The sequence below is a fragment of the Pedobacter psychrodurus genome (genome assembly GCF_004331735.1).
Classification (GTDB): Bacteria; Bacteroidota; Bacteroidia; order Sphingobacteriales; family Sphingobacteriaceae; genus Pedobacter; species Pedobacter psychrodurus.
In genome coordinates this window covers 1-57,671 of the sequence record NZ_SJSO01000020.1, presented here as the reverse complement: position 1 = coordinate 57,671, position 57,671 = coordinate 1, and the positions used below count along the sequence as shown (strand labels likewise).

The window sequence follows — 57,671 nt, the reverse complement described above, 5'->3', positions numbered from 1 at the left end:
TCTTGCATTTTTAGTGGTAATGTATATAGCTCCATTTGCTGCATTTGGTCCTAGTTTAGCCAATTCAAACGGATCTTTAATTACCGAAATAGACTGTATATTATCTATACTGATCTGAGAAAGTAAATTGGTAGCAGGTCCAATCCTGTTAAAATCGTATTTCTGTACGTCGAAAGCAAAAGGATTATCTTGAACCAGCGGAACGCCGTTTAAGTATACTGCCGGCTGTAATGCATAAATATCCTTTTTAGTAAACAATACCCCTGATGCACCTTGCACAATAATACTTTGCTCAGTCCCAGGCTCGCCATTTGGTTCTTGTACGTAAACTCCAGCCAAATTACCTTTAATAATTTGCTGTAACGATAAATTCGGAACAGGTGTTGAGGAACGGATGTTAATCGTATCGCGTACCGTTTTAAATTTCTGTAATGCTCTAACCATTTGGCCAATTGTATCGGTCTTAATGGAATAATCGGACGAATCTTTTTTAGCTTTAGTGGTATCCTGCTGAAAAACAAAATAACCGCCATTAGCCGTTTTAAGCCATGCCTCGTGGGCATATAAAGATTGTGATCCAAAAACAGATAAAAACAAGGCAATACAAACGCTTGTATAAATTTTAACCATTTTATTAGTTTAATTAAAAGTTTAAGTGTTTAAAGAAGAAACTCGATTGTTAAAATGTAATTAAGAAATTATCTCTATTCGAGATTTTGGGCAAAGCGATGCCTGAAGACAAAAAGTAAAATTTTTGATCATGGAATATGGTTTAGGGTTGATTAATATTAATTCTCAGTGCAAATTAGACCGCCCTAAGAATGATTAGTTTTTGTTTGCTTGTTTGTTTTTCCTTGGTTAGAGGTTATTTTGTTATTTTATTTATTATTTATTTCTTGCTAGTTGACAAGATTCTTTTTGCTCGTAATACTAAAATAAAATATCGGCTCGTTATGATTTGGTAATGCAAGTTATATATTAAGAATACTTGATTTTTATTTTTCTTAACGCAAACGTTTGCTTAAAAAATGCGTAATACGCAAAGCTACAAAAGGCTATAGCGCTTGAACAGCGGTATTAATCGACTAATTTCTATAATTTTTCTAAACGATATTCTAATAACGAATAAGGAGTAAGAAGAATACTGAGGATGATAGTTTGATTCATCACAAAATTAAACCACTACAGTTATTTTTATGCTCACTTATACTTTGGAATGCTTTACCATTCTTAGCAAATTTGTAATCGAAAAAAGACATATCGAAAATTAAGCGCAAACGTTTGTTTTTTCTAAAAAACATCATTTATTGCATCTAAAAGCATTTTTATGCTATATTTTTTTTAAATCTAATGTACTATTTCTAAGTAATTCCAATATAAGTCAATTGAAAAAATTAACACTAACTTAATAAATTAGTTTTCAAAAAAACAACTGTTAATAATCCAGAAAAACAAGTAAAGCGTAAACCGTTTTTCTAACTGTATTTTTTGTAGAAAAAACGCTATTCACGTCATAAATCAGGCATATTCGTTAGTCGGGATTACAAATCTGCAGAACAAAGGTCAAGATCGCAGATCCTGACCAACTAACGTAAAGGGAAAACTGTAGCAACTCCACACATCAACCTTAGTATATGCATACCTTAAGTATAGTTAAAGTATAAATAGCGTATTGTTACTGTATAAAACACTGCAAACTCTGGCCATACAAATTATTAGATACTTAACTTAAAATACTTTTTAAAACAGCCTCTGATGCGGCTTCGCAGAAATCGATTCCAGAATAATCGGGGTTATAGCCCCCAATGTATGGAACAGCCATGATATAGATTCTATTATTCGCCTGTCCCACTTCATCAACCACTTGAAAATGATCATTGATGGTGATACCAGGTACAGTTAAAAAGTAGGTATTGCCTTTCCTTGTCACTAAATCGCTATGTTTCATTTCTTCCTGTCCATGCTCAGCAGATTGGAATTTTAGCCTTGCCGGACTAACCGTTCTATTTGTAATTAAGCTTTTAAAAGGAAAATCATCGAAAGAAAGATGCGGCTGACCAACACAATCGATAAAGGTAGCGAAGTGAACAGTTATCTCTTGATCATCCACCTTATAATGATAATCTGCCCCACCTGTTTTTAATGGTTCTATCTTTGCATCATCTCCAACGGCAATAATGCTTAGCACACCAGCCTCGTGCAGTGCCAATAATTCTCTGCATGAGCTTTGGGGTACAAATGCAATTACGATAGAAATTAAGGGCATCAATACTTTTTGGAGCCTTTCCATATCTTCGGCAGAAAGGTATTTTGCTGGATAGTTCATTGCAAAACTTAAAACGGCCAATGCTTCTTTCCAATAAATAGATTTTCGCTTTTCTATAGACTTTTCTGCCTCTTCATATTCTTGCTTAAAAAGATCGAAAGGTTCCATTTTTTCCCTGAAATTCATCATGACCTCAACAAATTCTTCCAGGTTCATTGCTTTAATCTGCTCATAAAAAGCTGGATCTTTTTCAATAAACATTTCTTTGAAATTCTTTTCAAATACGAAGTCCAATGGCAAAAAGCCTCCGTTTTCAGCTATACTTTCATGAATTTCTGCCTTACTCAACGTTTCTTCCTTCCCAAGATGAGAATCTTCTAAATGAAACCTAATGGCAGGCAATAAGCCACTACGCGAGTGCATTACAATTTTAAAGCCTTCGCTTGTTAACTGATAGCTATAACTCCCATCTTCATTGTCTTCAAACTTACCATTTTGTCTGGCCAGTGTTCTTAGCGCATCAATGGCAGTTAACGACGAGCCCATAATACCAACGGCATGATTGAGTTTTAGCGATACCTTCTTTGGTGGATATGGAGAATCGAAATAGTTAGGGATACGACCTTCGTATTTCTTTGGCCAATTATGACCGATACAAATAATAACCTGGTCGAAATAGGCATTATCATGCCCTTTAATGCTTACCGCTACCTGATTATCTCCAGGAGAGTCGATAATATCTTCTACCACACAATTTAAATGTACATTGGTTTCTATGCCTTTTTTGGCCGCAGCATCTTTCAGTAGATTAAACTGAGCTGATAAGTATTCGCCAAAAAACAGCCTGGGCAATACCTTGTATTCATTAAATTTCTCTTCGTTGATGTTAAACTTTTTTAAAACTGCTTTAGGTGCTATTTTTACCCAATCTTCTATAGAATTAAAAATGATCGGAATTTCATTATCTGATACATTGGTTATATGTTCTACATTAGCTCCTTCGGCACTATAAGGCATACCCGCCCCCAAATAATCTTTTCGCTCGAAAATGTCTACCTCAAAATCAAGCACTTTTGATTCTGTTAATCTTTTATACATGAAAAGACCACTCGGCCCACCCCCTATAATGGCAATTCTTTTTTTTGTAGTAGCTGTATTCATTTATCGTATTTTATTTGATTAGTGAAATGGCACATCATAACCTATCAGCTGATATAATCATAAAAAAGCGAAATTGTTTTATTTTTTTGCCACAGAAACACGGAATAATTGCCCTAATTGTCATCCTGAGAGATAATTTATTTTATAAGGATCAATATAAATGATGTTTGTAATGCTTTTAGGTTTTGGAAATGAATGTCAGTATTCCATGGGCTGTGGTAGTCCCGCTATTCGTTCCAACCGATGCTAATTCAGTGCCGATTTTTCGGTAAAGAATCGGCATCCACTGCTATCGGGTTTATAATGAAAGGTTTGTGCTGCATGATCACCAGCTTTGTGTTCTCTGTGGTTAAAAGAAGATGTAAAATCACAAACCAATTCTGATTAGCGCTGTTAAAAGAAAAGGCAATCAATTAAATATGGACGAACAGCACCCAAAACTATATATGCTTTTATTAGGATCGAAAGCACCGAAAAGAAATGTAGAACAGCACGATTATTTCTTCGGCATTGCCCATTCGCTTAAAGCGCTTGTTCCCGAAATTAAAGCATTTTGGCCCGAAGCAGGAGCCAGTATTCATATAGATGGCTGGCGGGAAGTAAATAAGGTTGACGATTATGAAATCAACATTAAATTAAGAGATAGCCACACAATACTTTCTACTGATAAACTATTTTTTATTAACCTTGGTGGCTACCAATCGAACAAACTATACGAACAACATTATATTGTTTTATCTGTTCATGATGAAAGGGCGAAGGCTATACAAGAAGCAAAGAAAACAGTATTCTTTAAAACAAATTCGCTAAAAGGCGCCAATGCCCACATCGATGAAAAGTATGGGATTGATGTAGATGATATTTATAAAATTGAAGATATTTTAAATGAAGAATCGAAACAAAAATACCATATCGAAATAAAACCATCTTCAGGTGCTTTACCTGAAGATGAAATTCATTTGGGTTATTTTAAACTAGATAAACTCTAATTGTATTAAACTGGGTTATTTTTTCGATAGCTTTTTTAGCCATGCCACTACATCAGCAGCTGCTTTATCATTTTCGAAACCCATTTCTTTTGGTAAACGTCCGTTAACATATTCGTCATACAACCATGGATCGGCAATGGCAATTACTGTTCCTTTACCATATTTAGCCGAAGCAATAACGGTTGCGTTAGCCGCATTTTTCAAAACTGGTTTTGCACCAGCTTTTGTTTCAATGGAACAAACATCTTTCATAAATATTTTCTGCGCTGTTTTAAATACAGGATTGTTTTTGGTTGAAATAGCACCGTCATCAAAATGTTTGTCATCAATAACGTGATTTTGCATCTCATTCTTAAAGTGCATACCAAATATATTGGCTAGTTTATTAAAATGCGGTAATTCTACATTGGCACTATCGTTGGCAAACATCACCAATACCCCACCCTGCTTTACCCATGCAGAAATTGCAGCAATATGGTCAGCCTTGATATAATTAGGTTTAGGATTTTCTTTCGGACGATCGGGATCTACAATTAAATAAACATCAGTTCCTTTTAGCTTGGCCGTAGTAGGTGCCGTTTCTAAAGAGTCTAACTTAAAACCTTGTTTCTTAAAGATGTTTCCTAAGATAAAGAAATTCCCATAATCGCTTTTGCCCCATAAATAGTGAAAACGCTCTACTTCTCCCGCTTTGTTTTTTCGGGTTTCGCGATTAAAAAAATAATCTAGGGTAACGGTTTGCGCACTCGCCAGAATAGATGAACAGATTAAAACAGAAAGTATGCAAACTCTAAAAAGCATTTTCATAAAACATATCGGGTTAAATTGTAACTTACTAATAACCCAAAAGTATAAAATTTAACTAAAATCAAATTGCTATAATCAACCTACCAAGGCATAGCTACCTATGAAACTTAATCAATATCAAACTAAATTGATTTACCACAACAAAAAAAATACGCAGACACTACTAAAATCAATTTAACTGGTTTAGAGCCAGTGCAGGTAATCGTGCTCTCCATCATTTTTTTTCTTGTTTCCTTTAAGTCGCTTTTTGTATAAAGCCACTAGAAAGAAAGCTATTATCAGAAAGGTAGCTCCTATCTGGGCTATACTTTCTAAATCGAGACCGAACATATCGTTTGTTTTATAGGTTTAACTATTAATTTACCCGTAACTGCTCACCTTTTGCCGTTATAGCCACCAGGCTACTTGCCATAAATCCCTGAGGGATCTTGGGCGCTATCCAAGTAGATTTGGGTGGCAAAAACTCACCCTTTTCTGCAGTGGTAATAAATGCATCTGCTGTCATCGGAAAAAGAGAAAAACCAATTGACGTTTCATCGTGATTCAATGCTGTAAGAAATTGAGACCAGTTGCAATCCGGAAAGCAGACTAGTCTTTCGTCTTCCTTTGGTTTATTAATACCCAGCACGGCTGACAGGATTTTATCTTGTAAAATCACCGTATCTGGCACCGCTGACAATGCAATAGAAGCTTTATTTAAATCCAGTTGATACCATTCGCCTTTAAAACAAAGACCTAACCTATTTTTATGATCAGGTTTATAAGCTTTGTTATTGGGGATTTTTGAGATATAATAATACTGTTCCAGTTTTTCCATCAACAGTGAATAAGAAATATCTACACCCGAAACCACTCTATGAAAGGCATCTATCGAAATTACATCTTCAGAAACAAACAGTGAACTGATCTGCTGAGGGGTGTTTTTCTGCAGCGAACAGGCTGCTTCCAGGCGATGATGACCATCGGCAAGGTAAACCGCATCAAGTTTCATAAATTCGTCAACAAATTTTTCAATCACATCTTTTTCCAGTACCTGATAAAGAAAATGTTCCATCTGCGACCATTCGCTTGCCAAAGGTTTACGCGTACGCACTACAAAATCAATAAGGGCATCTAAGGTTTGGTCTTTTTTATGGACCAATAAGATTGGTGATTTTTGCACTGCCTTATTTCTCCGATCTATTTTAAGCGATTCTACTTTCGACGATACCGTTTCTTCATGCCTTTTAATTGCATTTACCGGTGTTTGAGAGAGATCGGTAGCTGCCCAAATTCCCCTCATTACGCCAAACTCGCTGCGAAACTCGTAAACATAAATAGCAGGCCGATCATCCAAAGCACATCCAAATAAATTGAGCAGGTCTTCAAAAGAAAGCTGCTCATTCTTGCGCACCTTACCGTTTACCTGATCAGAAATCATCAGATCAAAGATGTCTTTTCCTGGCTGTAATGCCTTTAATGGAGAGATTTTTATCATCGCTTAACGGATTATTCGAGTTCAAGAACTGTTTTCTCGCTGTATATTTTTTCAAAACTGGCCATGGCATTTACCAATACTTCAACACTCGATAATGGGAGCGCGTTGTAAAGTGAAGCTCTAAATCCGCCAACAGTTCTATAGCCTTTTATGCCTACAATTCCCTCATCTGCTGCAAATTTTAAGAACTCAGCTTCTACATCTTTATTAACGGCTAAAAAAGTTACGTTCATTCGAGAGCGGTGTGCAACATCTGCCGTACCGTAAAAGAGTGGATTTCGGTCTATCTCGGCATATAATAATCTTGCTTTCTCTATATTTCTTTCCTCTATCCCGCTTACGCCACCTTGATCTTTTAACCACAATAAATTGAGCATGGCTACATATATAGAAAAAACCGGTGGTGTATTGTACATACTCATATTATCGCGGAATACCCTATAGTCCAACATTGATGGGATTTCTTTTTTTGCCTGATTAAGAAATTCATTTTTAGCAATAACGAGTGTCATCCCAGCAGGCCCCATATTCTTTTGGGCACCTGCATAAATAAGATCAAAATCATTAACATTAATCTTTCTGGAAAAAATATCTGATGACATATCGCATATCAACGGAACACCTGTAGCAGAAAAATCAAATATTTCTGTTCCCTCAATTGTGTTGTTTGAAGTATAATGTATATAAACCGATTCGTTATCAATATTAAACAGATCGGGGATATAAGCATAATCTTTATCTTTAGAAGAAGCTACAATCTCTACTTCACCAAATAACCTGGCTTCTTTAATGGCTTTCTGTGCAAAATATCCAGTATCAAGGTAAGCGGCTTTTTCTCCTGCCCTCAAAAAATTCATTGGAACCATAGCAAATTGTGTACTGGCCCCACCCTGTAAAAAAAGCACAGAATAATGATCAGGAACTGACAATAACTCACGAACCAAAAGCTGGGTTTTAAGTACCACATCTTCAAATTCTGGCGATCGATGAGAGACTTCTAAAATAGATAAACCCATCCCGCCCCAATTGATTACGGCCTGAGCAGCTTGTTCCATTACAGATGACGGCAATATGCATGGGCCGGCACCGAAGTTGTGTTTTTTATGCATGAGAAAAATAATATTCGGTTAAATTAATTATAGCGTAAAGATCAGTAGTTAAGCAAATTATACCGCAACAACTTATTTTTTTGTTAAAAATTATTTTTTATCAAACCCTAAACATCCTAAAAATTTGGTTTAGCAGCTAATGAAAATAAGATGACAGAATATAATTTTTATTTGCACTCCATAATTATCACTATTATTGTAATATATACACTAAGTACGTTTTTAAGTAACGACAATAAATTAAATAAATATACCTTATTTTAACTATTTTTAGCCTTTACAAAAGTGAACAAAACAGAAACAATTATACACTAAGTATTTACATGCAACCTCAAAAAGTTGATCAGACAGATATCGAAATCCTAAATCTTTTACAACGTGACGGACTACTAACCTATAAGGAAGTTTCGGGAAAGCTTAGAAAAAGCATGACCCATATTGTAGACCGCATTAAAAAACTGCGGACAAATGGCTACATCAAATCAACAGTTGCCATTGTAGACATTGATAAATTGAGGTCGCATTTTATAGCCTTTCCACACATTCAACTTACCATGCATTCAGAAGATATTGTAAGGGCTTTTAAGGCAGAAATGGACAAATACCCAGAAGTAATGGAATGTTACCACCTTACCGGCCATTTTGATTTTATGCTCAAAGTGGCCATGCCCGATATGGTTTCTTATAACAATTTTCTTAGAGACAATATAGGTGCATTGGCTTATGTAGGAAATATCCAGAGCTTTTTGGTACTGAATCAATCAAAGGCCGAAACGGCTTACGCATTGTAGCGTGGTTAATTAGCAATTTAATTAATTGCGCATTCTTTTAAAGAAATTACTAATCGCTAACTGTTTATCCCCATGGCATACAGGATAATATTTATCCCGAATTTGGTATTGTCTTCAGCTAAAAAACGTTTGTTCCTGAAATCGTAATCCCACTCGCAGCCATAATCTTTGTTGCTGTACAACACTCCTATCCTATTGTTAATGGTAATCGCTTTCAGATAATCGTGCACCAGATCGTCGCCCCAGCCGTTTAATTCGAACGAAGTTGTAGGCGGTCCTTTCTCGAACTTAAAAAAAGAGCTATAAATACCATGGTTGTTAGGAATTTTCTTTAAAGCTTGGGGGCCAAACAGGTTGCTCATCTGTGTTTCGAACGAACGGGCGAATAAACCATCAATATCATGGTTGCAATCATCTACAAAAACGAAGCCTCCATTATGCACATAGGTTTTAAAATTTACAGCTTCCTGTTGACTAAACTGCACCAGTTTATGCCCGCTTAAGTAACAGAAAGGGTATTTAAATAAATCGCGACTACCCAGTTCTACAATCTTCTCCTCTTCATCTAAAGGAATGGTGGTATACTCTAAAAGAGAATTTAACAAATTAGAAGGCATACGCTGATCGGTATCCCAATCGCCTGAAATATATTTTAACCTCGCAAATGTAAATTTAGCTCTTTGCACAGCCTAAAATTACCTTCATTTTTCATTAATTGAGTTTTTTATCCAAATTATCTTGTAAATTTTTTGATATTCTTTCCATTAGGCTAAAAACTATCTATCAATATGCCCTATATTGAAGCACAATATCGTTATACTAAAAAACCAACCGTTTTGGAGCGTTCAGAAAGCAACCTAAAAATATTGATCGATAAGATCTCCCTGTTAAAAAGAGAAATACAAAAAGTAATTGTGGGCCAGGATGTGATCATTGAAGAAATGCTGATTGCATTAATGGCCGGCGGACATTGTTTACTGGAAGGCGTACCAGGCCTGGCGAAGACTTTAATGGTAAGAACCATGTCGCAGGCTTTAGATCTTTCTTTTAGAAGAATCCAGTTTACGCCCGATTTAATGCCTACTGATATTGTGGGAACTGAAATACTGGAAGAAGACCATGTAACAGGCAAACGTTTCTTTAAATTTAATAAAGGCCCCTTGTTTGCCAACATTATCCTGGCCGATGAGGTGAATAGAACACCGCCAAAAACACAATCGGCACTATTAGAAGCCATGCAGGAATTTGAAGTAACCTACGGTGGACAAACCTATCCTTTAGATCGGCCGTTTTTTATTCTGGCTACACAAAACCCAATTGAACAGGCCGGAACCTATCCCCTGCCCGAAGCACAATTAGACCGTTTTCTGTTATACATCAAAATCGGTTACCCTACCGCAGCCGAAGAAACCCAGATATTAAGCAGCACAACTGGAAGCAAAAAAGCAGTTATTAGCCCGATTATTGGTGCTGAAGAAATCAAAGAACTACAGGCCATTACCCGCGAAGTAAGCATCAGCGATGATTTAATTACCTATGTAAGTGAAATGATCCGTGCTACACGCCCTGATACCACTACTGTAAATTTCGTAAAAGAATGGGTGCGCTGGGGGGCAGGTCCAAGGGCCGGGCAAGCCTTAATATTAACAGCAAAAGCAAGAGCCTTATTTAAAGGCAGGTATGCTGTAATTATGGAAGATTTACAGGCCATGGCCTATCCGGTACTTCGCCACCGGGTATTGATGAATTTTAAGGCAGAAGCCGAGAATGTTTCGTCAGATAAAGTTACCGACGAACTGATCAAAGCCATTTCGAAACCAAAAGCCAATATTTAATGAGTAAACTGCTCGATCCAAAAGTATTGATGGCCATTAAAGACCTTTCATTATCGGCTAAAATGACGATTGATGGTTTTATGAACGGCATTAATAAAAGTACTGTAAAGGGACCGGGATTGGAGTTTAGTCAATACAGAAGTTATCAACCTGGAGATGATTTACGGTCCCTCGACTGGAAAATGTTTGCCCGCTCCGACCGTTATTATATCCGCGAATCGGAGGTGGAAACGAATATTGCTGTGCGCATATTAATAGATTCCAGTGCTTCGATGAACCATAGTGATGGCGATTTTACCAAAATAGATTATGCACGTTATCTCGGCGCCTCATTAGCCTATCTTGCAAATTTACAGGGCGATGCCATTGGCTTATATGTACTGAAAAATTCAGGCATATTTTCTATGGTGGCCAAGCAGGATTATCAGCATTTGGCCAGGTTATTTTATCAATTAGAGCAGATTAATCCTGAAGGAAAGTTCACCAAACCCATTCACTACAAAGAGTTATTTACAGGTACTCAAAAACGTGAACTACTCATTTTTGTTACCGATCTTTATCAAAGCGATGATGATATTATTAATTTGCTAGATACTTTAAACACCCTTCGACACGAAATTGTAGTTTTTCACGTGCTATCAAGAAATGAAATCGATTTGGATTTTAAAGGTTACAGCACTTTCGAAGATCTGGAAACAGGAGAAACCATTCAGATCGATCAGGAAAAAGCACGAGTGAATTATAAGACCAAACTGGCAGTTTATTTAGAGGAAACAAGAGTTAAAATGCTCGACAGAAGAATTTTCTACCGAACCATTTGTACCGATGAGCCTTTAGATCAGGCTTTAAGAGATTTTTTAAAACAAAGAAGTAAACTTAGAATTTAAGCCGTGCATTTTTTATACTCCATAGGTCTACTGGCGCTGGCAGGATTAATCGTTCCGCTCATTATCCACTTGTGGAATGTTAAACAGGGCAAAATGGTTAAGATTGGCAGCATTGCATTGCTAGGCGAAAGTTCGAGAGCTAGTTCCAAAAGCTTTAAAATTAACGATTGGTTTTTGTTATTGCTACGCTGTTTACTTTTGGCGCTACTGGCATTTCTTCTGGCTCAACCTTACCTAAAAAAAATTGTTTCGGGCAATAGTAAAAATGGATGGATTTTGGCAGACAAAGCCACTATTCAACAGGTTTTCGAAACACATAAAAAAACGATCGATTCGTTACTAAAAAAGGGTTATAAAATACACGATTTTAATGTGGGTTTTACGCCTTTAACCTTAAAAGATACTGCTGGTAATCAAGCAAAACAGACTAATAGCCTAAGTTATACGGCCTTACTTAACGCTGCCAATCATTTTGTTCCGGCAAGTGCAACCGTTTATCTTTTTGCCGATCGGCCCTTAAGCCGTTTTGGCAACGAATTGCCAACTGTTAACTACAAGTTGAATTGGATAGCATTAAACCAAACTGATACCCTTAGCAGTTGGATAACCGGATATTCAGGAAAGAAATATGAAGCAAAATCGAATCCATCCAATACCACTTACGAAGCTTTAAACTCAGCAGATGAAGCACCGATAAACATCGCCATACATGAAGCACCTGGAATTGCAGATGGCAAATACCTCATTGCTGCTTTAAAGGCCATTAGCAGTTTTACGAAGCAGAAAATTGTCATTAACCCTAATCTTGAAAAAATAGATATTGGTTTCTGGTTATCGGATGATCCTGTTACTCCAGTTTTTAAATCTTCAATCGCACGCAATGGAAGCTTGTTTAAATATGAAAAAGGGAAATTAATTACCACACCATCTACCATTAACATCTATGGCCGTCACATTAAACTGAATAAAAGGATTGTTTCGAATAATCAATCGGAAAAAATATGGACTGACGCCTTTGGAAATGCAATCCTGACCAATGAAAAGGTAAATAATCTAAATACATATCATTTTTATAGTCGGTTTAACCCACAATGGAATGAATTGGTTTGGGACGGTGTATTTGTGAAAGCATTAATGCCTATGGTGATACAAGATAAAACCGCAAAAGATTTTGGCTTCGAAAACCATCCTGATGATCAGCGACGTTTATCAGCCAAGCAAAACATCCCTTATCAGTCAAGCAAAGCCGAATCGACTCCAAAAACCAATCAAAATGAATCGCTTGCAACTTTATTTTGGATAGCTGCTTTATTGATTTTTGTTACCGAACGTATTTTATCATTCAGAAAAAAACCGAATTATGTTAAAAGCTGAAGGACAAAATTGGATCCGTAACTTAAGAATAAAGTGGGTCAGCTTTTATCTGATCAGCACCGTTGCCATCGCTTTGGCCATCGCTTTGGTGTTATCGGCTATTGGCGTTTACCTACTGCATTTTTCTCCGTGGCTTTTTGTGCTAGCTTTCCTTGTCATCCTGGCTATTCTTTTATTCAGTAAACCCATTTGGAAGACCACCGAACATGATGTTTCGAGATTTGTAAATGATCAATATCCTGAACTGGAAGAAAGTGCCGATCTGCTGCTTCAGAACGAGACTGAATTATCTATTTTACAACGATTGCAAAGAAATAAGATTGAGCATATCCTCCCAAGCCTACCACAGCCTAAAGAACCTGCAAGGAAATTATATTTGGGCCTGGTTATGTTGCTTGCAGCTTTATTGATCAGTTTTGGAATAACCAAAATCCCTCAGGCCAAAAAAGACAGTCTATCTACTCAGGAGAGCAAAACATCTGCTCCTAAGATTAAAGAAAATATTCCGACAGAAATTTCCAATTTCAGCGCTACCATTATTCCGCCTGCCTACACTAAAAAAGCCGAGCGTAAACAAAAACAGTTTACCATTGTTGCAGAAACAGGTGCTCAGATAAACTGGAAAATCGAAACGAATATTGGCATCAAAAAACTAAAAATAATCTTCAACGACAGCGAAATTGTTCCGCTAAAAGCCTTAAATGCATCACATACACTTTGGAACTATAGCAAAATTGTCAATAAACCAGGTTTTTATCAATTAGACCTCGACGGGGAAAAATCAGATCTCTACCAGATCGAGATCATTCCCGATTTACCCGTTACGATTAAAATTACACAACCCAAACAGCATACAACAATTGATATCGGCCAGCCACAAAAGATTAACCTTAAGACATCACTTACAGATGATTACGGAATAAACGATGCCTTTATATCGGCAACCATGGCTAGCGGAAAAGGAGAAGGCGTGAGCTTTACCGAGAAAAAATTATCCTTCAATACCAGTTTTGGTAATAGGAAGAATGTTTCATTAGGTAAATTGATTGACTTAAAAAGCCTTGGTATGAAACCCGGTGATGAGCTTTACTTTTTCATCAAGGCGATGGATAACCATGGCCAATCAAGCCGTTCGGATGTTTATTTCGTTTCAATTGTAGATACTGCCGAATTAATGAGTTTAGCAGGAATGACCAATGGCGTTAACCTGGTTCCAGAATATTTCAGGAGCGAAAGGCAGATCATTATCGATACCGAAAAACTGTTGAAAGAACAATCGACATTGCCTCCTGCAACTTTTAAAACCAGAAGCAACGATCTGGGTATCGATCAAAAGCTGTTACGATTGCGGTATGGACAGTTTTTAGGTGAAGAAAACGAAACTGAAATCGGTGGTGATCATGATGACCACGATGAACATGCCGAACATAAAGGTGAGGGCGAGAAGTTTGGTGATGTGACCACTATCATGGATAAATACGCACATAAGCATGATATTGCCGAAGATGCCACCTTTTTCGAGCCCGAAATGAAGGCACAGCTAAAGGCTGTTTTAACTGAAATGTGGAATGCTGAACTTCGCTTAAGAACCTACAAACCTCAGGAAGCATTACCTTACGAATATAAAGCGCTGAGGTTGCTCAAAGACCTGCAGCAAAAGTCGCGGGCTTATGTGGCTAAAACTACCGTAAAAACAGCAGCATTAAAGCCCGAGAAACGTTTAAGTGGAGAGCTGGATAAGATTACACAGCCCGTACAGAAAATGTCATTTGAGCAAAAAGAAAAAAGGACAACTTCTTTAAAAACAAGCCTTGCCTTGCTAGAAAGCAGAAAAACAGGTAAAAAATTTAACGAACAAGATCAATTTTTACTCAGTGAAACAGAAAAATACATGATTGGTGCCGCAGCTGACAATCCTTCTACCTATTTAACCGCCCTAAGCAGTTTAAGAAAATTAAGCACAGGCAATAAACTGATGGTTAAAGACATTGATCTGGTTCAACAAGCCATACAAAAAATGATCAATACCGAACCGGCCAAACCACAAACACAAAGTGCTAACCCAGCTTCGGCATTGTACCAAAACTATTTTAATAACCTCAAGAAAACCGGCAGATAGATATGGAATTTAAATACATCGCTATTCTGGCTGGGTTAGTTTTATTAGTCTTCTTGTTCTATAAGGAAGTCCGCAGGGTAAATAAAGCAAGGCTAATTTGGCTTATTTTTGCCAATATCATTGCCTTAAGTTGCTTTGTACTTTTAATTGTACCGATTAAATATGAAACACATGTGCCACAAAAAACGGATGAAGCAATTTTAATCACCGAAGGCACTAAGCTTGATTCGATTGCCAGTCTAAAGGGAAAGAAATATGCACTTTCTTCAGCAGATTTAAAAAACACCAAGGCTATAAATATTCCTGATCTTTCTTATTTCTTAAAATCGAATCCCAATATCCGAAAGCTGAATATTTATGGCTACGGTTTAAATGCAGCCGAGTTGGAGCAGCTCAAAGGTTACCAGATCACTTTCCACCCATCTGCAAATCCCAGGGGTATAATCGCTGTTAATTGGCCAGCAAAATTAAAAACTACCGAATTATTGCAAGTTCAGGGTACTTATCAAAATTCAGGCGATGAAACAGTTAAGCTTTTACTCAAAGGTTTAGGTAAAACAGTAGATTCTATCGCTATTGAAGCAAAATCGAATAAATCCTTTTCATTCAAAACCAACCCAAAACAAACAGGAAAGGCTATTTACGAATTAGTTGCACTACAGAAGAATGATACCTTGGCTAAAGAACCGGTTCCTGTGCAAGTTGGTGACCAAGCGCCGATGAAAGTTTTAATGCTGGCTTCTTTTCCCGATTTCGAATATAAATTTTTAAAAAACTGGTTGTATGAAAATCAATATCCATTAGCCTTCAGAAGTCAGATCAGTAAAAATAAATTTGCTTTCAATTTCCTAAACATAGATAGCATAAACCTTAATCAGATCAATACATCATCCTTAAAAAAATTCGACATCCTCATCATTGATGAAGAAGAATTAGCGGCCATCAGCCCCAACGAAAGGTCATCAATAGATCTTGCAGTTAATAACGGAATGGGCTTGCTGATCAGAATTGAGAATACAAAGGCCTTAACCACTATCAGTGGTAAATTTGGGCGTTTTGAATCTCCTGCTTTAAAAGGCAAGCCATTAAATTTAATACTGACAGAAGATCATCACAAATTTAGTCCGTTACCGCTTGAACAAGCTGTATTTTTAAAGGCTAGCCAAACTGATCAACCCATTATTTCCGATGCAAGTGGTAAAACAGTGGTAAATAACAGCATCAGCGGTTATGGCAAAGTATTAGTCTCTACACTTTCTTCCACATACAATTGGCTACTTTCGGGGCAAAAGATTGATTATACAACCTATTGGTCTAAACTTTTGGCTAATGCAGCAAGAAAAAGAAACGATATTCAGTCTGTAAACATCATTCCTCAATTCCCCGTTATTCACCAAAAAATGAGGATTATTGCAGATCTGATAGCATCAGACAGGGTCCCACAATTAAAAATCGATAGTATTTTACTCAGTCCGCGGCAAAACATGGAGCTTCCTTTCCAATGGGATGCTTTCTACTGGCCTCAAAATTTAGGCTGGACTAACCTAGAGGTGAATCAAACTATCGAGCCAGTATATATTTATAAAAAAGCCGATTGGGAAGCACTTAAAAACCAGCAAAAACTAGACGGAACTCGTCAATATATTAAAAACCTGAATACTCCTGAAGCCAAAAACAAATTAACAGATACCATTCTCGAGGAAGAAGTATCACTGTGGTGGTTCTTTGCAGGCTTTCTGCTTGCTACTGCCTTTTTATGGTATGAAGCGCGGATTTTGGCAGTTAAATAACTCGCATATATTGTCATTCTGAACGCAGTGAAGACCTGCGAAGCAAGCATGAATACCATAAAATCAACATAGTAAATGAATAATCCCCCTCCATGAAACACAGGCTATATAAAGATTCTTCACTGCGTTCAGAATGACAAATCCTATTAATTGCTAACGCTCGTTTTTAACGATGAAATCGTATAATTATTTCTGCACTCGTTTGGAAACGAGCGCACAAAAAAAGTCGTCATTGCGAGGCAAGAAGCAATCCTAAAGCGCACGCTAGTAGCGATCGTTGGAAGATTGCTTCGTGCCTCGCAATGACGATACCTAGAGGAGATTTATTCTCCTGTCATTGATTTTTATACAATAAGTTGTCTCTCAGTATAACAAACCGCAGAAACACTAAACTCTTTAACTCCGTGTCTTTCAGCGTTTCCGTGGCAAAACCTCCTACTATATTTAATAACCTTTCTAAACCTCTAAAATCTGTGGTTATCTGTGCGCATCTGTGGTTAATATCACCTAATAAAACCATTTATATCTAAATATCGACCTATTTCAGCCTTTGAAACTAAAATGTTATAATCAATTTCCAGTTTTAACCTCATAATTGGCTATATTGAAATCGTAAACTAACTAAATTCAACCAATTGAAAAGAAAAGACTTCCTCTACTTATCCGGAATGGGTATGGGTGCCCTACTCCTGCCCGACCTTTCTGCATTCGGAACTCCCATAGACCCTTTACAGGCTTTAGATGGAGTAGATGTAAAAATTAAAAAGGAACTGGCTGATGTTGCGCTAAATGCAGCAAAATCGAAAGGTGCAACTTATGCCGATATCCGCATAGGCCGTTATTTAAACCAGTTTGTAGCCACCCGCGAAAAACGTGTTCAAGGTGTAGCCAATACCGAATCGTATGGCGTGGGCATCCGCGTTTTAGCTAATGGCTGTTGGGGCTTTGCCGCTACAAACAATGTCACTAAAGATGCCATCGCCAAAGCCGCAGAACAAGCGGTTGCCGTTGCAAAAGCCAATGCCAAAATACAAGGTGAGCCCGTTCAACTGGCACCTCAAAAAGGTTATGGCGAGGTAAGCTGGAAAACGCCGATCGAAATTAATGCATTCGAAGTTCCCGTAAAAGAGAAAGTAGACCTACTTCTGAATGTGAACGATGTAGCCATGCAGAACGGAGCCAATTTTGTAAACTCTGTTATTTTCGCGGTTAATGAGCAAAAATACTTCGCATCTACTGATGGTTCTTACATCGATCAGGATGTTCACCGCATTTATCCAACTTTTAATGTAACCAGAATCGACCGTGAATCTGGCAAATTTAAAACGCGAAACGCATTGAGTGCTCCTTCAGGCAAAGGTTATGAATATATGCATGCCCGCCCTGAGGATAAGGTTACTGGTATTGTAACGCGTTACAAAGGCCGTTACGATATGCTGGAAGATGTAAAAGAGGCAGCCCGTGTAGCAACCGAAAAAGTAAAGGCAAAATCGGTTGAGCCAGGTAAATATGATCTGGTTTTAGATCCTTCTCACCTTTGGTTAACCATCCACGAATCTGTTGGTCACCCGACAGAATTAGACCGTGTATTAGGCTACGAAGCCAATTACGCTGGTACCAGTTTCCTAACTTTAGATAAATGGGAATCGAAAAATTTTAAGTTTGGCAGCGATAAAGTAAATATTGTGGCCGATAAAACCCAGATAGGATCGTTAGGAGCTGTTGGCTACGATGATGAAGGTGTTAAATGCAAAAAATGGGATTTGATCAAAAATGGGGTACTCACAAGCTATCAGGCCATCCGCGATCAGGCACATATTATTGGTTTAACGGAGTCTAATGGCTGCTGTTATTCGCAAGGTTGGGATGATGTTCAGTTTCAGCGCATGCCAAATGTTTCTTTACAGCCCGGCAAAGAAAAACTAAGTGTTGATGATATGATCAAAAACGTTGAAAAAGGCATTTACATCATCGGCGATGGAAGTTTTTCTATCGATCAGCAACGTTACAATTTCCAGTTCGGTGGACAGATTTTTTATGAAATCAAAGAAGGTAAAATTGTAGGCATGCTTAACGATGTGGCCTACCAGGCCAATACGCAAGAGTTCTGGAATTCGTGCAATGCCATTTGCGATGAAAGTGATTACCGTTTAGGCGGTTCATTTAATGATGGAAAAGGGCAGCCTTCTCAAAGCAGTGCCGTTTCGCATGGTAGTGCTACTACCCGATTTAATGGAGTTAATGTTATCAATACAGCAAGAAAAATATAATTATGGCCATATTAAGTAAAGAAGAAGCCCAGGCGATATTAAAAAAAGTAATCGGTTATTCGAAAGCCGATTTCTGTGAAGTAGGTTTAAACGGTTCTGACGGCGGGAATATCCGTTATGCCCGTAATGCGGTTTCTACCGCAGGGCAGATCAGCACCATGAGTTTAGGAGTAAGTTCCACTTTTGGTAAAAAAACTGGTTCGGCAACGATAAATGAATTTGACGATGCTTCCTTACAAAAGGTGGTAAAAAGAGCAGAAGAGCTGGCCATGTTAGCGCCAGAAAACCCTGAATTTATGCCCCTTTTAGGTCCGCAGACTTTTGCAGAGTCAAATACCTTTAATGCTAAAACTGCTGCCATGACACCCGATACCAGGGCCGAAATGGTGGGTAAAAGTTTAAGTGTATCAAAGGCCGCTGGTTTAGATGCCGCAGGTTTTTTAGAAAATGCGACCAGTTTTAACGCAATCATGAACTCCAAAGGTTTGTTCGCTTACAACAAGGGTACAAATGTTTCTTTCTCGGTAACGGTTAGAAATAAGCAAGGTACTGGCTCGGGTTATGTTGAGCAAGATTTTAACGATCTTGACAAGATGGATACACTTGCCCTAAGTAAAATTGCTGCAAGTAAAGCCAATGGCTCTGCAGGGGCAAAAGCTATTGAGCCAGGCAAGTATACTGTTATCTTAGAGCCTCTTGCAGCCAGCGATATCTTAAGCAACATGTTTAGAGGTTTCGATGCCAGAAGTGCAGATGAAGGCAGAAGTTTTATGAGCAAAAAGGGCGGTGGTACGCGTTTAGGTGAGCAGTTATTTTCTGAGAATGTAAACATTTATTCAGATCCCATGAATACCGAAATCCCATCAGCAACATGGAATGGAGATGGTTTACCTGTGAAAAGAACACAATGGGTGGAGAAAGGTGTAGTAAAAAACCTGTCTTACTCACGATACTGGGCGGCACAAAAAAATGTTGAACCCATTCCATTTAGCCGCAGCGTCATTGTCGAAGGTGGAACACAATCATTGGAAGATTTAATCAAAAGTACCGAAAAAGGAATATTGGTAACCCGTTTCTGGTACATCCGCTCAGTAGATCCGCAAACGCTATTGCTTACCGGATTAACCCGTGATGGCACTTTTTACATTGAAAATGGTGAGATTAAATTCCCGATTAAAAATTTCAGGTTCAATGAAAGTCCAGTAATTATGCTGAACAATGTTGAAGCTTTAGGTAAACCAGTAAGAACAGGAAATGGATTAATTCCCCCAATGAAAATCCGCGATTTTACGTTTACCTCTTTATCGGATGCGATTTAAGGAAATAACTCCATAAAAATTCCGTCATTGCGAGGCACGAAGCAATCTTAATGCGCACGCTGGTAGCGATCGTTGTAAGATTGCTTCGTCGTACCTCCTCGCAATGACGACTGTAGTACGATAACGACCTTTTTATTAATAAAAATCAAAAAATTTGAGAAGAAGAGATTTCCTATACATGACAGGTGTTAGCCTCGGTGCCAGCATGATGCCCAATATACCTGCCTTTGGCAAAATTATTTCTGTTGAAGAATCTTTAACGCCTGTTGATGTTGCCCTAAAGAAAAAAATGGCAGATATTGCGCTCAACGCTGCAAAAAGCAAAGGTGCAACTTATGCCGATGTACGTATAGGCCGGTATTTAAATCAGGTAGTGGCTACCAGAGAAACCAGGGTAGAAAACATCGCTAATTCCGAATCATATGGTTTAGGTGTTCGTGTTATCGCCAATGGAAGCTGGGGCTTTGCAGCAACCAATAACCTCGATAATGCCAGTATCGCCAAAGCCGCTGAGGCTGCCGTAGCCATTGCAAAAGGAAATTCAAAACTGATGGAAGAACCTGTTCAACTGGCAGCACAAAAGGGATATGGCGAAGTAAGCTGGAAAACACCAGTTGAAATTAATGCATTTGAAGTGCCTATTGCCGATAAAGTTGACCTTCTTTTAAAGGTGAACAGCGAGGCCATGAAAGGAGGAGCAAAGTACATTAGCTCCAATCTCTTTATGATCAATGAACAGAAATATTTTGCTTCAACCGATGGCTCCTATATCGATCAGGATATCCACAGGATATGGCCAACCTTTACCTTAACTAAAACAGATGCAGCAAGCGGCAAGTTCGAAACCAGAAATGCCTTAAGTGCCCCAATGGGTATGGGTTTTGAATACCTGAAACCAAAAGACGATGAAAAAATTAAAGGTGGCCCGGTTACGCTATACAAAAAACGTTATGATATTTTGGAAGATGTACGTGAAGCCGCAGTACATGTTGACGAGAAACTGAAAGCCAAGCCTATTGCCCCAGGTAAATACGACCTGATTTTAGATCCTTCTCATCTATTCTTAACCATCCACGAGTCTGTTGGACACCCAACTGAGTTAGACCGCGTTTTAGGTTATGAGGCGAATTATGCAGGAACCAGTTTTTTAACATTGGATAAATGGGAAAGCAAAAAATTCAACTTCGGAAGCAAAGAAGTAAACATCATTGCCGATAAACTGGAAGTGGGTTCGCTAGGAGCCGTGGGTTATGATGACGAAGGTGTAAAATGTGGCAAATGGGATATCATTAAAGATGGAATTTTGGTGAATTACCAGACCATCCGCGACCAGGCACATATTTTAGGATTAAAAGAATCACAAGGCTGTTGTTATGCCGATAGTTGGGAAAGTATCCAATTTCAAAGGATGCCTAATGTTTCATTAGCACCTGGAAATACAGCCTTAAGTGCCGCTGATATGGTTAAAAATGTAGAAAAAGGAATTTATATGTTCGGGCGGAATTCCTATTCCATCGATCAACAACGTTATAATTTCCAGTTCAGCGCACAGCTGGCTTACGAAATTAAAGAAGGTAAAATTGTTGGTATGCTTAAAGATGCGGCCTACCAAGCCAATACCCAAGAATTTTGGAACTCTTGCGTGCAACGCTGTGATAAAAACGATTACAGGCTAGGCGGTACATTTTCAGATGGAAAGGGCCAACCCGGACAAGTAAGTGCTGTTTCGCACGGTAGTGCGACCACGCGTTTTAATGGGGTTAACGTAATTAATACCGGAAGAAAGTTAGGATAATATCATTCTTCTCACTTCTTTAACAGCAAGGACAACTCTTAATGGATTTGTCCTTTGCTGTTTCTATTACAGAACCCTTTGCTCCCTCCATGACATTAATTGGTATACATATTTTCAGTTTCAAAACCAGCTTAAATAAAACTACTATTTCTATAGATTTTATAGTAATTATTTATACCTTTGTTTTATCAATTTCAAAAACCTGCTTGTAAGGTATACTGAAGAGATTATAGTCATGTGGCCGAGTGGTTAGGTAAAGGTCTGCAAAACCTGGTACGGCGGTTCGATTCCGTCCATGACGTCTAAACATTTAAATTGTTTAATACATACTTATCAAGAAAGACGGAGGGAATGGCCCTTTGATGTCTTAGCAACCTGTTGCATAACAAGGTGCTAATTCCTTCTGCAATAGCAGAAAAGATGAGTTTGAAAGCAGATTCTTACTGTTTTCGACGGACTATCGACGGCTATTCTTTCTGAAACTGGTAACCTAAATTTTAAGATATGTCGGTTTATTTTGATTATCCATCCATCAGGGATTTTTTCGAGATCCATGGAAACACTTCGGGAGAAAAATTAGATGATTATGAAAATTGTAAAACGGAGTCTGATCGGCTTTATAACGAACAGCTCAATCTAGAAATCTCGATAAGCGATCAACGAATAACAAACAATAATATAAAACAATAACATCTCAATAACAAAGCTTAAAATGCAGCGAACACCTCCTAATCTATCTAAAAATCTATTTATCGCCATTTTTATCTTTCTTTTTAGTTCAGGCCAAATGTGGGCACAATCGAAAGACCCATCCCCCATCAATTTCCCTACGCCTAAAAATGTAGATCATATGTTGTTTTATCTCCAGCGCGATCCGAATACAAATACCTTAATTTATGCGCTAAACCTAAAAGAAAACGGGAGTATTAATACTGATGCCCCTATCCAGGTTTATTGGATCCGTTACGGCGAAAAAGGACAGAAAAAAGATCTGGGCTATATCCAACGGAAGTTTGCCTACGGTATCGATACAAAGGCCCTGGGAGCCGATAAATATGAATTTAGGTTTGTATCGCATAAAAAACTACCTTTTTACCTGCAAAGGTATAGCGATAAAAGCTACCATGTTTCGGTAACGATAAACAACCGGATAATCAGAGTTACCCGATTGTTTATCAGAATTCAAGGCGGCAGCTTCTGGCTTCCAAATGTAAAATATGGAGAAATTGAAGGCATTGAAGAATCAACGGGGAAAGCTATTGTTGAGCGGATAAGCGTAAAATAATCGAAAAATTATCCTAAAAACGACAACAACTTACGCTTTCCGCTATCTTTTATTATCAATGGCGGCAATGAATGTTTTATCAAACTCACCTTTAAACCATGTTGCTTTTCCGCCCTCTTGCAAAGCTGGCGCAATAATATAATCTCCGCTTTCAGTATCAAGAATAACAACCATATTATTCGCATTTACTTCTGTACGGTACCTTCCGATAAGTGGTCCGCGTTCGTTTTTAAAACTGATGGCCGTAAACATTAAGCCTGCGCCTAGGAATCCCAACAAAAGGGATTTTGTGTCTAATGTAATTTTCATATCCTTAAGATTTATTTATGTGTTAAATCAAGATAAGATTTTTCTAACAAAGACACCTGTTATAAACCCATTCTATCAGAAATATTCCAATTCATTTTAGCTTCAGAAAACCAGGTTCCCATCATGAATCAATGACTTAACAGGAGATACCCGCGATACAGCCTCTGCAGAGCAACTAGCATCAACCAGTACCACATTAGCTTTATCCCCTACTTTTGGCCATTGCCTATTTCCTTTGTCATCTAAAGGAAGAATATTACCAGTAGCCAGTTTCAGTATCCTCGACAGTTCAAATTCTGTACGATAGCCATAAATCTGAGCAGCTATATTAGCCTTTTGCAAAATACTTCCTGTACCAAAAGTATTCCAATGATCAACAATACAATCATTACCCGCTAACACTTCTACACCATGTTTGTACAGTGCGGGGATGGGCATCGGGTTACCAGAAAGTGGAATGGTAGAAGCTATTCCCATTTTTGCCGCACCAAGCTTTTCGGCTATTTCTTCCGTTTTAGTTTTATCGAGATACCTCAGTGCAAAAGCATGACTCACGTAGGTTTTTCCTTTCAATGCCGGGTTTTCCATCACTTTATCAATCAGGTATTCGATTGTTTTTACACCCGATTCGCCCGACTCGTGAAGATGGATATCGATCCCTTTTCCATTGTCTAATGCCAGCTGAACCACAAAATCCATGTGTTTTTCGATGCCACCATCTATTGAAGTAGGGTCTAAACCTCCGATAAAGTCTATATCCATTTTAGCAGCTTCTTTCAACAAATCTGCCGATTTGGTATAATAAATCCCATGTTGAGGAAAAGCTACAAGCTCTGCCTGAAATGATTTCTTTTTATGCAATAATGCGGTTTCTAAATGCTTCAGGGAATCTAATCCCGAGGTAGGATCGATATTTACGTGCGAACGGGCGTAACTGGTTCCGTATGACTGGAGCAATTCGATCAATTTTTCGGAGCGTAGTATAGAGGTTTTTAACAGCTCAGGTATTATCTGTTGCTCAAAAGCGATCATATCTTTTACAGATCTGTTCTTTTTCAAATGCGCCTGCCACGGCAATCCATAATAGGTTTTATCCAGATGGATGTGCATGTCCCTGAAAGCAGGGAGCAGTAACAACCCCTTTGCATCAATGGCTTTTGCCTGAGCATTATTGGGAAGAACATTCTTCACCTTACCATCTTCAATCTCAAGAATAAAAAGATCGGTTTTTGTTTTGATTACTTCATCCTCGTCGTAATCAAATCCAGTTTCAAGCCTTACGTTTTTTAGGATCAAGGTTTTTCCAGAAAAATTACTTGCTACATTTTCTTCGGCAATTGCCTGTTCTGTTGATAGTAAACAGCTGCTTGCAAGCAAAATAGATGAGCTTCTAATAAAATCTTTTCTCGAGATCGAATTTGGGTTTATCATACCAGGATTTCTTTCCCACAAAAATAGCGTTCTCTTATGTTTATGAATGGTAGGATTTATACTAAAAATTGTATCATTTATAACTACCCATATTTATTTATCTATTTCGCAAGCTATATTTTGCGCAATTCATAACTGCTCACGAAATGCACGTGGTGTGATACGGGTTTGATTTTTAAAGAATTTAGAAAAATAAGCCACATCATAAAAACCGAGATCGAAAGCAATTGCCTTAATGGGCCTTTCGGTAGTTAATAAAATTCGCTTTGCTTCGAGGATTAAACGTTCGTGAATGAGTGCGGTGGCTGATACATGAAAATGCTTTTTGCAGAGCATGTTCAGATAATTTGCCGAAATATTCAATTGACTGGCATAAAATGTGACAAGTTTTTCCTTCTTATAATGCATATCAATCAGCGAGCGGTATTTAAATAACACAGGCTTGCTTTGGTAAACCGTTTGGTTATTGAACAATGTTTCTGCTTCCTGACTAAGCATCAGGGCAATAAGTCTGATTCTGGTGTTGATAATTTCCCAAAGTATCGCAGGCTTTGTGAGCTCGGATTGGATGCTCCGAAATTCGTACAGGATTTTTCTGTAAGCTTCGGCACTTAAATTGATAACCGGATAATTTTGATATAAGATCAATGAAAAACGTAAGGAATTGGCCAGCGTTTCATATATGCTTCTACTAATCATAAGTTGATGCGCATGGGTTTTTTCGTCGAGTTCCCATTTATGGATCTGTTCAGGAAACAATAAGTGCAACTGACCTCCAGCAACCTGATGATCTAAAAAATCGATGGTATGGAGGCCACTACCCTGCTCAAAAAGCATAAAAAGAAAAAAATCATGCTTGTGTGGTTTTTCGATATGTCTTTTCCCAATTATTTCATGATAGAGCAAATTATTTCCAGAATCTTGCTCCGGCCAAAATTCACTGATATCGAGCGTAGGAAAATTTGTAATCACATCCATCGGCGAAAAATAACATTTTTGTATAGAAGTTACGAAAAAAGAAGATGTAAAATAAATCGATGAAGTTATTCAGCAGGTTGCCAGCGGTAAAATTAAAAAGAGGCCGTATCATAAGGAGTGAATTCAAACTGGTCCTTCGACAAGCTACCACTTATAGCTATCGGATGACAGATTACAATAAAAAGGATTGTCGTTGTGAGGCATGAAGCAATCTTAATGCGTTTGCTCAGCTTTCAATATATGTGGGACCATAAAATATAGTTAACTGTTAATAAGCTACTTTGAAATCTTTATCACACTGTAAAAAAGACAAATTGTCCGACAACTCTTGAGGATGTTATTATAGATTTAATATTGATATGGCATAGTTTTAGTGTATCTTTAAAAGATTCTTTATAATTTTAATGAAATTATAAACGCTCTTGGACGAATTTAAAGAACTTACAATAGAACAATTAAGGGATTTCCTAAACAATAACGAACATAAATACCAAACCGCGCAACGACGACTGTGTTTTGCGATAATAAAGCGTATGTACAGGCGTGTATGTCAAGGATATAGATTTGGTCATATTCGAATTTGTAGATATAAAAATATGGTGGTGGATGGAAATCATACATTTATTTCTTATTCCCTAGCTGGTGTTTTGAATGATGAATGTGATTATACAAGTTCTCATTGCGATCTTAACAGACATTATGGTACTGTTGATATAGATGAAATACACGACTGGGATGATTTTACCGAACGTGGCAGGGAATGTAAAAGTGATGAGCACTTAAATGAATTAACTAGAATTATTAAAGTCATATGAAATTTTTCTTAGATATTGATGGTGTAATGGTTCACGCTAATCCACATCGTCCTGTAGAATTAGAGGATGATGGATTTTATAAATTCAATGCACTCGCAGTAACCATTTTAAAATGTGTTCTTTATAAGACAAAAGATGAAGTAATTCTGTCAACATCACACAGGTTTAAATTTTCGACCTTAAGGTGGAAAGAGATATTTGAATCAAGGGGTATAGAGATGAACCATATATCCATTATCCAGACCAGTTATTCTAATTCTCCGAGAATCAACCGTAAAATGGAAATTGAACAATGGATTGTAAAAAATAAGATAAGGTATCAAGATTTGGTTATTATAGATGATGACAAATCACTGAATGACCTACCCAAGTCACTTAAAGACAGACTTGTACTAACTAATCCATATACCGGCCTTAGTGACATTAATGATTTAACGTCTATCCTGAAACGCAGGTTAAAGCAGCGCTTTGAAACACTAGAAAAAGCCAAGTAATCACTTGGCTTTTTTTCATTTAAACAAATTAGTAATAAAATCTTATTTTATGGAGTAAATACCCTCCAATGTTAATTTGAGTTATTTATATAATGTTTTTTGAGATTTAATAGCTCACTATGTAATTTGGTACCGGTAACACTCTATTTTTAAGTGTTGCTTTTTTTCCGAAATACCCACTCTTGTACAGGAACGTAATAACGTGATCTGATTTAATTAAAGCCTTTTATCGATTAAGTAATTTATTTTTTACTACGATTGTCCCCCACAGGAAAGTGTTAAAACAAGCATCAACAACAAAGTATATAAATGTATGTATTTCATAATTTATTTACTCAGCAACCACCTTTTCGGGGAACACGTTTAAAAATCACTTTACTATCACGCTCTACATATTCGCACGATACTATTGGATATGAATACTTAGGCGCGTGCGATACGGTGTGGCTTCTTATAATTATTTTGTCGTTAACTTTCAGGCTATGCAATTGCTCAAGTTGAGACTTTTCCGGCTCAAATATGACAATATAATCGTCACCATTAATCCTGGCCATAACACCGAAACCTAATCTTGATCCTGGCGGAAGAGAAAGAGAGGTTACAACAGCCTCCATATTGGTAAAAGCAGTTATATGCTTCCTTATTTTAGCAGAACCGATAAGCACTTTTTTACCTTCTGGAGAAGCCTCCCATTTTTTGTACTTTATACCGTCGGGTGTAGCCTCCCATTTTTTCCTTTCGGCTTTCCTTTCAGCAACAGAAAGCGGCTTTGGGGACGGCTTTTTAGTATTTTCATTCTTGATTTCACGATTAGCAAATACTATTCCGCTCACCACAACCAGTGGTAACATCAGCGCATAAATTACTTTTTTCATAATTTTTGTGGTTTATTAAATAACATATAGATTCTCTTGATAAGTCAAATCGGATAAGACATAATTTATTTTTTCATATGCGATCAAAGTTGATGCAACAAAACTACTTTGATATTTTTCGACATGGAGCGCTTGGATTGTAAATAAAAATGTAAACTTTGTAAATAAAACATTGACACTATGGGTCTTAGTCAAAATCTCCTCTCCGGGAAACATAAATACCTGTTCGGATTGATATTACTCTCGTTTATCTCTGTAATCTGTGCGGCTTTCAGTTTGAACGGCAGTGACGACTTTGATATTGCCAGAAGGGAAGTTTTGCTCCGCCGGATCGGACATGAAGTACTCCTACAGTCGGGCGACAGCATATCGAGGGTTCTTCCCATAAAAAAGATTGCTGAAAATGAATACCAGATCAGGTTTGAGCATGAGCTTACTTTTCGACCAGACTCCCTGGTGAATACTACTCAGCGTTTGTTGGCCAAAGACCCACTCGCAAGTGATTATGTTGTTAACGTACTAAACTGTGGTAATGCCAGTGTAGCTTATGGATATGCTATATCCAAAAACAAAAAAGATGATATTGTAACATGCAGAGGGAGAAAGCAGCCCAAGGCATGTTATATGATCAACATTAAATTTAAACCGACGGGCATAAATACCGCAAAGAATGGATATCTTCTGGGCAGCCTGCCATTTTTAGCATTTGTTGGTTTTATTTTTTTGAGATCCGTTAAGCCGCGGAAAGCCTTGTCTAAAGATCAGCATACGAATACGTTCAACCTGGGCTCAGTGTTGTTCGATGCGAAAAATCGGAAGCTCATCATAAATGAAAAGACAATAGACCTGACCGGAACCGAAACGCGTGTATTGCTCATTTTCGCGTTGTCTCCCAACGAGACTATAGCGCGAAGCAGATTGCAAAAAGAGATATGGGAAGATGAAGGTATTATTGTAGGGCGTAGTTTAGATATGTTTATATCAAAACTTAGAAAAAAGCTGGAAGTTGATCCGAATATCAACATCGTTGTTATACGCAGCAAAGGATATAAACTTGAAATTGGCGTTTAAGAAAACCCTTAAACTGATAATTAGCATTCAATTTGGCATTTGTAAAGCTGTATCATGAACTGCTAATACATATCATTAATAAAATTAACCTTATCTGTGATCTAACCAAAAATCCATTAATACAAAGATTTTAAGGCATATGGTACAAAAAAAGCCTTAGATTTCTCTAAGGCTTTAATCAGTACCCGGAGCCGGAGTCGAACCGGCACGGTTTCCCACAGGTGTTTGAGACCAGCGCGTCTACCAATTCCGCCATCCGGGCATTCTTGTTGGACGGGGTTGCAAATGTAGATAACGAAACCCTAAATCACAAAATTATTTTCAATTAATTTTAACTTACTGAAGCACAACTATCTTGGCCTTTCGTCTTTTAATCTTCGATCGACTACAAAGGGCATAAATGGCAAAAGTGATGCTAAAAAGATCAGAACGGCTTTACCAAACTTCCATTTTTGCTCTTGCCAGGCCAAAATTAATGTAGCGGCATATAACACAAATAACAAACCGTGGGCCCATCCAGTATACTTTACGTACAAAGGAAGATCTGCGAAGTATTTTAAAGGCATGGCTACAAATAATAAAAGCAAATAGGATATTCCTTCTGCTACGGCTACTTTACGAAAAATAGAAAGGGAGCTATTCATTGATCTGATTGTTTGTTCCGAAAGTATAACAAAGCTTTTGCCTATCAAAAACTAAAAAATGATTTTACAATTAGGTGTTTTAAAAAGGTTGAAGGCGAAAGGTTTAAGGCTTCCCATCTTTTAACCGCAGAGGGCACAAAGAAAAGGCACAAAGAGCACAGAGTTGGGCGCCTATTTATTTTACGCTATTATCTTCTGACTTCTTCCATCTACTTTACCAAACGCTCCCTAATCCTATCAATGTATTTCTGGCGGTAAAAATTATCCTTAATCGAAGGCAATAGTGCATCAGATGCTGTTGGATTGCTGTCGAACTGGCTCATGAGATGATGTAATTCATCAGCTAAGTTCTTTTCCATCACTTCAACATCCAGTTTTACTTGTGCAATTTTTTCCGCATCTGGTTCAAACTCTAAATCCATTAAGGCTTCATTAATATCCATCATTTCCATTAGAAAAGATTGTGGCAGTTGATAAGCTTCATCTGTTTCTACAATCCCTTTTAATTCCAACACATATTTTAAGCGTTTTTTAGCGTTACTAAGTGTCTGATAAGCCTTGTTATTCAAAGTTGACAGATCGAGCACCTCTTGCTGCTTCTCTTCGCTTTCATTAGCATAAAAATCGGGGTGAAACTGTTTGCTTAAAGCATAAAACTTTGCTTTTACCACATTTTGATCTGGATTAAACTGAATCGGTAACTCGTAAAAATCGAAATAATTAGTACCTGATGCTGCTACGCTCATGATGTATATTAAATTAAAAAGCCGCAGATGTACAGATCGACTGGTCAAATCTGCGCATCTGCGGCAATGATATAAATTTGGTTTTACTTACCGAAGGATTTTAGAATATCATTACCAAAAGCAAACACCATTAAACAGATCAAGATTACAAAGCCCACAATTTGCGCCTTCTCCAGCACTTTTTCGCTTACGGGCTTACGTTGCACCATTTCGATCAAAAGAAACACCACATGACCTCCATCTAAGCCCGGAATAGGCAATAAATTCATAAATGCCAATGCCATTGAAATTAATCCTGTTAAAGTCCAGAATTTAACCCAATCGAAAGTACTTCCATAAACCTTAGCAATTCCAATCGGACTGCTAATGTTACGTGCACTTAACTTTCCGGTAATCATTTTCCCAATACCTTTTGCATTATCAACAAAAGTGCTCCATGCCATGCTGGCTCCAACCGGTAACGACTCTATAAAGCCAAAATCTACATGTGCAGTTTCAGGCATTTTTAAATTGGGGCCAATGCCGATCGTTCCGTCTTTGCTTACTTTAAGATCGAAAGTTATTTCTTTTCCTTTACGCAATGCCTTAATGGTAATGGGTTTTAATTTATTTGTCGAAACCTCTTCCTTAAACTGATCGAAGAAAGTAATCTGTTTTCCATTAACCGATAAAATACTATCACCTGGCTTAATACCTGCTGCATAAGCTGGATAAACTGGTTGCTCGAATTTTCTGCCAAACAGCTTATCAAAAAATGATTGCTTATCTGCTTTTTCATCAGGCGCACTTACCTTATCAACACGCTCCATTATATATCGGGGAGAGATAAAATTCTCTTTATCGTTTTTCGATATTTTGTTTAGAATGGTATCTGGAACAGAGATATAAAGGGTTTTATTATCTCTTAAGATGGTTAATTGTGCACCATCAAACAATACTTTGCTCGATATAGCATCTTCAAAACGGATTAATTTACTGCCATTGATAGCCAAAATCTTATCTCCATTTTTTAAACCGATTTCTTTACCAATTGCACCTACAGAAATACCATCGTTTAGTTTACTGTTAACGGTATAATTTTGCCCGATGTTGAAGGTTAACATCCAGAAGATAAAAATACCTACAATTACGTTTACGATAATCCCCCCAAGCATCACGATTAAACGTTGCCAAGCTGGTTTAGAACGGAATTCCCAAGGTTGAGCAGGTTGAGCCATTTGCTCAGTATCCATACTCTCATCAATCATTCCGGCAATTTTCACATAACCGCCAAGTGGCAACCATCCCACTCCATATTCAACATCGCCTCTTTTGAAACTAAAAAGCTTGAAACCCCAAGCATCAAAAAATAAATAAAACTTTTCTACTTTAATACCAAATGCCCTGGCTGCCAAGAAATGCCCTAATTCGTGTAATATTACCAATAAAGACAATCCGAGCAGCAGCTGCCCCGCCATAATCAATCCATTCATATTCTCTTATAAAATTTTTATGTTAGATGTTAAACTATACTTTTTGTTACTAATTCGCCGGCTAAGATACGGCTATGTTTGTCAGTTTCTAAATAATCACTCAATTGTGGATTTTCAACAAAACTGATTTCTTCCATACACTGTTCAATAACATCGCTCATTTGCAGGAAACCAATTTTATCTTTCAAAAATGCCTCAACAACAATTTCATTTGCAGCATTTAAAATACAAGGCATATTCCCTCCTTTTCTTAAAGAAGTAAAGGCCAGATTTAAATTCCGAAATGTTTCCATGTCTGCTGTTTGAAAGCTAAAGTTTGGATAATCTAAGAAGTTAAAACGCTTAAAATCGTTTTTTAGCCTATCAGGATAATTTAAAGCGTACTGAATAGGGAGTTTCATATCCGGAACACCCATTTGTGCCTTCATAGATCCATCGGTAAACTGAACGATTGAATGAATTATAGACTGAGGATGAACAATTACCTCAATCTGATCTACATCCAGATTAAATAACCATTTTGCCTCAATTACCTCCAAACCTTTATTCATCAAGGATGCAGAATCGATAGTGATTTTTGCCCCCATCACCCAGTTGGGGTGTTTTAAAGCCTGCTCTTTTTTTACAGTCGATAAGAAATCTTTTGTTTTTCCTAAGAATGGCCCACCGGAAGCTGTTAAATAAATTTTCTCAATTTCATTCTGCTCCTCGCCTACTAAACATTGAAATATGGCAGAATGCTCCGAATCGACTGGTAAAATTTTAACCTGATGTTCAGCCGCCAGTTCCGTGATCAGTTCGCCAGCAACCACCAAGGTTTCTTTATTAGCTAAAGCAATATTCTTGCCTGCTTTTATGGCAGCAATGGTAGGCTTTAATCCCACCGACCCCATTAATGCAGTCAGTACCAAATCGCTATCACCATAAGCGGCAACTTCTGATAAAGCAGCTTCGCCCGCTAAAACTTTAATATTTAGTGTAGACAAAGCATTTTTAACTTCGCTGTACTTGCTTTCATCACAGATTACAACAATAGCTGGCTTAAATTCCTTTGCTTGTTGAATAAGTAATGCTGAATTCTTTAAGGCAGATAATACAACAACTTTAAATGTTGTAGGATGATCCCTTACCACTTCTAGTGCTTGCGTACCTATACTTCCTGTAGAACCTAATATGGTTATTCTTTTCAAATCGTTCTAATATCGTGATGCTCAAAATTTAATTAAGCATTTTATTATTTGTTTACTCTAATTATAGCTCCGTCATTGCGAAGCTGAGCTTGAGCGAGCTGAAGCAATCTGGCTTGCTTAATAAGATTGCTTCGTCGTTCCTCCTCGCAATGACAAATTTGGCTATTAAACAATATATTTCTCTAACCCATCAGCCAGTTTCCTGTCATTGCTCAAACGCGGTACTTTATTCTGTCCACCTAATTTCCCTTCACTTTTCATGTAGTTTACAAAAGCCTCTTTTTGTAAAGTACGTATAATCAACGGCTGGAGGATGTTTCCTTCAATCAGGTCAAAGTAATAAATATTTTTCTTTTGCAAAGCTTCATCAACCTTTTTGCTAAAAGCAGCCATATCTTTTGGAGCAGCTGAAAACTCTACAAACCATTCGTGATAAGGCAACTGGCCAGCTTCTGGATTAACTTGAGGCGCAACTGTAAATTCTGTAATTTCTACTTGTTCTTCATTGGCCACACTTAAAATTGCCTGTTCTACCTCTTCTCCTATTACATGTTCGCCGAAAGCAGAAATAAAGTGTTTAATCCTTCCGGTTACAACGATTTTATAGGGATTTTTCGAAACAAACTTAATGGTATCGCCAATGCTATAGCCCCACAAACCTGCATTGGTACTTAAAATCAGTGCATAATTGGTATCTAGCTTAACATCCCCAAGCGATAACCGTGTTGGCTCATCATTGTAATATTCATCAGCAGGAACAAATTCGTAAAAAATTCCCGCATCGGCTAATAACAATAAGCCTTTATCTTTCTGCGAATCCTGATAAGCGATAAACCCCTCTGAAGCCGGGTAGGTTTCGATGGCGTCAATCTTTTTGCCGATACTTTGTTCAATTTTTGCACGATAAGGCTCGAAATTTACTCCACCATATATAAACAAATTAAAATTCCTGAATATTTCTGAAATTTTCTTACCTCCAGATTTCTCAGAAAGTTTATCGAAATACATCTGTACCCAAGGTGGAATACCCGAAATTAAGGTCATGTTTTCATTGATGGTTTCATCAACTATGGCGTCAACTTTTTGTTCCCAATCTTCAATAATATTGGTTTCGTACGAAGGTAGACGGTTCTTTTGCAGATAGGCTGGCACATGGTGGGCCACAATGCCTGATAAACGCCCAACATTAATTCCATGTTTCACACTTAAAACCGGACTCCCTTGCAGAAAGATCATTTTACCGTTTACAAAATCGGCCTTGCCCGTTTCGTTAATATAAGTTAAAATGGCATTACGGGCAGCTTTTATGTGCTCGGGCATCGATTCTTTAGAAAGTGGAATATATTTTACGCCCGAAGTGGTGCCTGATGTTTTTGCAAAATAAAGTGGTTTACCTTTCCAAAGTACATCGGCTTCACCTGCTACCACACGATCTACGTAAGGCTTTAATCCTTCATAATCCTGAACCCGAACCTGTTTTTTAAAATCAGCGTAGGTTTTGATGGCTGCAAAATGATGGTCTTTCCCAAACGCGGTATGTTTGGCTTCATTGATAAGCTTTTTCAGTATGTTATTTTGAGCATTTACGGCATTATTTTTCCATTTGTTAATCTGCCAAACTGCAAACGCGGCAAAGGGTTTACTTAATGCTGCTTTAAGGCCCCACCCCCTTGAAGGGGACTTTTCCTTTCTACCGCTCTGTTCTTTTTGCATAAATTTTAAATCTGATTTTTAACTCCCCTTCAGGGGCTGGGGGTTAAACGATATTATGTAAAATATCCGGATGCTCATCGCCTTTATATTCGCTCGAAATTTTACGGTAGGCCACCGTCAAAGCTACACTCGACAAAGGAACGATGATAAATGAGCTTAAAATATTTACAATGAAAGCGATTAATGGCCATTGCAGGTAGTTTAGCAACAAATAGATTAAGTATCCACCACCTAAAATTACCAATAGCAATAAAATCTTCGTGAAATTCCCTTTGGTTGTGGCCAAGCTCAATTTAATAGAATCGAAAGGCGTTGCCCCTTTATCGATGATAAAAAACGGGAAGAATGAAATTCTTAACCAAGTGATAAAAATGGCAATAATACCTACTGAAATGGCCACATTTTTAACAATTGCCACATTAATGCCAGTATAAATAAACGGAAAGGCAACAAGAATTACCACCAGATAAACGCCAAGGATACAGCCTACAAAATAAAGGGTAGCGACCAAGAACCTAATAATCTGTTGCCTGGTTGGAAGCGTATCAACAATTTTCACATCATTTTCTTCATCATCCATTAAATGGAAAATGTATTTAAAGAGCGAAAGATTGATCGTAAAATAAAGCAGAACAAAAATAATCACCATGATTACACTCAATGCCTTGCTTACATCTTTAATAAAAAAGGCCATTAAGCTCGATGCACTTGCAGTGATAAACATCAAAAAACATAGCGTAGCAATCGAGAAATAGTGTTTCTTGGTAATGCTCCATGCCTTTTGGATTACATCATTAACGGCGAACGTACTTTCTTTTAGATAATTTATCATTGTTGTTTGAATACCACACGTTTAAATAAATCCTGTATAAATCCTAAACCATAAGCGGTTAATTGGATAAATGAAGATATAATGCTCAAAAATGCAACTTTTAACGATTTATTTACAGACCATGAATGAAAAAATATCAACATAAAGTAAATCAATAAGAAGAAGTTACAAACATATGCCAATGGAGGATATGTAAAGTTACATAAAATAGTGAACCCAAAACCTAAAGTGAACAAAGCTGGAAAAAAGTGTACAAGTTTTAATTCTTTTGGGAAATGTTTGTAAATATTGATTCTTGCCCTCCCGAAAAAATGTAACTGTTTGTAAAACTGGCTAAAGCTTGTCCGGCGTTTATGGTAAACTTTTGCATCTGGAATCAATCCGATTTTGAAGCCATTTTCATGGATTCGGATGCTATATTCGATATCCTCACCCAATCTGGTTAAGATAAAACCACCTACCTTCTCCCAGGCCTGACGTGAAACACCCATGTTAAAACTGCGTGGATGAAACTGCCCTACATGCTGTTTGTTTCCGCGAATACCTCCTGTTGTAAAAGGCGATGTCATGGCATAACTAATTGCTTTTTGCACAGGTGTAAAACTATCATGCGCCACATCAGGACCACCATAAGCATCTAAATGATGTTCGTACAAATAGTTTTTAACTGTTTCGAGGTAATTTGCTGGGATTAAACAATCCGAATCGAAAATAACAAAGTAATCACCTGTAGCCCTTTCGAAACCAAAATTACGGGCGAAACCCTGTCCGGCATTTTCCTTGAAGTAATATTTGATATCTAGTTTATCTGCATAAGAAGCTACAATTGCCTTTGCATCGTTTTTCGAACCATCTTCAATAACCAAAACCTCAAACTGTAAATAGGTTTGTTTGGTTAAGGTGTTTAATAGCTCGTCAATTTCTTGAGGACGATTATAAAGTGGAATGATGATGGAGAAAAACATGTCTTGAAGCTGAAAGCTAAAAGACTAAAGACCAAAGCACTTTATGCTTTAAGCTTTAGTCTTTCGGCTTATTTAAGTTCTTTTTCTATTAAGTATTGGTTTCTTTCTGGTGCATTACGCGATAATAGTTCGGCAATAAAACCTGCCAGGAACATCTGGGAACCAACAACAATGGCAACCAGTGATAAATAAAATAAAGGTTGATCGGTTACATCGCGATAAGCTAAGCCCTGCCATATCAAATATTTCTTTTCGAACAAAATATACAGCGCCATAATGATACCGATAAAGAAACTTAAAACACCTAATGAACCAAAAAAGTGCATCGGGCGCTTGCCGAATTTCCCCACAAAGAAAATAGAGAGTAAATCTAAAAAGCCGTTTATAAACCTGCTGAAACCAAATTTAGTTGTGCCATATTTACGGGCACGGTGTTCTACCACCTGCTCAGCTATTTTACTAAATCCAGCCCATTTGGCAATTACAGGGATATAGCGGTGCATTTCGCCATAAACTTCGATGGTTTTGATTACATCGCTACGGTAAGCTTTTAATCCACAGTTAAAATCGTTCAGTTCTATACCGCTCATTTTACGGGTAGCGGCGTTGAATAATTTGGTTGGGATAGTTTTTGTGATCGGATCGAAACGTTTCTTTTTCCAACCTGAAATGATATCAAGCTTTTCTTCCTTTATGCGGCGGTATAATTCAGGAATTTCATCCGGACTATCCTGCAGATCGGCATCCATGGTAATGACCACATCGCCCTGAGTAGCTTCGAAACCAACATTTAAGGCTGCAGATTTACCGTAATTTCTTCTGAACTTGATGCCTTTTATAGCAAGGTTTTGAAGTCTTAATGCTTCAATCACCTCCCAGGATCTATCGGTACTACCATCATCAACTAAAATAATTTCATAACTGAAATTATTGTCAATCATCACTTTATCAATCCATGCCGTTAATTCTGGCAAAGATTCATCTTCATTAAATAAGGGTACTACAACTGATATATCCATTTAGTGATTTGAGATTTGAGATCTGAGATTTGAGATTTTCCCAACCAAATCCAGTTCAAAATTAAAACGTGCAAATTTCATCAAATTAAATGACAAAACCTGCACGTTCAAAATTTTATAAAAGAATTAAGATTCTTTTGGGAACGAGTCTAATACAATGGGTTGTTTTTTCTTTAAAATAGCTGAAAGAATTAAAGAAAGAACCCCATACAATGCAAGTGAAACCCCAAAGCTTGTAAAGATATTTTTAAAATTAGGTTCAAGTTTCTCTTGCATATTGCCAGCTTTAGCCATTGCCTCATCAATTTGCTCACTAGCCATTCCGAATTTTTCCATCATAGCTCTCTGTGCATCCTCGATAGCAGCAGCAGCTCTTTGTGGAAGATCTGGATCAATAAATTTCATCAGTACCACATTGTAAAGTGTTGCGGTTAAGGCCAGAATAAGAGAGATGATTAAAAAAGCTTTAAAGGCCTCTCCAAACGTCCAAAACCCACCTATTTCTTTACGGATGTTTATTCCCACCACTACTAATAGTGCGATGAATAAAATAAATATACCTATCTGAGCCACAAAACTTGTGTAAATCAACACTGGGTCTATAAAATGCAGGGTTAACGATACAATTATCGAAACCGCCGCGAGCATTAATCCATTTTTAATAGCTAATTTGGAAATAAGAGCACTTTTGTCCATAATTTTAAATTTTAGTTTAATTATTAATTGTTGTAATTAATATATAAGTAGCAGAATCGAACGATTTGTTACTACTATACTGAATTATTTCTTTAGTTGTTTCAGCACTCCCCTCTACATCAAGGAAAAAAGCCATAAAAGGTACAAATAATTCTTGCATTTCTTCGCTGATATTTAAAGTCGCAGCTGTTTTGCAAATCTCTTCTACACTACTTTCTGCCAACTGCTGGTTGCTGATGAGTTCTTCGTAAATCTCAAATTCATCTTGAAACTCATCGTCTTCTACCAATAAAAATTCTTTTAGGAAATCGCCCAACTCAGGATCTAAATCTTCATCCTTACACTCTTTAATGTAAAGCAAAAGATTTAAGAGTTCTGTTCCTCTATCAATGGTTTCTTCTTCGATATTCGCCCACTCATCACTTTCTAAGTAATCGTCTTCCAGTTTCTGCACATCACTGCTAAAGAAATTCACCATCAATAAATCGAAAAATACTTCGCGTAATTCTTCAAATTTCGGGTGAGAATCGAAAACGGCGTCAAAAGCGGTAGCTTTATCTAAGAAGTTAACATCCAGCTCAAAAGCAGCTAATAATTCGGTTTCAAAACCCTCTACATTGGTAGCCGAAACCTCAGCATACTTGTTAATGGCTGCACTTAGTGCTTTTTTTACTCTATTATCCATAGGATTAAGATTTTTAAGATTTAAGGATTATTAGATCATGATTATCTTGATCTTTCAGCTTTAGTCTTTAGACTTTTAGCTAATTTGAAACTGATTATTATTATAAACCAAAGTTACTTTTCCGGTAAGCTCGGTACCCAATAATGGACTGTTTGCCGATTTTGAATGATTGCTTGCGGCATTATACAACCACTTTTCTGTCGTGTTGAAAACAGTAAAATTGGCTTCAGCCCCTTCTTCGATTACTGGAACAGCTAAATTTAATAATTTACGTGGATTAATAGCCAATTTTTCAGCAATTAAAGCAATATCCAAACCAGCCTTTAATAACAATGGCAGCACAGTTTGAAGGGCAATTATACCGTAGTGTGCAATTTCGAACTCTACATTTTTAAATTCGATTTCCTCTGGGCGGTGCTGCGAAGTAATGGCATCGATTGTTCCATCTTTTAAACCAGCAATTAAAGCCTTAACATCGGCTTTGCCACGTAAAGGTGGCTTAACCTTGTAGTTGCTATCAAAATCACTTAAAAGTTCTTCTGTAAATACCAGGTGATGTGCAGTTACATCACATGAAACCTGAACCCCATCTTTTTTTGCCTTACGGATTAGCGCCACTGCCCCTGCAGTTGAAATATTGCTGATGTGGATTTTGGTTTCATTATACGAAGCCAAGAAAATATCGCGGGCAATGTGCATCTCTTCTGCCAATGCAGGCAAACCTTTCATGCCCAAAAGCACACTATTTTTGCTCTCATTAATCTGCGATTTACCTGCAATCGATTTATTTTCGGGATAAACCATCAAAAGCGCATCGAAACCTTTGGCATATTGTAAGGCACGGCTCATGAACCCATCATCCTGCAAAGCTCTATCTCCATCTGAGAAAGCTACCGCACCAGCCTGTTGCATATCGAACAGTTCGGCAAGCTCTTTTGCTTCACGGTTTTGGCTTATGGCACCAACAGGTAAAACATCAACCAAGTTGTTTTTGGCCCTATTGATAATGTATTCTACCTGAGATTTTGACTGTACAACCGGGCTTGCTTGCGGCAATAAAGCCAACCCAGTAAATCCACCTGCTTTTGCGGTTGCAGTAAGCGTTTGAATATCTTCCTTAGTTTCGAATCCCGGATCGCCTGCTACACAGTTTAAATCGAAAAAACCTGGCGTTAAAAAAGCGCCCTGAGCATCAAAAACGGTTTCATTTTTATCGGCAATTAATTTACCTATGTTTTTAATTTTACCATTAGCTACCCGAACATCGCATTGTTGGTTATTAAATTTACTTTGCGGATCGGCAATGGTTACATTTTTAACTAGGAGATTCATATTTTTTTTTTGTGTTGTTAAAAAATCGGATGAGCAAAATTTCTGCTGCAATAAAAATCAGCGACAAAATTAGACAAAGTTTCCATAAAGTTTGTTCGATTTTATTGGTGCCGGCAATTAATTTAACGGCATCTTTATCCGTATCGAATATTTTCAGATTGCTTTTGTCGGCCAATTGATCGAGTTCTGTTATGCTTAAATAGTGCATATCAGATTCTGTTCTGCCATTGTTGAAACTGTAAACAGCAAGCAGCGAATCTGCAAGTTTTAGGTTGTAAAAACCTGCATTTTTTACCTGGTCGGCAATGTAAATCAATGTTTTTCCATCTGCCTGACGGATTTCTGGAATGGCCTCAAAGCCATTGGCTGTAATTTTCAAACTTTGGTTTTTACCCAAAGTAATCTTTTTACCGGCCAATGCATTATCATTTCCAAGATTGTAATATAGTGGGGTTTCATTTCCTCCGCTCAAAGCCAAACGATAAATCAGTGGCACAAAAACGGGATGACGGGCTAAATTTCCATCATTTGTGTTCAATCCAGAAGCAGATAAATACACCTTTCCATTACCCACACCATATTTAGAGAAAAATGATTTTCTGCCTGGCAATAACATGATATCTTCTTTGTTTGAGCTATTTTTCTCTACAAAAGAATAATAACGGGAAACAGTTGGTAAATCCAGATTTTTAGGAATTTCCTCAAAAACAGTTTTGAAAATCGGATTTTGCAGATCGATCTGGTCAACCTTAGTTACTGTGGTATTTAATGTTTGGATCGCAGGAAGCGACAATCCGCTTAAAAATGAGTTGTAGGTTTTAACATCAGCATCTAAATCGGGAAAAAGTACCACTCTACCGCCAGCATTCAGATAGGTTTTAAGCTGTTGTGCCAAACCCGTTGACGGATTTTTTAAGTCATTGATTACAATTAAGCCGTAGTTGGCAAAATTGCTATAATTTACATTGCTTTCTGTATTTTCGGTAAGTTTATAATAACGGTCGGCGGCAAAAAGAGCTTTAATATAATTACCTGCATTAATGCCATTAATACTTAAAACCGGGAAGCTTTCCTCTACTTTAAAACTGAAAGCAAGTGTATCATCAAAGGTTACCGGAAAATCTTTAATACTGATTATACCTTTTTGCCACCCGGCGCTCAGTCCAGAAAAATTCAAGGTATCCTTAACTGTTTTACCTGCCGGAATCGTTACTGCCCCTAATCCCTTTTGTTGATTATTGATACTAAGCTTTAAAAGAATATTCTTTGCTTCTTCTTCTGAGTAATTTTTTAATTGCACTACCAGTCGCTCATTTGCCCCAGGCTGATGATTTGGGGAAAGTGCCCAAACGCTATCTACCGCCACATTGGGTAAGGTATTGGCATTCAGTTTCAAAAATGAATATTGAATATCGGCTTTTGTTTCGAGTTTATTGGTGGTTGAGATATTCTTTTGAAAATCGGATATCAAAAAGCTATACTTATTCGCAGAACCCGTTAAAACATTCCCCTGTCGGTTTAGTATCTGTTGGAGATTGCGATTCGTTGCAGAGATTTTAACATCATCAAGTGCTTTTAAAAACTCTTCCTCATTTAACAAGCGTTGGTGCTTTCCCTCAAAATTATTGGTTAAGAGCTGAAAACGATCGTTCATACCAAAACCTTTAACCAGTTCTTGTGCCCTACGTTTGGCTTCATCTAGCAGACTGCCATCTTTATTAATGGCTTCCATGCTATAAGAGTTATCGATATAAATGCTCACTACATTGTTTAAAGCAGTTGTTTTTTGATTGTGCACTGGAATATAAGGCTGGGCAAATGCCAGCACCAAAAAGATGATTGCTAAAATCCGCGACAACAGTATAAGCAAGTTTTTAAGCTTTTCTTTTGAAGAATTTTGCTGTTCCACTTCTTTTAAAAGCTGAACATTGGAGAAATAAACCTTTTTAAACTTCCTGAAATTGAATAAATGAATGATGACCGGGATGGCAACCGATATTAGTGCGAAAAGAAAGCCCGGATAAAGGAAATTCATTAAAAACCAAAGATAGAAAAATTATGGAAAGCGGCGAATTACTATTGTAATAAAGTCGTTTTAATAGCTAAACCCCGGAAATTCGATATTTACAATTTTCCAACTACCATTGTACAGCGCAAAATAAAGTTTAAAGGGTCCGCTTACAATTTTTGATTGTTTTTGAATAACATCTCTGTAACCAGCAACGCCTTCCACAAAACCCATTCCTTTACCATCGTTTAGCAGTTCAAAATTAACATCAATAATATCGTACCTGCCACCAACATATTCATCAGATTTACCGAAAATACCTTTCAACCTCCCTATAATTACATCTTTACCGATAATTTTATTACCTGGAAGAATAAAAAAATCATTCAGTTCACTGGTAATAGTCTTAGATTGCTTAAACCATGAGTTTATAAACCTAATAGCACTATTTACGATATCAGCCTGATGGTTAAATGTGGAGTTGCTCTGCATTGTGTCTTTTCATTAAATGAGGTGTATCATAAATAAATATAAATCTGTCACGTTGAGCCTGTCGAAACGCTTTATTACGCTCCTTCGACAGGTTCAGGATGACATTCTATATTAATGATACCGCCCTAAAAACTTGGCGAAGTTAACTATTCTTTAGCCTTTCTCTAATTTCAAAGAGAGAATAATCGATCAATAACTTTCCATCTCTGAAAACTTCTTTCAATTCGCCCTGAGCTTCTTCTTCCCAGCTGCATTGATCTTTCAATTCATATTCGCCATCTGAATTTTTAAAAATCTGCAACAAACCTTTCGCCGATTTCTTGGTTCCGTCATCGGTAATCGGGTCTTTAAATATTTCACGTCCAACACCATCTAATTCGCTTTAGGTTGCTTATTTCTTCCTTTTTCATTTGGATAAAGGCTTTGCAGAGTATCGCTTTGCCAAAATTCTTTGGTTTCGATATCCAAACAGGACAATCTCCCTGAAAATGCTGCACCAGTATCGATATTCCAAACATTACAACCTTGCATGGGTACATCAACATTGTAGTAAAGCGTTGGCGTATGGCCAATATAAATTTCATTGTATAGCAATAACCTCTTCGGATAAATTGCCGAATCTTTTTTAATTCTGTTATCCATAGTCAAGGCCATTTCCCAAAGGGTCCGGTCCCACGAATAATTTGAAGAATAACGTTCTTTTTCAGGTCCGTGCATGGAAGAAAATCCAGCATGGATAAAGAGATTATTATGCTGATCTACGTAATAATCTTTCATCCTGTCAAAGAAATTTAAGTGTTTTTGTTTGACTGAATGAGATATGCCTTTATAACTCTCCATGTTTAATTTACCGCCATGGATAAACCAAACCTCATCAACAATCCCTTTTGCCAACCAATCAATACACCATGCATCGTGATTTCCTTTGATAAAAATGCACTGCTGCCGCTCTTCCAATTGTATCAGATAATTGATTACCTGCGCCGATTCGCTCCAACCATCTACATAATCGCCCAGAAAAATTAGTTTATCATTTGCAGATATTCTTGCCCGTTCGAACAATTGAGTTAAACCTCTTAATCCGCCATGAATATCTCCTATAACTAATGTTCTGCTCATCTCTAAAATTCTATAAACTGAACAGGCACAACATCTGTAAGCCATACGTTATTGTCTGATAGATAAAATTTATGGCCTGCCCTGTGCATCTCTCCACTGTTAATGGTGAGGATAACCGGTTTTCCCCTCCTCCCGCCTACTTTATTGGCCGTTTCTCTATCAGCGCTCAAATGCACATGCTGTCTGCCCATTTTTTGCAAACCCTGCGTTTTAATACCTGATAAGAATTTTTCAACTGTACCATGATACAGGTATGCTAATGGCTCAGCTTCATTCAAGTTTAATTCAACAGCAATAGAGTGCCCTTGGTTTGCTCTTATTTTGCTTTTATCTTCATTAAAGGCAAATCTCTTTTTATCGTTATTTTCAACAATATACTGAAGCAGATCAAAATCTATCCGTTTATCATAAAGGTCAAATTTGGCAATCAGTTCATTCACATTTGCCCAGCCATTTTCATCAAGATTTAGATTTATGGTTTCTGGCGAATGCCTCAAAATATAGCTTAGCAACTTACTTATGCCTTTGGTTATTTTATTGTCCATGATGATTATAATATTACCTCATCAATATTGAGGAAAGCTATAAGCTTAAGATTGTTTTCAACTAGGGCTAAAATGCTGATTAAATTCTACCTAAACTTCTTCATCGCAACCCAAAGTTTTTCATCCATGCCATAAACATCAGGTCTGTATTCTATCCTGTCATTTTGAGACCAGGCAGTAATATAGGTAATGATTAATGGAACATTTTTCTTTGGGGCAAACCAAGCTGGTTTTAATTGAAAAGCCTTAAGTGTATCGGCTTTTTGTGCCATACGTTTTTTATACCACTTTACATGTGTACTGTCTATCGGCGGCAAATCTACTTCAGCCCTAAGCTTATCATAAGTGTAAGAATCTTTCACCAAAAGTTCGGCAAATTCTAAAGGTTTTTCGATGCGCACACAACCATGACTAATTGCCCGGTTAGTCAGGTTAAATCCGTTCTTATTATTGGTATCGTGAAGATAAATACTAGAGCTGTTATCGAAAATAAATTTGAACTTCCCTAAAGCATTTCCACCACCAGAACCTTGTTTAAATTTGAATGGTAATTTATCACGTGAATATCTGTTCCAATTGATGGTATCTGGCTCACCAATTAGCTTATCTTTGTAGTACACTTTAATGTTGCTATTTGATAAATAATAGGGATCTTTTCGAGCCATCCAGTAAATCTCACTTTGTGCAATACTTACCGGAATATTCCAGATCGGATTGGCCTGAATAGAATTGATTTTACTGAACAATAAAGGCGTCTCATGGTTCTTCGGTTTATCGTCCAAATTTCCTGATTTCGCAAAGGCTTTCAGCTTCTCTTCGTAACCGTTTTCACGCTTCCCACCAACACATACTTTCATCGTAATTACAGTATCTGTTTTATCGAGCCAGGTCAATCTAAAATCAGGAATATTTACCTGCACATAATTGCCTCCTGTTTCTGGCATTTTCCAACGGAAACGTTCCATGTTCAATAATAAAATCCGCTTCTCATTTTCAGCATCCGTATTTAAATAAGCAGCCTGCAAAGCTTTATACTGCATCGATTTTGGCTGAACAGCCCTTAGCGTATCCAACAGGCTTTTGCTGTTTAAAAGATTTGTCATCCCTAAGCTATCCGGACGCTTAACTCTGATGTAATAACGCGAAAAAATACTGCGAGGATTTACCACCCCATATTTAAGGTAATTGTTGTAGTTTAAATAAGCATTGGCAGCTAACAGCTCTAATTTTGCAATTACAGGGTAACTTTCATCAACCTTTTTAAATTTATTGGCCGTTAACGCTGCTAATAAGCTTTTAATCTCATCTGCTTTAAAAATCTTTGGGTTGAAGCCATGCACCTCACTCTGATCTAAATAGCTCACTAAGTAATCCAATTCACCATTAATATAAAATTGCGTAACCAACTTAGGTTCAGCATAACTATTGGCATAAAAAGCTTTAATTGTTTTAGGATTTATAAACTTGCCCGAAAGACTGTCCATTGTTTTCACAAAAATGCTATCATAAGCTACAGTGTCGAAATCTTTATAGATTTTGTTCTTAAAATGTTCAGACAGCACTTTCCCGATCTCGGGTGGGCTTTTAAACCATCCACAGGCAGAAATAAATAAAATAATGGGCAGAATTAGAAAGCGAAACTTTTTCAAAAACGTAAAATTTTAATACAAAATAAGGTTATTGGTAATAAAAACAGCATAATGACAAATTAAGTGCCATTATTTTTTGTTTTCCCATTTCAAACACTATATTTGCCAGCGCTTATCAGCTAAAGCATTGATACTGGCAGAAATAATTTATGAATTTAACTTTGAACCATCACTTACATTTACACCATCGCCGATAGGCGATATGATATGTTTGTTTTGTACTTCAAAACTTTTTTTCCGTAAAATAATTTCTTGTTCACTCTATATTCAATACTTTGAAAACACTTAAAATCGCTATCCAGAAGTCGGGTAGGTTAAACGAAAAATCTGTAGAAATACTTAAAAACTGTGGTTTATCTTTCGAAAACTACAAAAGCTCCTTAATATCAACTGTTACTAATTTCCCTTTAGAAATTCTTTTCCTTCGCGATGATGATATTCCAGAATATGTACAGGATGGCATTGCCGATTTGGGTATAGTTGGGGAAAATGTAATTGTAGAAACCAAGGCTGAGGTAGATTATCTTCAAAAATTAGGCTTCGGAAAATGCACCTTAAAAATCGCTGTTCAGGCCACCAGTAATATCCAAAAACTGGAAGAGTTAAATGGTAAAGCAATTGCCACTTCCTACCCAGTAATCCTCGAAAAATTCTTACAGGAAAAAGGTATAAAATCTGATATCAGAACCATTTCCGGATCGGTAGAAATTGGTCCGGGTTTGGGCTTAAGTGATGCCATTTTTGATATCGTATCAACGGGTGGAACATTAAAGAGCAATGGACTAAAACCTTTCGCTGATGTAATGCAATCTGAAGCCGTTTTAATCGGAAACAAATCAATAGCAGAAAATCCTGAAGTTGCAGAATTGCTTCAACGCATCCGCTCTGTACTTAGCGCAAAATCTAACAAATACGTGGTGCTAAATGTATCAAAAGATAACCTTCAAAAAGTAGTCGATTTACTACCAGGTGTAAAAAGCCCAACAGTAGTTCCACTCTTCGAGCCTAACTGGGTAGCCGTTCATTCTGTAATTGCCGAGGAAGATTTCTGGGATAAAATAAACAGTTTAAAAGCTGCAGGTGCTGAAGGTATTTTAGTAATGCCTATCGAGAAAATAATCACGTAAAATCGTTTAAATTCATATTAACTATTAGTTAATTTAAAATTATAAAACATTGAAAATCTACAATTATACAGATTTATCTAAATCAAAAATTGAAGAACTTTGTTCGAGGCAGATTGAAGACGATAAACTGGTTGAAGAACGGGTAACCGACATCATCAGCACGGTAAAAAAAGATGGCGACAAGGCACTTTTCAACTTCGCAAAAGCGTTTGACAAAGTTGATTTGGAGAAACTGTTTTTGAATGCAGAAGAATTAAAAGCGATTGCATCTACCATTCCGGCTGAAGCAAAAAAAGCGATTGATACGGCTTACCAAAACATCAAAACTTTTCACCAGTCACAGTTAAAAACTGAAGATAAAATCGAAACGATGTCAGGCGTTGTGTGCTGGCGTGAATCGAGGGCAATTGAAAAAGTGGGACTTTATATCCCCGGCGGAACAGCCGTTTTACCGAGCACTTTTTTAATGCTTGCCACACCTGCAATCATCGCAGGTTGTAAAGAAATTGTAGTATGCTCTCCTCCACAAAGTGATTGCAAAACCAATTGTTACCTTGCTTATTGCGCAGTGCTTTTGGGCATTGAAAAAGTATTCCTGATTGGCGGTGCACAAGCCGTTGCTGCAATGGCCTTCGGCACGGAAACAGTACCGCAGGTATATAAGATTTTTGGTCCTGGTAACCGTTATGTAACTACCGCAAAAACGATGGTTCAAAATAAAGTGGCTATCGATATGCCTGCAGGACCATCAGAGGTATTGGTCATCGCTGATGAAACTGCCAATCCGTCATTCGTTGCTGCTGATCTACTTGCTCAGGCAGAACATGGAACTGATAGCCAGGCTATTTTAGTATCTACTTCTAATCAAATCATCGCTGATACCTTAAAAGAAATTGAAAATCAGCTTGCTATCCTTCCACGAAAGGAAATAGCGGTCAAGGCAATAGCCAATTCATATGCTGTTTTAACTAAAGACCTGGATCAGGCGATGCAATTTTCAAATGAGTATGCACCAGAGCACTTAATACTAGCGACTGAGCATTTTCAAAGCCTTATTCCATTGATTATCAACGCTGGATCAGTCTTTTTAGGCAATTTTACGCCAGAAAGTGTTGGCGATTATGCCTCTGGAACTAACCATACTTTACCAACCAGTGGTTTCGCAAAGGCTTATTCTGGAGTATCTACTGATGCTTTTCTGAAAAAGATCACCTTTCAGCATCTTTCTGCAGCGGGGTTGAACAACATAGGTAATACAGTTGAAATACTTGCAGAAGCAGAAGGCCTCGAAGCGCACAAAAATGCAGTGAGTATTAGATTAAGTTTTGAGTCCGGAGTCGGAAGTCAGAAGCCTGAAGATAAACAGGCATAGAAGAAAGCATAAAAGAATCGGTGTAATCAAACCGAAGGAAACTAACAACCATTGAAATGGACATTAACGATTTAGTAAGAGAAAATATAAAGAACCTTCGCCCCTACTCTACCGCCAGGGACGAATTTAAAGGTCAGGCATCTGTATTTTTAGATGCAAACGAGAACAGTTATGGTTCGCCATTACCAGCAAATTACAACCGTTATCCTGATCCATTGCAACTTGATTTAAAAGATGCAATCAGTAAAATAAAAGGTGTGCCGATCGAGAATACTTTTTTAGGAAACGGTAGCGATGAAGCGATCGATTTATTATTTCGCGCATTCTGTAATCCTGGAAAAGACAACGTAATTGTGCTACCTCCAACCTATGGCATGTACGAAGTTTCGGCCAATATAAACGATGTAGAAATACGCAAAGTAAGCCTGCTTCCGAACTTCCAATTGGATATGGAAAAAATCGCAGAAACGATTGATAAAAACACCAAATTAATCTTCATTTGTTCGCCAAATAATCCGACTGGAAATTCAATAAACCGCGAAGATATTGAAACCATTTTAGCCAACTTTAATGGCATCGTTGTAGTGGATGAAGCGTACATTAATTACGCCCGACAGAAGACCTTTATTCAGGAGTTAACCGAGTATGGAAACCTGGTGATTTTGCAAACTTTTTCGAAGGCCTGGGGGCTTGCCGCTTTGCGTTTAGGCATGGCATTTTCTTCCACAAAAGTGATCGATGTTTTGAACAAAATTAAGCCACCTTACAACATCAATCAAGCTACTCAGGATTTAGCTTTTGAAGCGCTGAAAAACATCGCTCAGGTTAACGATTGGATTAAAGAATCTGTTGCAGAAAGAGACCGTTTAAGTAAGGCCTTAACTGCACTAAATATTGTTAAAAAAGTATATCCTTCTGATGCTAATTTTATCCTGACAGAAGTTACCGATGCGTTAACAATTTATGATACTTTGGTTGACCAGGGCATCATTGTCCGCGACCGTTCTAAAGTAACTTTATGCGAAGGATGTTTAAGGATTACTGTGGGTACAAAAGAAGAAAACGACAAACTATTAACTGTTCTAGAAAATTTTTAAGATGAAAAAAGTATTATTTATAGACCGCGATGGAACGTTAAATATTGAGCCTGATGATGAGCAGGTAGATAATTTTGCAAAGCTTAAATTTTATCCACGTTCATTATATTATTTATCGAAAATTGCAGCCGAACTGGATTACGAACTGGTAATGGTGACGAACCAAGATGGATTAGGAACACTTTCAAATCCTGAGGAAAATTTCTGGCCGATCCACAATTTCATGCTCGATACTTTTGAAGGCGAAGGTGTTCATTTTAGTGAGATTGTAATTGATAGAACTTTTGCAAAAGACAATGCGCCTACCCGTAAACCTGGTACTGCTTTATTAACTAAATATTTCAGCGAAGATTACGATCTGAAAAATTCTTTCGTAATTGGCGATCGTTTAAACGATGTGGTTTTGGCTAAAAATTTAGGTGCCAAAGCAATTTTTCTTCGTCAGAATGATGCACTGGGTTCTACAGAAGCTTTGGATAAACATGAAACACTCTTGGACATCATCATTTTAGAAACCAAGAAATGGGAAGATATCTACAACTTGCTTAAAGCAGGGAGCAGAAAAATTCACCATGAACGCAAAACCAACGAAACCGATATCATCATTAACCTCGATCTGGATGGAACAGGAAAAGCCAAAATTGAAACCGGTTTAAACTTTTTCGATCATATGCTTGATCAGATTGCCAGACATGGAAGTGTAGATTTAGAGGTAATTGCAAAAGGCGATTTACACATCGACGAACACCACACGATCGAAGATACTGGTATTGCCTTAGGCGAAGCTTTTGCCAAAGGTTTAGGCAACAAATTAGGTATCGAAAGGTATGGTTTTTGCTTACCAATGGACGATTGCCTGGCACAGGTAGCTATTGATTTTGGAGGAAGAAACTGGATTGTTTGGGATGCTGAATTTAAACGCGAAAAAGTTGGCGATATGCCTACAGAAATGTTTTATCACTTCTTTAAATCGTTTAGCGATGCCGCAAAATGTAATTTAAACGTAAAAGCAGAAGGCGATAACGAGCATCATAAAATTGAAGCTATTTTTAAAGCATTTGCCAAAGCAATTAAAATGGCAATTAAACGCGATGCCGAGAAAATGGTTTTACCGAGCACGAAAGGGCTATTGTAAGAATGTAAGAGGGAAAATGGATGATGGAATGGGTTTTAAACAGGAATGTTGTTAAATAAACCCGATAGCAGTGGAAAGCTCCCGATTCTTCATCGGGACTTGCAACGAATAGCGGGACCACAGCACCCATGAAAAACTGACATTCATTTTCAAAACAAAAACAAAAATATAATGCAAATTGTATGGAGGATAAAAATTCAAAGTCTCCTTTAGGGGATTTAGGGGTTGGAATAATAAATTACGGAGCAGGCAACATCTTCTCCCTTACCGCAGCCTTAGATCGCTTAAATGTAACCTACGGTATGGTAAATACAGAAAGTGACCTCGAAAAATATAGCCACATCATCATTCCTGGTGTTGGCCATGCGGGTGCCGCTATGGAAAAATTAAAGGGAACAGGCTTGGTTGAGGCGATTAAAAAACTAACTAAACCAGTTCTTGGCATCTGTGTAGGCATGCAACTCATTACCGAACACTCAGAAGAGGGTGATGCTGCACTTTTAAATATCGTTCCGGTTAAAACCAAAAAATTCGATAAGTCATTGAATATCAAAATACCACATATGGGTTGGAATGCGGTGAGCCCAAAAAACAATTCACTATTTGAAGGTGTTGAAGATAATACACAATTTTACTTTGTGCATTCGTACTTTATTGAATATAACCCTACTTTTGACATCGCATCTGCTGATTATGGTTTAAAGTTTTCGGCAGCGGTACAAAAAGATAATTTTTACGGCGTTCAATTTCATCCTGAAAAATCGGGAAAAGCCGGCGAACTAGTATTAAAAAATTTTTCAAACTTAAGCTTATAAAATGTACATAATACCTGCTATTGATATTTTGGATGGAAAAGTTGTCCGTCTTCGTGAAGGCGATTACAACCAAAAAACGGAATACGACGTTTCTATCCCCGAAATGATAGAAAAATACCGTTCAAATGGCACCGATTTCATTCACATTATTGATTTAAACGGAGCTAAAGGTGATTTTAGTAATCAAAAAACACTTTTCGAGATTATTAAAAAAACTGAAATGAAAGTGCAGTACGGTGGAGGTATTAGAACCATTGAGCAGGTTACCAATTTGCTTGATGCCGGAATACACCGCGTAATTGTAGGTACACAAGCCATTACCAATCCTGATTTCTTACCTCAATTGAGTGAGGCTTTTGCTAAAAAAGACGATTATGCAAACCGTATTGTAATTGCAATCGATGTTTTGGATGAAGTTATTAAATACTCTGGCTGGATGGAAAGCTCGCCGATCAAACTGATGGATTACGTTGACAAATGTCTTTCGTTAGGGTTTTTCCGTTTCTTATGCACCGATATCAGCAAAGATGGAAAACTAGGTGGCGCCGCAATCGATCTATACGAAAAACTGCTTGAACATTCGCCTATGATTAAACTCATTGCTTCAGGTGGTGTAAGTTCGATGCAGGATATTTACGATCTGGCCAAATACCCAATTAGAAGTGTAGTGGTTGGAAAAGCGATTTACGAAGACCGCATTACCATCGAAGAAATTAAAGAGTGGAATTTGAAGGCCTTGAGTTCGATTTAAAGAAGAATTATAATATAATATTTGGCTCATTGCAAATAGGCGATCGTCATGCTGAATTTATTTCAGCATCTTTCATGCAATAAAGACCCTGAAATAAATTCAGGGTGACGAATCGCTCAAAGTGAAAACATTAAGATTGCTTCATGCCTCGCAATGACGAAAACCCAAACAAATGCTTAGTAAAAGAATAATCCCTTGTTTAGACGTTAAAGACGGTCGCACGGTAAAAGGTGTAAACTTTGTTGATTTACGCGATGCTGGCGATCCTGTTGAACTAGCTGCCCAATATGCACAACAAGGAGCCGATGAATTGGTTTTCCTGGATATTACGGCCACTCACGAGCGTCGTAAAACAATGATCGAAATGGTTAAATCAGTTGCAAGGCAATTAAATATTCCCTTTACCATTGGTGGTGGAATAACCGAAATTGCCGATGCGGAAGCGTTGTTAAATGCAGGAGCAGATAAAATCAGTATCAATTCGGCCGCGGTTCGAAATCCAAAACTGATAGAAGACCTGGCTAAAACTTTTGGGGTACAATTTGTGGTTTTAGCTGTCGACACCAAATATGTAAACGGTAAAAATATGGTCCACCTAAATGGAGGAAGACTAATTACCGAGTTGGAAACCGAAAACTGGATTAAACAGGCAGAAGATTTGGGCGCCGGAGAAATCTTGTTAACTTCGATGGACCACGATGGTACCAAAGCTGGTTTTGATTGTGGATTGCTCAGTAAAGTAAACAAAATGATCAATATCCCGATTATTGCATCAGGTGGAGCAGGTAGTATGGATCATTTTACCGAGGTTTTCCAAAAAGCCAATGTTGATGCAGCACTTGCAGCTTCGGTATTTCATTATGGCGAAATCCTAATTCCAGATTTAAAACAAGAATTGAAAAGGAATAACATTCCGGTAAGAATATAAATAAGTCTGGAGTCGGCAGTCCCTAGTCATGAGTCTGCTTTTCAGAAATAATAAAATTAAAATGAATATCGATACATCATCTCTTGATTGGGATAAAACAGCTGGCTTACTCCCGGTAATTATACAAGATTATAAAACTTTAGAGGTTTTAATGCTTGGTTATATGAATGCTGAGGCACTGGAGAAAACACAGACCGAAGGCAAAGTAACTTTCTTTTCACGCGCTAAAAACCGCCTTTGGACGAAAGGTGAAACCAGCAACAACTTTTTGTTTGTTAAAGAACTTTTTGTAGACTGTGATAACGATACGATCCTAATTAAAGCTGATGCTGTTGGTCCAACTTGCCATACTGGTAGCCGCAGTTGTTTTAAAACAGATTTTAATCAGAACTTTATTTTCGAGCTCGAAAACATCATTACCGATCGATATGAGAATCCGGTTGAAGGATCTTATATCAACAAAATGCGCAGTAAGGGATTAAACAAAATTGCCCAAAAAGTTGGGGAAGAAGGCGTAGAAACTGTAATCGCTGCACTTGCTGAATCGGAAGAAGAACTCATTGGAGAAGCATCTGATCTTGTTTTCCACCTTTTATTTTTATTGAAAGAGAAAGGGTTATCTATTCAAGATATAGCAAAGAATTTAGAGAAAAGACACAAATAAGGTTTGAGGTAAAAGGCGTAAGGTGCTAGATGCCTAACCTTATACCCTAAAACCCTAAACCCTAAACCTCAATAAATGCTCAAACACCTACAAACCCTACCTGGACACCAAAATCCTGTTTACGCGCTTGCCAACTCAGATGAGGATGGTATATTTTTTAGCGCAGGGAACGATAAGGGAGTTGTAGAGTGGTCATTACATACAATGGCTTTTGTTCGAGTTAAAATGCCGGTACAGAGCTCGGTTTATTGTCTGCATTATTACAATAATCAATTATTTATAGGAGAGCGCAGCGGTGCTTTTAGCGTTTATGATTTTAGTGAACAAAAAGTAATTGCAAGGATTACTGCCCATACCAAACCAATTTTCAACATACAAACCGTAAAAGGCAAAAATGAGCTTTTAACCACTGGCGAAGATGGAACAGTGGCGGTTTGGTCGCTAGTAGACTTTACAGAGATTTACCGCTTCCAAGTGGCTTATGATACCGTTAGAGCCATTGCTATTGCCCCCAACGAAAGCGAAGTGGCTTTTGGCTGTAAAGATCATTTGATCAGGATTTATAACCTAGCTGATTATAGTTTAAAACAATCTTTAGAAGGACATTCACTACCTGTAACCTCACTGGCTTATCACCCTACAGGCAAATACCTGATTTCGGGAAGCAGGGATGCCCAATTAAAAATATGGGATCTACCGAATTATGAACTGAGGGAAACTGTTCCGGCACATATGTTTACCATTTACGATATTGCCTTTCATCCTACTCTTCCATATTTTGCCACAAGCAGTCAGGATAAAAGCATTAAACTTTGGGATGCAGAAAACTTTAAACTGTATAAGATTTTAAGCTTGGAAAAAGCAGGAACCGGACATACCCATTCTATCAATAAAATTATCTGGAGCCATGATGGAAAATATTTGATTTCTACAGGTGATGACCGGCAGGTAATGGTTTGGGAAATGGAACAGCCTTAATCTATCCATTTAGTAGTTGGGTAATTCTGTCTAAAAATGTTGGGTAATTAATAATGGCCAATCCGCCTAAAATAGATTGATCCATTTTCATTTTAACAAAAATAACATCATTTTTACTGAGATTTACTTTTAGCTCTTTACTTTCAAATCCAATATACCTGATATCCAGAATTACTTTATTCTTAAAGTCTTTTCTGTTCAGTCTTAACTCAAAGTCTCCATTTCGATCAGTAGTTGTCCCAATCTTTGAATTTTCAATCCTGATACTCACAGCAATTAACGGCAGCTTATCTTCTTTACCGATAACTTTACCTCGTATGGTAACAAAATCATCTTCGGCGTTTTCTTTTAAAACATCATCTTTTAATGATTTCTTATTATCCGTCTGAAATGTGGGATACGATGAAGAAATATTTGCATTACCCAATTTCGGAAAACTCAAAAAAGCAAATAAAGACGCTGCAATCAGGCTAGGTTTAAACCGGCTAATTGCAAAATTCGATTTCACATGAATTAAACGATCAAGCTGCTCAGGCTTAAGCCTTCCACAGCTTTTGCCCTGATTTGCTGCAAACCAATTACGGAGATCTCGATCTGAGAAATGTGTAAAATCAATAACCGATTTTTGGCAGGAACCGCAAAATTTGCCGTTTACACGGTTTTGCATTCTATCCCACTCTTCATGGCAAGGATTGGAGATCTGAATTTTAAATTTACGTGGCATAAGAAAATGTATCTTTTATTTTATATTTTATATAGGATACATTTTTGGCTACTATTCCACAAAACGTTTGATAATTCTAAGCTTATGTGAATATTTCCCTAGCTCTTTATTAAAAATACCCTGATCATCAATCGGATCAATTTTTACTTTTGCTGAGGAGTGGATAATTTCGTTCGGGCTTAACATAATGCCTACGTGTGTAATTCTGCCTTCATCGTTATCAAAAAAAGCAACATCACCAGCCTTACATTCAGCAAGAAAGCCAACCAGTTCACCTTGTTCGGCCTGTTGCGAAGCATCGCGGTTTAACTTAATGCCTAGCATTTTAAATACGGTTTGTACAAAACCAGAGCAATCCAAGCCAAACAAATGCCTTCCACCCCATAAGTATGGGATATTTTGAAAAAATTTAGCTGTTTCGGCAACCTGATCTTTGAAGTTTACTGCGCTATTATCATATGGCTCAAAATTCAGCTTGAATTTTTCGGCTCCAGCATAACAAAAGCCATCTTTCAAATAAGGAAGATTACTTGCGGGGCTTAAATGATACGAACTTCCATCGGCAGCTGTTAACACATTATTGAAACTTAATGGAGCAAGTAATTTACAATCGTGCATTTCTGCAAACTGGTTTTGGCTAATTGGAGCCAATTGTCTGAAATCAATCCAGCCTTCATAACCATCGTAACCATTTTGAATAAGCCACCAGCGTTCTTCTTTCTGAATAACTTCTACATGATCGCCAAATAAAAGTTGCGAAACAATTTCTGCTTTATCTGATGCATCTGCTCTTAAAGGTGCTACAGCAACCCTACAAATACTGTATTGATTTTCCATTTAAATATGCTCGTGAAACTATTGTAAAACTAATAAAATACATCCATTGCCTAACATTTTGCATGTAAATTTGTTATTTTTATGATGATCACCTTTTAAATAAGCTCGCCATGAATTTTAAAAAAATATTAATTGCCGTTGATAACAGTACCTGCTCAGAAAAAGCGGCAAAAGCCGGTTACGACATGGCTGAAAAATTTGGAGCAGAAGTAGCATTGGTTAACATTATCGAGCCTATCCCGGCTAATGTAAATCCCGATTTAACGCTGGCACCAGTGTTTTTAGAAACCTATGATAACAGCGAAGAAAACAGCCATATTTTGCTTAAAGAAATGGAGACAAAATACAGCAAAGGCGCAAAAACAACTTATTTAAGTGTTGTTGATACCGCAGCGCATGGTATCATCCAGCAATCAGATGAGTGGGGATCTGATTTAATTGTAATCGGCACTTATGGTCGTACAGGTTTGTACCACTTTTTAATGGGAAGCGTTGCTGAACACGTGGCGAGGAAATCTGCTTGTCCTGTTTTGATTATCCCTAATAAATGTGACATAGATTAACTATAAACTGCCAATTGCAAACTAAAAACTAGGGATCAAGCAAAAAAGTTGGGGATTTGAGAATTTTATTTAATTTTGTTCAACATTATTATTTTGGACACCTCGATACTATCTTTTATACTTCCTGAAGGCTTAACCGAATACTTTGAACTTGATAAGTTTGAACTTTCTGAAGGCTCTTATCATATTTATCTTTTAGAAAAAAACATTCACCCTGAGGAGTATTCAGGTGAGAAATTGATTTCTAAAGGCTTTTTCGATGAAATTACCGTTCGAGACTTTCCCTTACGTGGCAAGCCTTGTTTTTTGAAAGTGAAGCGACGTAA

Annotated in this window: 55 protein-coding genes, 2 tRNA genes and 1 riboswitch (1 of these 58 running past the window's edge); of the genes, 27 read left to right on the top strand and 30 right to left on the bottom strand. The window is 37.5% G+C overall.

Features of this window, described 5'->3' with window-relative positions; translation table 11 throughout:
- Together EZ456_RS19760 and EZ456_RS19755 are read right to left on the bottom strand one after the other, a co-directional pair.
- On the bottom strand, positions 1–630 hold the start of the coding sequence (locus EZ456_RS19760; protein ID WP_131533131.1) for a TonB-dependent receptor plug domain-containing protein. The gene continues 2,364 nt to the left of window position 1, outside the view; only the first 630 of its 2,994 coding nucleotides appear in the window; the start codon lies at positions 628–630; its stop codon lies beyond the left edge, outside the window.
- A gap of 1,093 nt (positions 631–1,723) precedes the next feature.
- Positions 1,724–3,427, bottom strand: a complete 1,704-nt coding sequence (locus EZ456_RS19755) for an FAD/NAD(P)-binding protein (RefSeq protein WP_131533129.1) — start codon at positions 3,425–3,427, stop codon at positions 1,724–1,726.
- A gap of 419 nt (positions 3,428–3,846) precedes the next feature.
- Between EZ456_RS19755 and EZ456_RS19750 the strand changes: the two genes are divergently transcribed.
- Complete coding sequence (locus EZ456_RS19750; RefSeq protein WP_131533127.1) at positions 3,847–4,416, top strand: DUF1543 domain-containing protein; 570 nt, start codon at positions 3,847–3,849, stop codon at positions 4,414–4,416.
- A 15-nt stretch (positions 4,417–4,431) separates the two neighbouring features.
- On the opposite strand, the gene EZ456_RS19745 is transcribed toward EZ456_RS19750, so the two are convergent.
- From EZ456_RS19745 to serC, 3 genes are all read right to left on the bottom strand, one after another.
- A complete protein-coding gene (locus EZ456_RS19745) occupies positions 4,432–5,223 on the bottom strand; it encodes a lacto-N-biose phosphorylase central domain-containing protein (RefSeq protein WP_131533125.1) in 792 nt (263 codons plus the stop codon).
- A 355-nt stretch (positions 5,224–5,578) separates the two neighbouring features.
- On the bottom strand, positions 5,579–6,700 hold the full coding sequence (locus EZ456_RS19740; protein ID WP_131533123.1) for a DUF1015 family protein: 1,122 nt from the start codon (positions 6,698–6,700) through the stop codon (positions 5,579–5,581).
- A gap of 11 nt (positions 6,701–6,711) precedes the next feature.
- Positions 6,712–7,809, bottom strand: coding sequence for a 3-phosphoserine/phosphohydroxythreonine transaminase (gene serC / locus EZ456_RS19735; protein WP_131533121.1), 1,098 nt, complete (start codon positions 7,807–7,809; stop codon positions 6,712–6,714).
- Positions 7,810–8,132: 323 nt separating this feature from the next.
- Here serC and EZ456_RS19730 point away from each other — a divergent pair, with 323 nt between their 5' ends.
- Positions 8,133–8,600 carry an Lrp/AsnC family transcriptional regulator gene (locus EZ456_RS19730; protein ID WP_131533119.1) on the top strand — a complete coding sequence of 156 codons (468 nt, stop codon included), beginning with the start codon at positions 8,133–8,135 and terminating at the stop codon, positions 8,598–8,600.
- Positions 8,601–8,656: 56 nt separating this feature from the next.
- Here EZ456_RS19730 and EZ456_RS19725 read toward each other — a convergent pair whose 3' ends face one another.
- Positions 8,657–9,286, bottom strand: coding sequence for a DUF4159 domain-containing protein (locus EZ456_RS19725; RefSeq protein ID WP_131533117.1), 630 nt, complete (start codon positions 9,284–9,286; stop codon positions 8,657–8,659).
- Between the two features lie 102 nt (positions 9,287–9,388).
- Between EZ456_RS19725 and EZ456_RS19720 the strand changes: the two genes are divergently transcribed.
- From EZ456_RS19720 to EZ456_RS19670, 11 genes are all read left to right on the top strand, one after another.
- A complete protein-coding gene (locus EZ456_RS19720) occupies positions 9,389–10,435 on the top strand; it encodes an AAA family ATPase (RefSeq protein ID WP_131533115.1) in 1,047 nt (348 codons plus the stop codon).
- Entirely contained in the window at positions 10,435–11,322 is an 888-nt protein-coding gene (locus EZ456_RS19715) for a DUF58 domain-containing protein (protein ID WP_225876577.1), read from the top strand. The genes EZ456_RS19720 and EZ456_RS19715 overlap by 1 nt, the downstream gene beginning before the upstream one ends.
- 3 nt (positions 11,323–11,325) lie before the next feature.
- Positions 11,326–12,696 carry a BatA domain-containing protein gene (locus tag EZ456_RS19710; protein WP_131533113.1) on the top strand — a complete coding sequence of 457 codons (1,371 nt, stop codon included), beginning with the start codon at positions 11,326–11,328 and terminating at the stop codon, positions 12,694–12,696.
- A complete protein-coding gene (locus EZ456_RS19705) occupies positions 12,683–14,815 on the top strand; it encodes a hypothetical protein (RefSeq protein WP_131533111.1) in 2,133 nt (710 codons plus the stop codon). Before EZ456_RS19710 ends, EZ456_RS19705 begins: the two co-directional genes overlap by 14 nt.
- A gap of 2 nt (positions 14,816–14,817) precedes the next feature.
- Positions 14,818–16,605, top strand: a complete 1,788-nt coding sequence (locus EZ456_RS19700; protein WP_131533109.1) for a hypothetical protein — start codon at positions 14,818–14,820, stop codon at positions 16,603–16,605.
- A 635-nt stretch (positions 16,606–17,240) separates the two neighbouring features.
- Positions 17,241–18,875, top strand: a complete 1,635-nt coding sequence (locus tag EZ456_RS19695) for a TldD/PmbA family protein (RefSeq protein ID WP_131533107.1) — start codon at positions 17,241–17,243, stop codon at positions 18,873–18,875.
- A 2-nt stretch (positions 18,876–18,877) separates the two neighbouring features.
- Entirely contained in the window at positions 18,878–20,194 is a 1,317-nt protein-coding gene (locus tag EZ456_RS19690) for a TldD/PmbA family protein (RefSeq protein ID WP_131533105.1), read from the top strand.
- Between the two features lie 154 nt (positions 20,195–20,348).
- Positions 20,349–21,989 carry a TldD/PmbA family protein gene (locus EZ456_RS19685; protein WP_131533103.1) on the top strand — a complete coding sequence of 547 codons (1,641 nt, stop codon included), beginning with the start codon at positions 20,349–20,351 and terminating at the stop codon, positions 21,987–21,989.
- Between the two features lie 231 nt (positions 21,990–22,220).
- Positions 22,221–22,291: transfer RNA gene (locus tag EZ456_RS19680), tRNA-Cys, on the top strand.
- Positions 22,292–22,316: 25 nt separating this feature from the next.
- Positions 22,317–22,416, top strand: a riboswitch (SAM riboswitch).
- Between the two features lie 77 nt (positions 22,417–22,493).
- Positions 22,494–22,679 carry a hypothetical protein gene (locus EZ456_RS25410; RefSeq protein ID WP_131533101.1) on the top strand — a complete coding sequence of 62 codons (186 nt, stop codon included), beginning with the start codon at positions 22,494–22,496 and terminating at the stop codon, positions 22,677–22,679.
- A gap of 22 nt (positions 22,680–22,701) precedes the next feature.
- Complete coding sequence (locus EZ456_RS19670; RefSeq protein WP_131533099.1) at positions 22,702–23,274, top strand: DUF4833 domain-containing protein; 573 nt, start codon at positions 22,702–22,704, stop codon at positions 23,272–23,274.
- A 42-nt stretch (positions 23,275–23,316) separates the two neighbouring features.
- Here EZ456_RS19670 and EZ456_RS19665 read toward each other — a convergent pair whose 3' ends face one another.
- The 3 genes from EZ456_RS19665 to EZ456_RS19655 all read right to left on the bottom strand — a co-directional run bounded on the left by EZ456_RS19665 (position 23,317) and on the right by EZ456_RS19655 (position 25,992).
- A complete protein-coding gene (locus tag EZ456_RS19665; RefSeq protein WP_131533098.1) occupies positions 23,317–23,583 on the bottom strand; it encodes a hypothetical protein in 267 nt (88 codons plus the stop codon).
- A gap of 102 nt (positions 23,584–23,685) precedes the next feature.
- Entirely contained in the window at positions 23,686–25,014 is a 1,329-nt protein-coding gene (locus EZ456_RS19660) for an amidohydrolase (protein WP_131533096.1), read from the bottom strand.
- A 129-nt stretch (positions 25,015–25,143) separates the two neighbouring features.
- Positions 25,144–25,992 (bottom strand): AraC family transcriptional regulator, encoded by an 849-nt coding sequence (locus tag EZ456_RS19655; RefSeq protein WP_131533094.1) that lies wholly within the window; start codon positions 25,990–25,992, stop codon positions 25,144–25,146.
- A gap of 422 nt (positions 25,993–26,414) precedes the next feature.
- Here EZ456_RS19655 and EZ456_RS19650 point away from each other — a divergent pair, with 422 nt between their 5' ends.
- Positions 26,415–26,807: a hypothetical protein gene (locus tag EZ456_RS19650; RefSeq protein WP_131533092.1), complete on the top strand. Its 393-nt coding sequence runs from the start codon at positions 26,415–26,417 to the stop codon at positions 26,805–26,807.
- Positions 26,804–27,301 (top strand): HAD domain-containing protein, encoded by a 498-nt coding sequence (locus EZ456_RS19645; protein WP_131533090.1) that lies wholly within the window; start codon positions 26,804–26,806, stop codon positions 27,299–27,301. The genes EZ456_RS19650 and EZ456_RS19645 overlap by 4 nt, the downstream gene beginning before the upstream one ends.
- A gap of 335 nt (positions 27,302–27,636) precedes the next feature.
- Here the strand turns inward: EZ456_RS19645 and EZ456_RS19640 are convergent, their stop codons facing one another.
- Entirely contained in the window at positions 27,637–28,176 is a 540-nt protein-coding gene (locus tag EZ456_RS19640; protein WP_131533088.1) for a hypothetical protein, read from the bottom strand.
- 180 nt (positions 28,177–28,356) lie between these two features.
- Here EZ456_RS19640 and EZ456_RS19635 point away from each other — a divergent pair, with 180 nt between their 5' ends.
- Positions 28,357–29,247, top strand: a complete 891-nt coding sequence (locus EZ456_RS19635) for a winged helix-turn-helix domain-containing protein (protein ID WP_131533086.1) — start codon at positions 28,357–28,359, stop codon at positions 29,245–29,247.
- Positions 29,248–29,429: 182 nt separating this feature from the next.
- Here EZ456_RS19635 and EZ456_RS19630 read toward each other — a convergent pair.
- The 18 genes from EZ456_RS19630 to EZ456_RS19545 all read right to left on the bottom strand — a co-directional run bounded on the left by EZ456_RS19630 (position 29,430) and on the right by EZ456_RS19545 (position 46,354).
- Positions 29,430–29,509 (bottom strand) — tRNA-Leu (locus EZ456_RS19630).
- An 88-nt stretch (positions 29,510–29,597) separates the two neighbouring features.
- The gene (locus EZ456_RS19625) at positions 29,598–29,891 is read right to left on the bottom strand and encodes a DUF3817 domain-containing protein (protein WP_131533084.1); all 294 of its coding nucleotides are present in this window, start codon (positions 29,889–29,891) and stop codon (positions 29,598–29,600) included.
- A 209-nt stretch (positions 29,892–30,100) separates the two neighbouring features.
- The gene (gene hscB / locus EZ456_RS19620) at positions 30,101–30,637 is read right to left on the bottom strand and encodes a Fe-S protein assembly co-chaperone HscB (protein ID WP_131533082.1); all 537 of its coding nucleotides are present in this window, start codon (positions 30,635–30,637) and stop codon (positions 30,101–30,103) included.
- A gap of 83 nt (positions 30,638–30,720) precedes the next feature.
- Positions 30,721–32,109: an RIP metalloprotease RseP gene (gene rseP / locus EZ456_RS19615; RefSeq protein WP_131533080.1), complete on the bottom strand. Its 1,389-nt coding sequence runs from the start codon at positions 32,107–32,109 to the stop codon at positions 30,721–30,723.
- A 29-nt stretch (positions 32,110–32,138) separates the two neighbouring features.
- Entirely contained in the window at positions 32,139–33,299 is a 1,161-nt protein-coding gene (locus EZ456_RS19610; protein ID WP_131533078.1) for a 1-deoxy-D-xylulose-5-phosphate reductoisomerase, read from the bottom strand.
- Between the two features lie 165 nt (positions 33,300–33,464).
- Positions 33,465–35,012 carry a GH3 auxin-responsive promoter family protein gene (locus EZ456_RS19605; protein WP_131533076.1) on the bottom strand — a complete coding sequence of 516 codons (1,548 nt, stop codon included), beginning with the start codon at positions 35,010–35,012 and terminating at the stop codon, positions 33,465–33,467.
- A 43-nt stretch (positions 35,013–35,055) separates the two neighbouring features.
- Positions 35,056–35,844, bottom strand: a complete 789-nt coding sequence (locus EZ456_RS19600; protein WP_131533074.1) for a hypothetical protein — start codon at positions 35,842–35,844, stop codon at positions 35,056–35,058.
- Entirely contained in the window at positions 35,841–36,809 is a 969-nt protein-coding gene (locus tag EZ456_RS19595) for a glycosyltransferase (RefSeq protein WP_131533072.1), read from the bottom strand. Before EZ456_RS19595 ends, EZ456_RS19600 begins: the two co-directional genes overlap by 4 nt.
- Positions 36,810–36,877: 68 nt before the next feature.
- Entirely contained in the window at positions 36,878–37,828 is a 951-nt protein-coding gene (locus EZ456_RS19590) for a glycosyltransferase family 2 protein (protein ID WP_131533070.1), read from the bottom strand.
- A 126-nt stretch (positions 37,829–37,954) separates the two neighbouring features.
- On the bottom strand, positions 37,955–38,524 hold the full coding sequence (locus EZ456_RS19585) for a DUF4199 domain-containing protein (RefSeq protein ID WP_131533068.1): 570 nt from the start codon (positions 38,522–38,524) through the stop codon (positions 37,955–37,957).
- A gap of 16 nt (positions 38,525–38,540) precedes the next feature.
- Positions 38,541–39,209 carry a hypothetical protein gene (locus tag EZ456_RS19580; RefSeq protein WP_131533066.1) on the bottom strand — a complete coding sequence of 223 codons (669 nt, stop codon included), beginning with the start codon at positions 39,207–39,209 and terminating at the stop codon, positions 38,541–38,543.
- Between the two features lie 75 nt (positions 39,210–39,284).
- On the bottom strand, positions 39,285–40,541 hold the full coding sequence (locus EZ456_RS19575; RefSeq protein WP_131533064.1) for a dihydroorotase: 1,257 nt from the start codon (positions 40,539–40,541) through the stop codon (positions 39,285–39,287).
- Positions 40,525–42,576 (bottom strand): BatA domain-containing protein, encoded by a 2,052-nt coding sequence (locus EZ456_RS19570; RefSeq protein ID WP_131533062.1) that lies wholly within the window; start codon positions 42,574–42,576, stop codon positions 40,525–40,527. The genes EZ456_RS19575 and EZ456_RS19570 overlap by 17 nt, the downstream gene beginning before the upstream one ends.
- Positions 42,577–42,636: 60 nt before the next feature.
- The gene (locus EZ456_RS19565) at positions 42,637–43,041 is read right to left on the bottom strand and encodes a hypothetical protein (protein ID WP_131533060.1); all 405 of its coding nucleotides are present in this window, start codon (positions 43,039–43,041) and stop codon (positions 42,637–42,639) included.
- Positions 43,042–43,183: 142 nt separating this feature from the next.
- Entirely contained in the window at positions 43,184–43,342 is a 159-nt protein-coding gene (locus EZ456_RS25405; RefSeq protein ID WP_205945139.1) for a hypothetical protein, read from the bottom strand.
- 71 nt (positions 43,343–43,413) lie between these two features.
- Positions 43,414–44,160, bottom strand: coding sequence for a metallophosphoesterase family protein (locus tag EZ456_RS19555; protein ID WP_205945138.1), 747 nt, complete (start codon positions 44,158–44,160; stop codon positions 43,414–43,416).
- Positions 44,161–44,162: 2 nt separating this feature from the next.
- Positions 44,163–44,705 carry an RNA 2'-phosphotransferase gene (locus EZ456_RS19550; RefSeq protein ID WP_131533058.1) on the bottom strand — a complete coding sequence of 181 codons (543 nt, stop codon included), beginning with the start codon at positions 44,703–44,705 and terminating at the stop codon, positions 44,163–44,165.
- A gap of 86 nt (positions 44,706–44,791) precedes the next feature.
- Positions 44,792–46,354: a L,D-transpeptidase family protein gene (locus EZ456_RS19545; RefSeq protein ID WP_131533056.1), complete on the bottom strand. Its 1,563-nt coding sequence runs from the start codon at positions 46,352–46,354 to the stop codon at positions 44,792–44,794.
- Between the two features lie 275 nt (positions 46,355–46,629).
- On the opposite strand from EZ456_RS19545, the gene hisG reads away from it, so the two are divergent.
- The 9 genes from hisG (at position 46,630) to EZ456_RS19500 (ending at position 55,221) form a co-directional block, all read left to right on the top strand.
- The gene (gene hisG / locus EZ456_RS19540; protein WP_131533054.1) at positions 46,630–47,481 is read left to right on the top strand and encodes an ATP phosphoribosyltransferase; all 852 of its coding nucleotides are present in this window, start codon (positions 46,630–46,632) and stop codon (positions 47,479–47,481) included.
- A 49-nt stretch (positions 47,482–47,530) separates the two neighbouring features.
- Positions 47,531–48,853: a histidinol dehydrogenase gene (gene hisD / locus EZ456_RS19535; RefSeq protein WP_131533052.1), complete on the top strand. Its 1,323-nt coding sequence runs from the start codon at positions 47,531–47,533 to the stop codon at positions 48,851–48,853.
- Positions 48,854–48,909: 56 nt separating this feature from the next.
- Complete coding sequence (hisC, locus tag EZ456_RS19530) at positions 48,910–49,950, top strand: histidinol-phosphate transaminase (RefSeq protein WP_131533050.1); 1,041 nt, start codon at positions 48,910–48,912, stop codon at positions 49,948–49,950.
- Position 49,951: 1 nt separating this feature from the next.
- Entirely contained in the window at positions 49,952–51,085 is a 1,134-nt protein-coding gene (gene hisB, locus EZ456_RS19525) for a bifunctional histidinol-phosphatase/imidazoleglycerol-phosphate dehydratase HisB (protein WP_131533048.1), read from the top strand.
- 182 nt (positions 51,086–51,267) lie between these two features.
- Positions 51,268–51,900, top strand: a complete 633-nt coding sequence (hisH, locus tag EZ456_RS19520; RefSeq protein WP_131533046.1) for an imidazole glycerol phosphate synthase subunit HisH — start codon at positions 51,268–51,270, stop codon at positions 51,898–51,900.
- A 1-nt stretch (position 51,901) separates the two neighbouring features.
- On the top strand, positions 51,902–52,651 hold the full coding sequence (hisA, locus tag EZ456_RS19515) for a 1-(5-phosphoribosyl)-5-[(5-phosphoribosylamino)methylideneamino]imidazole-4-carboxamide isomerase (protein ID WP_131533044.1): 750 nt from the start codon (positions 51,902–51,904) through the stop codon (positions 52,649–52,651).
- Between the two features lie 172 nt (positions 52,652–52,823).
- The gene (hisF, locus tag EZ456_RS19510) at positions 52,824–53,579 is read left to right on the top strand and encodes an imidazole glycerol phosphate synthase subunit HisF (protein WP_131533042.1); all 756 of its coding nucleotides are present in this window, start codon (positions 52,824–52,826) and stop codon (positions 53,577–53,579) included.
- Positions 53,580–53,640: 61 nt separating this feature from the next.
- Entirely contained in the window at positions 53,641–54,243 is a 603-nt protein-coding gene (hisIE, locus tag EZ456_RS19505; RefSeq protein ID WP_131533040.1) for a bifunctional phosphoribosyl-AMP cyclohydrolase/phosphoribosyl-ATP diphosphatase HisIE, read from the top strand.
- A 75-nt stretch (positions 54,244–54,318) separates the two neighbouring features.
- Positions 54,319–55,221: a WD40 repeat domain-containing protein gene (locus EZ456_RS19500; RefSeq protein WP_131533038.1), complete on the top strand. Its 903-nt coding sequence runs from the start codon at positions 54,319–54,321 to the stop codon at positions 55,219–55,221.
- A 1-nt stretch (position 55,222) separates the two neighbouring features.
- Here the strand turns inward: EZ456_RS19500 and EZ456_RS19495 are convergent, their stop codons facing one another.
- Positions 55,223–55,945 (bottom strand): carboxypeptidase-like regulatory domain-containing protein, encoded by a 723-nt coding sequence (locus EZ456_RS19495; RefSeq protein WP_131533036.1) that lies wholly within the window; start codon positions 55,943–55,945, stop codon positions 55,223–55,225.
- Between the two features lie 51 nt (positions 55,946–55,996).
- Complete coding sequence (locus tag EZ456_RS19490) at positions 55,997–56,782, bottom strand: C40 family peptidase (RefSeq protein ID WP_131533034.1); 786 nt, start codon at positions 56,780–56,782, stop codon at positions 55,997–55,999.
- Between the two features lie 110 nt (positions 56,783–56,892).
- Here EZ456_RS19490 and EZ456_RS19485 point away from each other — a divergent pair, with 110 nt between their 5' ends.
- Positions 56,893–57,345 carry a universal stress protein gene (locus tag EZ456_RS19485; protein ID WP_131533032.1) on the top strand — a complete coding sequence of 151 codons (453 nt, stop codon included), beginning with the start codon at positions 56,893–56,895 and terminating at the stop codon, positions 57,343–57,345.
- A 93-nt stretch (positions 57,346–57,438) separates the two neighbouring features.
- Positions 57,439–57,671: ISAon1 family transposase N-terminal region protein (locus EZ456_RS19480; RefSeq protein ID WP_449421240.1), on the top strand; the 233-nt coding region annotated here is incomplete at its 3' end.

Coding starts and splice junctions, on each gene's coding strand:
- hisA (WP_131533044.1), top strand. CDS start 51,902: ATGTACATAATACCTGCTATTGATATTTTGGATGGAAAAGTTGTCCGT.
- EZ456_RS19555 (WP_205945138.1), bottom strand. CDS start 44,160: ATGAGCAGAACATTAGTTATAGGAGATATTCATGGCGGATTAAGAGGT.
- hscB (WP_131533082.1), bottom strand. CDS start 30,637: ATGAGCGTAGCAGCATCAGGTACTAATTATTTCGATTTTTACGAGTTA.
- EZ456_RS19720 (WP_131533115.1), top strand. CDS start 9,389: ATGCCCTATATTGAAGCACAATATCGTTATACTAAAAAACCAACCGTT.
- EZ456_RS19715 (WP_225876577.1), top strand. CDS start 10,435: ATGAGTAAACTGCTCGATCCAAAAGTATTGATGGCCATTAAAGACCTT.
- hisC (WP_131533050.1), top strand. CDS start 48,910: ATGGACATTAACGATTTAGTAAGAGAAAATATAAAGAACCTTCGCCCC.
- serC (WP_131533121.1), bottom strand. CDS start 7,809: ATGCATAAAAAACACAACTTCGGTGCCGGCCCATGCATATTGCCGTCA.
- EZ456_RS19670 (WP_131533099.1), top strand. CDS start 22,702: ATGCAGCGAACACCTCCTAATCTATCTAAAAATCTATTTATCGCCATT.
- EZ456_RS19655 (WP_131533094.1), bottom strand. CDS start 25,992: ATGGATGTGATTACAAATTTTCCTACGCTCGATATCAGTGAATTTTGG.
- EZ456_RS19745 (WP_131533125.1), bottom strand. CDS start 5,223: ATGAAAATGCTTTTTAGAGTTTGCATACTTTCTGTTTTAATCTGTTCA.
- EZ456_RS19570 (WP_131533062.1), bottom strand. CDS start 42,576: ATGAATTTCCTTTATCCGGGCTTTCTTTTCGCACTAATATCGGTTGCC.
- EZ456_RS19605 (WP_131533076.1), bottom strand. CDS start 35,012: ATGCAAAAAGAACAGAGCGGTAGAAAGGAAAAGTCCCCTTCAAGGGGG.
- hisF (WP_131533042.1), top strand. CDS start 52,824: ATGCTTAGTAAAAGAATAATCCCTTGTTTAGACGTTAAAGACGGTCGC.
- EZ456_RS19645 (WP_131533090.1), top strand. CDS start 26,804: ATGAAATTTTTCTTAGATATTGATGGTGTAATGGTTCACGCTAATCCA.
- hisB (WP_131533048.1), top strand. CDS start 49,952: ATGAAAAAAGTATTATTTATAGACCGCGATGGAACGTTAAATATTGAG.
- EZ456_RS19565 (WP_131533060.1), bottom strand. CDS start 43,041: ATGCAGAGCAACTCCACATTTAACCATCAGGCTGATATCGTAAATAGT.
- EZ456_RS19665 (WP_131533098.1), bottom strand. CDS start 23,583: ATGAAAATTACATTAGACACAAAATCCCTTTTGTTGGGATTCCTAGGC.
- EZ456_RS19575 (WP_131533064.1), bottom strand. CDS start 40,541: ATGAATCTCCTAGTTAAAAATGTAACCATTGCCGATCCGCAAAGTAAA.
- EZ456_RS19700 (WP_131533109.1), top strand. CDS start 14,818: ATGGAATTTAAATACATCGCTATTCTGGCTGGGTTAGTTTTATTAGTC.
- EZ456_RS19600 (WP_131533074.1), bottom strand. CDS start 35,844: ATGATAAATTATCTAAAAGAAAGTACGTTCGCCGTTAATGATGTAATC.
- EZ456_RS19585 (WP_131533068.1), bottom strand. CDS start 38,524: ATGGACAAAAGTGCTCTTATTTCCAAATTAGCTATTAAAAATGGATTA.
- hisIE (WP_131533040.1), top strand. CDS start 53,641: ATGAATATCGATACATCATCTCTTGATTGGGATAAAACAGCTGGCTTA.
- EZ456_RS19625 (WP_131533084.1), bottom strand. CDS start 29,891: ATGAATAGCTCCCTTTCTATTTTTCGTAAAGTAGCCGTAGCAGAAGGA.
- EZ456_RS19635 (WP_131533086.1), top strand. CDS start 28,357: ATGGGTCTTAGTCAAAATCTCCTCTCCGGGAAACATAAATACCTGTTC.
- EZ456_RS19750 (WP_131533127.1), top strand. CDS start 3,847: ATGGACGAACAGCACCCAAAACTATATATGCTTTTATTAGGATCGAAA.
- EZ456_RS19640 (WP_131533088.1), bottom strand. CDS start 28,176: ATGAAAAAAGTAATTTATGCGCTGATGTTACCACTGGTTGTGGTGAGC.
- rseP (WP_131533080.1), bottom strand. CDS start 32,109: ATGAATGGATTGATTATGGCGGGGCAGCTGCTGCTCGGATTGTCTTTA.
- EZ456_RS19590 (WP_131533070.1), bottom strand. CDS start 37,828: ATGGATATATCAGTTGTAGTACCCTTATTTAATGAAGATGAATCTTTG.
- EZ456_RS19595 (WP_131533072.1), bottom strand. CDS start 36,809: ATGTTTTTCTCCATCATCATTCCACTTTATAATCGTCCTCAAGAAATT.
- EZ456_RS19490 (WP_131533034.1), bottom strand. CDS start 56,782: ATGGAAAATCAATACAGTATTTGTAGGGTTGCTGTAGCACCTTTAAGA.
- EZ456_RS19485 (WP_131533032.1), top strand. CDS start 56,893: ATGAATTTTAAAAAAATATTAATTGCCGTTGATAACAGTACCTGCTCA.
- EZ456_RS19755 (WP_131533129.1), bottom strand. CDS start 3,427: ATGAATACAGCTACTACAAAAAAAAGAATTGCCATTATAGGGGGTGGG.
- EZ456_RS19740 (WP_131533123.1), bottom strand. CDS start 6,700: ATGATAAAAATCTCTCCATTAAAGGCATTACAGCCAGGAAAAGACATC.
- EZ456_RS19550 (WP_131533058.1), bottom strand. CDS start 44,705: ATGGACAATAAAATAACCAAAGGCATAAGTAAGTTGCTAAGCTATATT.
- EZ456_RS19500 (WP_131533038.1), top strand. CDS start 54,319: ATGCTCAAACACCTACAAACCCTACCTGGACACCAAAATCCTGTTTAC.
- EZ456_RS19495 (WP_131533036.1), bottom strand. CDS start 55,945: ATGCCACGTAAATTTAAAATTCAGATCTCCAATCCTTGCCATGAAGAG.
- hisH (WP_131533046.1), top strand. CDS start 51,268: ATGGAGGATAAAAATTCAAAGTCTCCTTTAGGGGATTTAGGGGTTGGA.
- EZ456_RS19690 (WP_131533105.1), top strand. CDS start 18,878: ATGGCCATATTAAGTAAAGAAGAAGCCCAGGCGATATTAAAAAAAGTA.
- EZ456_RS19580 (WP_131533066.1), bottom strand. CDS start 39,209: ATGGATAATAGAGTAAAAAAAGCACTAAGTGCAGCCATTAACAAGTAT.
- EZ456_RS25410 (WP_131533101.1), top strand. CDS start 22,494: ATGTCGGTTTATTTTGATTATCCATCCATCAGGGATTTTTTCGAGATC.
- EZ456_RS19660 (WP_131533096.1), bottom strand. CDS start 25,014: ATGATAAACCCAAATTCGATCTCGAGAAAAGATTTTATTAGAAGCTCA.
- EZ456_RS19730 (WP_131533119.1), top strand. CDS start 8,133: ATGCAACCTCAAAAAGTTGATCAGACAGATATCGAAATCCTAAATCTT.
- EZ456_RS19705 (WP_131533111.1), top strand. CDS start 12,683: ATGTTAAAAGCTGAAGGACAAAATTGGATCCGTAACTTAAGAATAAAG.